General features: G+C 58.5%; 54 protein-coding genes and 1 pseudogene (1 of these 55 running past the window's edge). 15 read left to right on the top strand and 40 right to left on the bottom strand.

The annotated features are described in order from the left end of the window. The first annotated feature begins 181 nt into the window (after positions 1-181). Both ABRP66_RS04245 and ABRP66_RS04250 read left to right on the top strand, forming a co-directional pair. Complete coding sequence (locus ABRP66_RS04245) at positions 182-694, top strand: hypothetical protein (protein ID WP_284849914.1); 513 nt, start codon at positions 182-184, stop codon at positions 692-694. Positions 695-1,374: 680 nt separating this feature from the next. Then, positions 1,375-1,524 (top strand): annotated as a pseudogene (locus tag ABRP66_RS04250) (IS110 family transposase); the annotation flags it as partial. A gap of 208 nt (positions 1,525-1,732) precedes the next feature. Here ABRP66_RS04250 and ABRP66_RS04255 read toward each other — a convergent pair. From ABRP66_RS04255 to ABRP66_RS04275, 5 genes are all read right to left on the bottom strand, one after another. Next, positions 1,733-2,887 (bottom strand): ATP-binding cassette domain-containing protein, encoded by a 1,155-nt coding sequence (locus tag ABRP66_RS04255; protein ID WP_284796113.1) that lies wholly within the window; start codon positions 2,885-2,887, stop codon positions 1,733-1,735. Next, on the bottom strand, positions 2,878-3,570 hold the full coding sequence (locus tag ABRP66_RS04260) for an energy-coupling factor transporter transmembrane component T family protein (protein ID WP_284784095.1): 693 nt from the start codon (positions 3,568-3,570) through the stop codon (positions 2,878-2,880). The genes ABRP66_RS04255 and ABRP66_RS04260 overlap by 10 nt, the downstream gene beginning before the upstream one ends. After that, on the bottom strand, positions 3,570-4,316 hold the full coding sequence (locus ABRP66_RS04265) for an ECF transporter S component (protein WP_005283022.1): 747 nt from the start codon (positions 4,314-4,316) through the stop codon (positions 3,570-3,572). The genes ABRP66_RS04260 and ABRP66_RS04265 overlap by 1 nt, the downstream gene beginning before the upstream one ends. A 122-nt stretch (positions 4,317-4,438) precedes the next feature. Next, positions 4,439-5,416 (bottom strand): nucleoside hydrolase, encoded by a 978-nt coding sequence (locus ABRP66_RS04270; protein WP_284849915.1) that lies wholly within the window; start codon positions 5,414-5,416, stop codon positions 4,439-4,441. An 18-nt stretch (positions 5,417-5,434) separates the two neighbouring features. Continuing rightward, positions 5,435-6,103 (bottom strand): NAD(P)H-binding protein, encoded by a 669-nt coding sequence (locus tag ABRP66_RS04275; protein WP_349838378.1) that lies wholly within the window; start codon positions 6,101-6,103, stop codon positions 5,435-5,437. 116 nt (positions 6,104-6,219) lie between these two features. Between ABRP66_RS04275 and ABRP66_RS04280 the strand changes: the two genes are divergently transcribed. Further along, a complete protein-coding gene (locus tag ABRP66_RS04280) occupies positions 6,220-6,489 on the top strand; it encodes an ACT domain-containing protein (RefSeq protein ID WP_034654051.1) in 270 nt (89 codons plus the stop codon). A gap of 1 nt (position 6,490) precedes the next feature. After that, a complete protein-coding gene (locus ABRP66_RS04285; RefSeq protein WP_284769784.1) occupies positions 6,491-7,855 on the top strand; it encodes a PFL family protein in 1,365 nt (454 codons plus the stop codon). Positions 7,856-7,914: 59 nt separating this feature from the next. Here ABRP66_RS04285 and ABRP66_RS04290 read toward each other — a convergent pair whose 3' ends face one another. The 9 genes from ABRP66_RS04290 to ABRP66_RS04330 form a co-directional block, all read right to left on the bottom strand. After that, positions 7,915-9,243 (bottom strand): DUF2254 domain-containing protein, encoded by a 1,329-nt coding sequence (locus tag ABRP66_RS04290; protein WP_284781965.1) that lies wholly within the window; start codon positions 9,241-9,243, stop codon positions 7,915-7,917. 5 nt (positions 9,244-9,248) lie between these two features. Continuing rightward, positions 9,249-10,880: an ABC-F family ATP-binding cassette domain-containing protein gene (locus ABRP66_RS04295; RefSeq protein ID WP_284769782.1), complete on the bottom strand. Its 1,632-nt coding sequence runs from the start codon at positions 10,878-10,880 to the stop codon at positions 9,249-9,251. Positions 10,881-10,973: 93 nt separating this feature from the next. Further along, entirely contained in the window at positions 10,974-11,381 is a 408-nt protein-coding gene (locus tag ABRP66_RS04300; protein WP_005279145.1) for a metal-sulfur cluster assembly factor, read from the bottom strand. Continuing rightward, the gene (gene sufU, locus ABRP66_RS04305) at positions 11,382-11,834 is read right to left on the bottom strand and encodes a Fe-S cluster assembly sulfur transfer protein SufU (protein ID WP_005279143.1); all 453 of its coding nucleotides are present in this window, start codon (positions 11,832-11,834) and stop codon (positions 11,382-11,384) included. Then, positions 11,834-13,078, bottom strand: a complete 1,245-nt coding sequence (locus ABRP66_RS04310) for a cysteine desulfurase (protein ID WP_023022417.1) — start codon at positions 13,076-13,078, stop codon at positions 11,834-11,836. Before ABRP66_RS04310 ends, sufU begins: the two co-directional genes overlap by 1 nt. 46 nt (positions 13,079-13,124) lie before the next feature. Beyond that, positions 13,125-13,883, bottom strand: a complete 759-nt coding sequence (sufC, locus tag ABRP66_RS04315; protein WP_005279139.1) for a Fe-S cluster assembly ATPase SufC — start codon at positions 13,881-13,883, stop codon at positions 13,125-13,127. A 30-nt stretch (positions 13,884-13,913) separates the two neighbouring features. Beyond that, positions 13,914-15,068 (bottom strand): Fe-S cluster assembly protein SufD, encoded by a 1,155-nt coding sequence (gene sufD, locus ABRP66_RS04320; protein ID WP_284769781.1) that lies wholly within the window; start codon positions 15,066-15,068, stop codon positions 13,914-13,916. Between the two features lie 4 nt (positions 15,069-15,072). Continuing rightward, a complete protein-coding gene (gene sufB, locus ABRP66_RS04325) occupies positions 15,073-16,512 on the bottom strand; it encodes a Fe-S cluster assembly protein SufB (protein WP_284769780.1) in 1,440 nt (479 codons plus the stop codon). Then, positions 16,509-17,246: a helix-turn-helix transcriptional regulator gene (locus ABRP66_RS04330; protein ID WP_284769779.1), complete on the bottom strand. Its 738-nt coding sequence runs from the start codon at positions 17,244-17,246 to the stop codon at positions 16,509-16,511. Before ABRP66_RS04330 ends, sufB begins: the two co-directional genes overlap by 4 nt. A gap of 215 nt (positions 17,247-17,461) precedes the next feature. Between ABRP66_RS04330 and mptB the strand changes: the two genes are divergently transcribed. From mptB to ABRP66_RS04355, 5 genes are all read left to right on the top strand, one after another. Further along, positions 17,462-19,186, top strand: a complete 1,725-nt coding sequence (gene mptB / locus ABRP66_RS04335; protein WP_349838379.1) for a polyprenol phosphomannose-dependent alpha 1,6 mannosyltransferase MptB — start codon at positions 17,462-17,464, stop codon at positions 19,184-19,186. 6 nt (positions 19,187-19,192) lie between these two features. Beyond that, a complete protein-coding gene (locus tag ABRP66_RS04340) occupies positions 19,193-20,122 on the top strand; it encodes an ABC transporter ATP-binding protein (protein WP_284769777.1) in 930 nt (309 codons plus the stop codon). Between the two features lie 85 nt (positions 20,123-20,207). Then, positions 20,208-20,972, top strand: coding sequence for an ABC transporter permease (locus ABRP66_RS04345; protein ID WP_284769776.1), 765 nt, complete (start codon positions 20,208-20,210; stop codon positions 20,970-20,972). Between the two features lie 70 nt (positions 20,973-21,042). Next, complete coding sequence (locus ABRP66_RS04350; RefSeq protein WP_284769775.1) at positions 21,043-22,071, top strand: COX15/CtaA family protein; 1,029 nt, start codon at positions 21,043-21,045, stop codon at positions 22,069-22,071. 57 nt (positions 22,072-22,128) lie between these two features. Next, on the top strand, positions 22,129-23,097 hold the full coding sequence (locus ABRP66_RS04355; protein WP_284769774.1) for a quinone oxidoreductase family protein: 969 nt from the start codon (positions 22,129-22,131) through the stop codon (positions 23,095-23,097). Between the two features lie 52 nt (positions 23,098-23,149). On the opposite strand, the gene ABRP66_RS04360 is transcribed toward ABRP66_RS04355, so the two are convergent. Next, a complete protein-coding gene (locus tag ABRP66_RS04360) occupies positions 23,150-24,094 on the bottom strand; it encodes a heme o synthase (protein WP_284781974.1) in 945 nt (314 codons plus the stop codon). Between the two features lie 364 nt (positions 24,095-24,458). Between ABRP66_RS04360 and tkt the strand changes: the two genes are divergently transcribed. The 5 genes from tkt to pgl all read left to right on the top strand — a co-directional run bounded on the left by tkt (position 24,459) and on the right by pgl (position 31,039). Then, positions 24,459-26,531, top strand: coding sequence for a transketolase (gene tkt, locus ABRP66_RS04365; RefSeq protein ID WP_284852064.1), 2,073 nt, complete (start codon positions 24,459-24,461; stop codon positions 26,529-26,531). Positions 26,532-26,562: 31 nt separating this feature from the next. Then, a complete protein-coding gene (tal, locus tag ABRP66_RS04370) occupies positions 26,563-27,648 on the top strand; it encodes a transaldolase (protein WP_284852057.1) in 1,086 nt (361 codons plus the stop codon). A 99-nt stretch (positions 27,649-27,747) separates the two neighbouring features. After that, entirely contained in the window at positions 27,748-29,280 is a 1,533-nt protein-coding gene (zwf, locus tag ABRP66_RS04375) for a glucose-6-phosphate dehydrogenase (protein ID WP_284784114.1), read from the top strand. A 14-nt stretch (positions 29,281-29,294) separates the two neighbouring features. Continuing rightward, the gene (locus ABRP66_RS04380; RefSeq protein WP_284784115.1) at positions 29,295-30,230 is read left to right on the top strand and encodes a glucose-6-phosphate dehydrogenase assembly protein OpcA; all 936 of its coding nucleotides are present in this window, start codon (positions 29,295-29,297) and stop codon (positions 30,228-30,230) included. A gap of 47 nt (positions 30,231-30,277) precedes the next feature. After that, positions 30,278-31,039 (top strand): 6-phosphogluconolactonase, encoded by a 762-nt coding sequence (gene pgl, locus ABRP66_RS04385; RefSeq protein WP_284852056.1) that lies wholly within the window; start codon positions 30,278-30,280, stop codon positions 31,037-31,039. A gap of 110 nt (positions 31,040-31,149) precedes the next feature. On the opposite strand, the gene secG is transcribed toward pgl, so the two are convergent. The 4 genes from secG to gap form a co-directional block, all read right to left on the bottom strand. Then, complete coding sequence (gene secG / locus ABRP66_RS04390) at positions 31,150-31,386, bottom strand: preprotein translocase subunit SecG (RefSeq protein ID WP_284769768.1); 237 nt, start codon at positions 31,384-31,386, stop codon at positions 31,150-31,152. Between the two features lie 199 nt (positions 31,387-31,585). Next, positions 31,586-32,368, bottom strand: a complete 783-nt coding sequence (gene tpiA, locus ABRP66_RS04395) for a triose-phosphate isomerase (RefSeq protein WP_349838380.1) — start codon at positions 32,366-32,368, stop codon at positions 31,586-31,588. A 45-nt stretch (positions 32,369-32,413) separates the two neighbouring features. After that, the gene (locus ABRP66_RS04400; RefSeq protein ID WP_349838381.1) at positions 32,414-33,631 is read right to left on the bottom strand and encodes a phosphoglycerate kinase; all 1,218 of its coding nucleotides are present in this window, start codon (positions 33,629-33,631) and stop codon (positions 32,414-32,416) included. A 128-nt stretch (positions 33,632-33,759) separates the two neighbouring features. Further along, a complete protein-coding gene (gap, locus tag ABRP66_RS04405; RefSeq protein WP_284851681.1) occupies positions 33,760-34,767 on the bottom strand; it encodes a type I glyceraldehyde-3-phosphate dehydrogenase in 1,008 nt (335 codons plus the stop codon). A gap of 546 nt (positions 34,768-35,313) precedes the next feature. On the opposite strand from gap, the gene ABRP66_RS04410 reads away from it, so the two are divergent. Next, on the top strand, positions 35,314-36,960 hold the full coding sequence (locus tag ABRP66_RS04410) for an L-lactate permease (protein ID WP_284849924.1): 1,647 nt from the start codon (positions 35,314-35,316) through the stop codon (positions 36,958-36,960). A 127-nt stretch (positions 36,961-37,087) separates the two neighbouring features. Here ABRP66_RS04410 and whiA read toward each other — a convergent pair whose 3' ends face one another. From whiA to carB, 21 genes are all read right to left on the bottom strand, one after another. Next, positions 37,088-38,077, bottom strand: a complete 990-nt coding sequence (gene whiA / locus ABRP66_RS04415; RefSeq protein WP_284769763.1) for a DNA-binding protein WhiA — start codon at positions 38,075-38,077, stop codon at positions 37,088-37,090. A gap of 143 nt (positions 38,078-38,220) precedes the next feature. After that, entirely contained in the window at positions 38,221-39,198 is a 978-nt protein-coding gene (locus tag ABRP66_RS04420) for a gluconeogenesis factor YvcK family protein (protein WP_349838382.1), read from the bottom strand. A 23-nt stretch (positions 39,199-39,221) separates the two neighbouring features. Continuing rightward, complete coding sequence (gene rapZ / locus ABRP66_RS04425; protein ID WP_284851679.1) at positions 39,222-40,094, bottom strand: RNase adapter RapZ; 873 nt, start codon at positions 40,092-40,094, stop codon at positions 39,222-39,224. Between the two features lie 53 nt (positions 40,095-40,147). Then, positions 40,148-42,217, bottom strand: a complete 2,070-nt coding sequence (gene uvrC / locus ABRP66_RS04430; RefSeq protein WP_349838383.1) for an excinuclease ABC subunit UvrC — start codon at positions 42,215-42,217, stop codon at positions 40,148-40,150. A gap of 3 nt (positions 42,218-42,220) precedes the next feature. Next, positions 42,221-42,769 (bottom strand): PH domain-containing protein, encoded by a 549-nt coding sequence (locus tag ABRP66_RS04435; protein WP_284609442.1) that lies wholly within the window; start codon positions 42,767-42,769, stop codon positions 42,221-42,223. Positions 42,770-42,801: 32 nt separating this feature from the next. Beyond that, on the bottom strand, positions 42,802-43,275 hold the full coding sequence (ribH, locus tag ABRP66_RS04440; protein WP_284852051.1) for a 6,7-dimethyl-8-ribityllumazine synthase: 474 nt from the start codon (positions 43,273-43,275) through the stop codon (positions 42,802-42,804). Continuing rightward, complete coding sequence (locus tag ABRP66_RS04445; RefSeq protein WP_349838384.1) at positions 43,272-44,549, bottom strand: bifunctional 3,4-dihydroxy-2-butanone-4-phosphate synthase/GTP cyclohydrolase II; 1,278 nt, start codon at positions 44,547-44,549, stop codon at positions 43,272-43,274. Before ABRP66_RS04445 ends, ribH begins: the two co-directional genes overlap by 4 nt. Positions 44,550-44,560: 11 nt before the next feature. Next, positions 44,561-45,175 carry a riboflavin synthase gene (locus ABRP66_RS04450; RefSeq protein WP_284852050.1) on the bottom strand — a complete coding sequence of 205 codons (615 nt, stop codon included), beginning with the start codon at positions 45,173-45,175 and terminating at the stop codon, positions 44,561-44,563. Positions 45,176-45,213: 38 nt separating this feature from the next. Beyond that, a complete protein-coding gene (gene ribD, locus ABRP66_RS04455) occupies positions 45,214-46,236 on the bottom strand; it encodes a bifunctional diaminohydroxyphosphoribosylaminopyrimidine deaminase/5-amino-6-(5-phosphoribosylamino)uracil reductase RibD (protein WP_410757067.1) in 1,023 nt (340 codons plus the stop codon). Between the two features lie 11 nt (positions 46,237-46,247). Further along, entirely contained in the window at positions 46,248-46,916 is a 669-nt protein-coding gene (rpe, locus tag ABRP66_RS04460; RefSeq protein WP_349838385.1) for a ribulose-phosphate 3-epimerase, read from the bottom strand. A 10-nt stretch (positions 46,917-46,926) separates the two neighbouring features. After that, positions 46,927-48,381 carry an RsmB/NOP family class I SAM-dependent RNA methyltransferase gene (locus ABRP66_RS04465; RefSeq protein WP_349838406.1) on the bottom strand — a complete coding sequence of 485 codons (1,455 nt, stop codon included), beginning with the start codon at positions 48,379-48,381 and terminating at the stop codon, positions 46,927-46,929. A 182-nt stretch (positions 48,382-48,563) separates the two neighbouring features. After that, the gene (gene fmt, locus ABRP66_RS04470) at positions 48,564-49,505 is read right to left on the bottom strand and encodes a methionyl-tRNA formyltransferase (protein WP_284854020.1); all 942 of its coding nucleotides are present in this window, start codon (positions 49,503-49,505) and stop codon (positions 48,564-48,566) included. 75 nt (positions 49,506-49,580) lie between these two features. Continuing rightward, positions 49,581-50,096, bottom strand: a complete 516-nt coding sequence (def, locus tag ABRP66_RS04475) for a peptide deformylase (protein ID WP_284851674.1) — start codon at positions 50,094-50,096, stop codon at positions 49,581-49,583. A gap of 52 nt (positions 50,097-50,148) precedes the next feature. Next, positions 50,149-52,179: a primosomal protein N' gene (locus tag ABRP66_RS04480; protein ID WP_284769750.1), complete on the bottom strand. Its 2,031-nt coding sequence runs from the start codon at positions 52,177-52,179 to the stop codon at positions 50,149-50,151. A gap of 11 nt (positions 52,180-52,190) precedes the next feature. Continuing rightward, complete coding sequence (metK, locus tag ABRP66_RS04485) at positions 52,191-53,423, bottom strand: methionine adenosyltransferase (protein ID WP_284796101.1); 1,233 nt, start codon at positions 53,421-53,423, stop codon at positions 52,191-52,193. A 97-nt stretch (positions 53,424-53,520) separates the two neighbouring features. Next, a complete protein-coding gene (gene coaBC, locus ABRP66_RS04490; RefSeq protein WP_284852044.1) occupies positions 53,521-54,774 on the bottom strand; it encodes a bifunctional phosphopantothenoylcysteine decarboxylase/phosphopantothenate--cysteine ligase CoaBC in 1,254 nt (417 codons plus the stop codon). Between the two features lie 138 nt (positions 54,775-54,912). Beyond that, positions 54,913-55,215, bottom strand: coding sequence for a DNA-directed RNA polymerase subunit omega (gene rpoZ, locus ABRP66_RS04495; RefSeq protein WP_005279075.1), 303 nt, complete (start codon positions 55,213-55,215; stop codon positions 54,913-54,915). Between the two features lie 40 nt (positions 55,216-55,255). Next, positions 55,256-55,825: a guanylate kinase gene (gene gmk / locus ABRP66_RS04500; protein WP_023022483.1), complete on the bottom strand. Its 570-nt coding sequence runs from the start codon at positions 55,823-55,825 to the stop codon at positions 55,256-55,258. Between the two features lie 8 nt (positions 55,826-55,833). Continuing rightward, positions 55,834-56,157 carry an integration host factor, actinobacterial type gene (mihF, locus tag ABRP66_RS04505; protein WP_121910735.1) on the bottom strand — a complete coding sequence of 108 codons (324 nt, stop codon included), beginning with the start codon at positions 56,155-56,157 and terminating at the stop codon, positions 55,834-55,836. A 259-nt stretch (positions 56,158-56,416) separates the two neighbouring features. Beyond that, the gene (gene pyrF / locus ABRP66_RS04510) at positions 56,417-57,256 is read right to left on the bottom strand and encodes an orotidine-5'-phosphate decarboxylase (protein WP_284854022.1); all 840 of its coding nucleotides are present in this window, start codon (positions 57,254-57,256) and stop codon (positions 56,417-56,419) included. Next, positions 57,240-57,671, bottom strand: the final stretch of a protein-coding gene (carB, locus tag ABRP66_RS04515) for a carbamoyl-phosphate synthase large subunit (RefSeq protein ID WP_284854023.1). The gene runs 2,910 nt beyond the window's last position; only the last 432 of its 3,342 coding nucleotides appear in the window; its start codon lies off the right edge, out of view; the stop codon is at positions 57,240-57,242. The genes pyrF and carB overlap by 17 nt, the downstream gene beginning before the upstream one ends.

The raw sequence follows: 57,671 nt of genomic DNA on the forward strand, positions 1-57,671 counted from the left end.
GAACTCACAATGAACATCCTCTCCTACGGACACAAGATCCGTACTAATAGGGTGTCCACTACTCGAGGGTAACCGCAGAATTTAGTTTATTATCACATTATAAGTTTGCTCTCTTCTTATTTTGCCTAACTAGATCTAACATTAAAATTGTTTGTGGACGCCATCTTTAGAAAGGAAAACAATGAGAAAACCCGTGGCGTTTTTGGTTGCCACACTCCTTAGTTTTACTGGCGTAGAGGCTCACGCGGCACCGGCTCCTATGACAGCTCAGTCAAAGCATCAATCTGTGCCCAAAAATTCTGAAGATACTTTATTTTCCGAAGGTACTAAGATTCAAAGGCTTTCCGGAAGTCAATTCCAAGTATCGACCCCAGATCATCAATATCAGGTCACGGTTGATAAAGCTACAAGCACAGCGACCGTAATCGATGAAAACAACGATGAACAAACATTTAAGATTCCAAATATGCGAGGAAATTCAGTACAAGGAAAACCGGTTGTTACTCCATATTTTAATTGGTCCTCGGTGCCTTGTGCGATGCTACTTTGGGCAGTAGGAGTAATTCATCATGTCGGTTGGACAGCAGCAGCGGGAATAATCGCAGCCGAGGGGCCTGCAGGGGCAGCACTAGCCGCCGCTATTTGGGCTTATGGAGTCGATGCTTTCTTCGCTCTTGTGAGCAGCCAGTGCTAAAATCAAGTGCTTAATTTTGGAAAAGAGATCATGCACGTCACTCGAATAGAACTCGGCATAATAGTGTCAGCACTAACATGTGTTTTCGCGTTTTTCCACCAACTACCTTTGAGTATTGGATTCGCAGTCATTGGTGCCTTGCTGCTTGGTCTCCTTCCAGAGAGACAAAGATTAGATCGAAAAGCTCAGCAACGGGGAATACGCCGGTTTGGTTTATTCACAATGTGGATTGGACTCTGTTTTAGTATCGCAATCTTTGTACATGATTTTTTACTCACACAGGATGTGTATTTTCCCGCGCTAATAGCTACGCTAGCTGTTGCGGCGGCAGGAGGCTCTCTGGTACGCACGAAGAAGCTTCTGTAATGAAGTAAAGAAAGCCGTTTTTGAGACCATTACCGCGTGGCCCAACGCCGGCATTACAGCCGACACAGGCGGAGTGACCGTCACCAGAACCGCCCCATCAGTTCAGCAGAAACCACCTCACCCCGAGCCCGACTAACCCAATCACAGAGAAGCAGCGCCCTGCGGGCGCTTTCTTTTTATCCGGAAGCACTCTGCGCATATTTATCACACACCAGTTGATTATCCACAGGGTTTTAACTGCGGGTGTATCTATTCTCCCAGGTGGTCTATAGGGCCTGACCCCTGGAAAGTGGACACGTCGGGGGTAAGGACCGCAATTCTATGAACGAAAGCGCAAGGAAGGCAAGCGTCACAACGCCGCGGTCGTAGCACTCGCCCGCAGACGAATCAACGTCCTCTACGCCATGATGCGTAACCACGAGTATTACCGCGACCCCGCTCCAGCAAAGGAAGCCGCAGCAGCCTATCCCCTAACAGCGAAACAAGCCGACTCGGAAAAATCCCAGTCGGCTACCAGTCGCGCGCAAAACAACACACCTAAAAATCCCGAGTTGAGGATCCGCACCAATCAACCTCACCCGCGAGATTGACAAACTATATAGGAACACCCCCGCCTTCGTCACTCCGCTTTTCTCTCTGGGAGGCGAAGGCGCCAGCTGAACGCAGACTGGGTTAGTCGGCGCCCTCTGCCAAGCCGCCGGTATTGGAAAGCTCCACTTCCTGAATACTGACATACTGCGCGATCTCTTCGACGAAGCCTGGATCGTGGCATGTAAGCACTATTGCCGCTCCTGATTCCAGCGCGCCGTGAATTAGTTGATGCATCAGTGCTCGGTCCGTTAGCGAAAGCAGGCTATCGGGCTCATCCATGAGCAAGATTCCGTGGCCCATCCCCACCACATGTGCCGTTTGAGCCAGCCTGAGCCGGGAGGCGGATAGATCTAATGGGTGCTCAGCCGCATCAAGCTCTAGTAGCTCCCGTAACGCGCTATCGGAAACAAAGTCACCCAAGGTGGAATATATTACCTGGTCATAAGGAGATTGGAGGACCAATCCCCGGGGCTCAGCTGGGCGCTGTGCCCCATCAAGGCCGGCGGCGGCGCGCAGGAGAGACGTTTTTCCAGTACCGTTTGCCCCGCGCAACCAAGTCACGCCCCCTCCGCGAATGGGTATGGTTACCGGTCCGACGCTAAAGGTATTGCCGGAAGGCTTCGCCGATTGCCACCACCGCTTCTTTTCTTGCCCGCGGCGCGCAGTAAGCGGACCAAGAGATCCCCGGGATCCATAAGAAGAAATCACGTCTACGCTTACTGGGGCTGGTTGTGGGATCTCCCCTACGACTTCCCCACCCAATTCGGGCCAATGCATGGATGACACGGCAAGAACGCAGGTATTGCGCAGCGAATGCAATAGCTTCACCATCATCGCCAACGATGTGGGGTCAAGACCCGCGCTCGGCTCACAAATAATGAGTACCTCGGGCTCGCGGCTCGCTACGCATGCAGCGGCGAGCCTCCGCGTCTGACCGCCCGAAAGCTGGGTGGGGTTCTTCTCCGCGTAACCGCTGAGCCCCACCGCCGCGAGCATTTCCTCTCCCCGCACCTGCATGCGGGCTGGGTCCTCACCCTGGTTTTCTAATCCTAGGACCACTTCTTCGATGCAGGTATCGCGCAGGTAGCTCATCTGCGCGGAAGAGTCAGTACCGATGATGGCAGACGTAGAGAATTTTTCGCCCAGCTCTTGCGCCACGTTTTCGGCGATGGCATCCGAAGGCACAAGTACTTGGACGATGCTTCCCTTACTTGGCTGAATATCGTCTATATCCATACAAAGACCATGACTCCTATGGTTCCAAGGGGAACGATGTAGCGCAGCACGCGGGACAGGATTGAATCCGGTACCGGCCGCAAAAGGGTCCTGGTCCCCTCTTCATCAAAGCCCACGGCGGCAAGGGCGTGGCCACGCTCGGTGCCTTGGATCAAAAGGCGCGAAATCACTGGGATGACCACCCGGGAAATAGTATTGCGCCACGTCACTTTGATTCCCGCCAGCTGGTTGGCGTCGCGGACGGTCCGCCAGGCTTGCGCACCTTGCGGTAAAGACTGCAGTGAAGCACCAACGATATAGGCAATTTTGTGTCCTGCGCGCGAGACCTGGAGCCATTTCGCAATATCGGAAATTCGCAGCACGGACATCGCCACGATGAAGCACACCATTAACGCGAAAAAGCGCAGGGCTAGCGTGGCGGCAACAAGCAGGCCATCGGTTGTGACCAGCGGAATCAGTTGGTTATCGCCATAAGGGGCGTGGATCACCAGCATCGATAAGGCCACCGGAACACAGAGCGCCCCAGAGGCCAAGACGATCGCGATGGACCTCGTGGCCCACACGCCATAGGCAAGCATTGCGCCTGCGACCAGTGCAGATGTTAGTGGGCTATTGAGAGCGAGGATGAGTAGCCAACCGCACGCAGCAATGGTGAGGACCGTCGACGGGTGAAGGCGATACATTAGCGAGGCTGCAAGGATTCCCGGGTGCGCTTGGGCAAGGATTTCACGGCAGCCCACACGATAAGGAAGACGACGGCCTTATCCAGTGGGTCAGAGATGAGGGACTGCATCGTCACGGATGCAATCAAGGAGTTGCCCAGTTCGCGGAAGAGGGACGTGAGCGCGCCGGTACCGACACCAGCCGTACCACCGTAGACGAAGGCGGCAACAGGAGCGGCGAGCATACCGCAGATGATGCCGATAATGGCACCACTGACGATGACCTTCCAGATCTTGGTGAACGCACCCTTTTGAATGGCCCAGCCAGAAAGGAAGCCGGTAGCCGCGGAAACGGCGGCGAAGGGGAGCGCCATCGGGTTAAGCAGGCCCCAGACCACTGATGACAGCGTACCGGTAGCGAGCCCGGCGATGGGGCCTGCGAGGGCAGCTACCAAGATGGTTCCCACGGAGTCGATATACAGCGGAATGCCGCTCGAACCGATGATTTGGCCCACCACGATATTAAGAACCAACGCGATGGGAATAATGGCGATGGTACGAGCTGGCAGGGACGGCACGGTGCCGGCAAGCAACAGAGCCGCACCGATGAGGTAGCCGGCCAAAGTGATCAAGGCTTCGGCGGAGCCCGCTACGGACTCCCAATCGGTCGGGCGGAAAAGCACCAAGTAGATCCATGTGGCGACGACTAGCGCGGCGCCCGCGATGACCATCCCCCGGCGGGCAGGGGTAAGAGAAAGCTGAGGCATAGAGGTATTCCTAATCCATCAATGTGTAAAGGAGAATGGGGCACACTGCTTTTTTGGTCCCAGCCTATGTCACCTCAGCGTAGGAAAATGTGGCGTATGCGCTGCGGATTAGGGTAAAAGATTTATTCGCCGGGAGCAACACGCGCGCCCAAAGTTCGCAGCACCCTGTCGAATTCGCCGTGGGCGGCTGGAATGTCTGCGCTGGTCACCAGCGAGGCATTAGTCGGCCGATCCCAGTGATTGCGGAGGTCTGCGACGCTGGTACCGCGCATCAGCGCAGAGTCCGCTTCCACATCAATGGTCGTTTCTACCGCCTCAAACGGTATCTTCTTTAGGGCAATTATGCAGGTCAGAAGATCATGAATCTGGGCTTGGTAGCCTTCTTTTTGCGCTTGATGGAATTCGAAGTAGAACCGCAGTATCTCCGGCAATGTTACTGCCATCGGGTGTGTACCAAGAATCCCCTGAATTTCTGCCAAGCGCTCTGGGGTGATGAGAAATTGCTCGGTAACTTCGAGCGAGCAGAGAGTGCTGGGTAGTGCCGCTGAAGCTGCGAAATGGTGAGCTGCAGCGTGCGGATCCACCCAGAAATTCCACTCCGCAGTCGGCGTCGTATTGCCGCGGTAATTAACGGCACCGCCCATGATGGTAATCGAGCCGCACCGCGCAACGGCATCGCCATGCTCCCGCTCGAAGTCTGCCAAATTAGTTACCGGCCCGGTGATAATGAGGTGCAGACCTGGATTGTGGGCAATCGCGGTCGACCACAACTCCTGCCAGTGAATATCGCCGAAATCGTGGTCGGGTGCAGCAAGATAGCCCAAGCCGGTCTCCCCGTGTGTTTCCGGGGTTGTGGCCAGCTCAACTTCGAGCGGAGTCGGCCGCCCAGGCGCGACGGGGACCTCCGGCAATCCACAGAGGTCCAAAATCCACCGTGCATTGGTGGCAGTCTGCTGGACCTCGGCGTTTCCAGCAGTCGTGCTCACGCCCACTAATTCAATCTCGCCTGCGTGATGCAGCCCCGCTAAGTACATTAGGGCGAGGCAGTCATCAATCCCTGGATCGCAGTCGAGCAATACAGCTGGGCGCGAAACACTCATAGATAGTTTGGCTGACTATTACTTAATGGAGCTTACTGGCTTGTCGCCGTCAACGAATACGACTGGGGACGTTGGAAGCTCTTCGCGGCCCAGTACCTCTACGATGACGTCTGCCACTAGGTCACGAGACGAGGTCTGACCTTCTTGCAGCATCTTGTCCTCGGCGAACTCCAGTCCCTGCGCGGGCTCTTCCGTCAGGCCAGCGGGCTTCAGGATGATGTGTGGGATGGAGCTGTCTGCCAAGCGGTTGTCTACTTCCTTCTTGGATTCCACGTAGGCATACCACTTTTCATCGGCTGGATCGGTCGTCGCAACCTGAGAGCCGACATAAGAAATCATGACGAATTGCGGGACATCCTTGCCCAGCTTTTCCAGAGCCTCGATGGCCGCCAGGGCGCCGTCGCGGTCAACCGCCCACGTCAGCTCTGCGCCGCCACGGCCGCCGTTTCCGGCACCCCATACAACTGCGTCATAATCTGCGAATAGCTCGGCCCATTGGTCAACGGACTGCTCGGTAATATCTGCAATAACCGTCGTAGCGTTGGCCTGCTCGATATCGGCCTTTTGGTCTGGGTTACGGATAAGCGAGTGAACCTCGTGGCCAGCTTCCGCTAATTTTGGAGCCGCCAGCAGGCCAACCTTGCCGTGTCCACCGATGTACAAAACCTTTTTCTTAGTATCAGTCATAGCGCCCCATGGTAACAGCGCATTTTTTATGCTGCAGCGGCTCTTTCGCGGCGAACTAACTACATGCCGCGCCCGTGGTGTGAGCCTTACCCACCGAACCAGATAGAATATCGGTTATGTATGCCATTATGACCGTCACCGGTGCCGATAGCACCGGAATCATTGCCGCAGTGACCACGACCCTTGCTGATCTAGACATTAACGTCATTGATGTCTCGCAGACCATTATGGGTGACTACTTCACCATGATTCTCCGCGTTGAATTCGATGCGGATGCCGTATCCATCCAGACCATCAAGGAGCGGATGCGCCCGGTGGCGGAGGAAAAGCAGCAATCCATCCGCATTCAGTCCGAAGACCTCTTTACCGCCATGAACGAGATTTAACATGAGCACGCGTTTTAATACCACCAATATCTTGGACACCATCGAGATGATCGAAAATTATCGTCTCGATATCCGCACCGTGACGATGGGCATTTCCCTGCTGGGATGCACGCGCTCGACCATGGAGGCAACCTGCCAGGCCATCTACGACCGCGTAACGCAGCAAGCCGGCCGCTTGGTTGAGGTATGCGAGGGCATCGAAGGTGAACTCGGCATCCCGATCGTCAACAAGCGCATCTCCGTCACCCCAATCTCCCTCGTTGTCGCAGGCTTGGATGGCAACCCGGTCGATGCCGCACGGGCGCTGGACAAGGCCGCCAAGGAAGTAGGCGTTAACTTCGTCGGCGGCTACTCCGCACTGGTGGAAAAGGGCGCGACGAGCGCAGAACAAAAACTCATCGCCTCGATCCCAGAAGCTCTGGCTGAAACGGACGTGGTGTGTTCCTCGGTCAATATCGCCAGCTCTCGCGCCGGCATCAATATGGATGCAACGAAGCAGATGGGCGAGGTCATTAAGGAAGCCGCGGAGCTTACCAAGGATAATTCCGCAATCGCCTGCGCCAAGCTCGTCGTCTTTGCCAATTCCGTGGGCGATAATCCGTTTATGGCCGGTGCTTTCCACGGCATCGAGGAGCCGGACTGCGTCGTTTCCGTCGGTGTCTCGGGCCCTGGCGTGGTGGACCGCGCCCTCGGCTCTTTGGAGGGCGCAACCCTGGATCAGGTTGCAGAGGAAGTGAAAAAGGCCGCCTTCAAGATCACCCGCGCCGGGCAGCTCGTGGGCAATATGGCCTCCGAGCGCCTCGGCGTGCCCTTCGGCATCATTGACCTTTCCTTGGCCCCCACGGCAGAACTCGGCGATTCCGTGGCACACATCCTCGAGCACATGGGCCTCGATCAGGTGGGCACGCACGGCACGACGGCGGCATTGGCGCTGCTTAACGATGCCGTGAAGAAGGGCGGCATGATGGCATGCTCGCGCGTGGGTGGCTTGTCCGGTTCCTTCATTCCCGTCTCTGAGGACAGGGGCATGATCGATGCCGTGAAGTCCGGCTCCATTTCCATGGACAAGTTGGAGGCCATGACCGCGATCTGCTCGGTCGGCTTTGACATGATTGCACTGCCTGGTGATACCTCCGCGGCCACGATTTCCGGCATGATTGCGGATGAAGCCGCAATCGGCGTGATGAATCATAAGACCACAGCCGTGCGCGTCATTCCGGTACCTGGCGCCAAGGTGGGCGACGAGGTCAGCTTCGGTGGTCTTTTGGGCTATGCCCCTATCATCCCGGTTAATACGGTGGGCAACTCGCAGTTCATTAACCGCGGTGGCTTTATCCCCGCACCGGTGCACGGTTTCCGCAACTAGGTGTGGGGTACTCCACACCTAGGGGGACACGCGCCTAGGACAAGCGCGCAAAGCTCCCCTTAGGACTCGGAGTCTTCATTCTCCTCGCCCGGCTTTTCGGATTCTTCCCACCGGGCGAGGTTTGCTTTAAAGTGCTGAAAAGAATCCTCTAGCTGGCGCAATTCCACCTTGCCACCGACCTGGCGGCCCGCATCGGAGTAGATAGCCTCCGCCGCCTCATCTAGGACGTCGCGGCGCTCCACGGTGCGCAGCAGTGCCACCACCTTGGCCAGGTTATTGAGCAGGCTGAGATAGATTTCGGCGTTATCGGCCGCATCGCGGCGGATTTGGGTGAACATCGCCTCAATGATCTGTTCATAGCTAAAGGTTTGATAGTCCAGGCGGAACTCGCCATCGATATGCATAATGCCTTGCGGCAGGCGCTTGTCCCCTATGACCACCAAAATTTGCGTGAAGCGATCAATGATATCGATGACCGTATAAGGGTCATTGACGCCGGTACTTAAAGCACGGGCGGCGATTTCCGCAAGGTGCCGGGCCGTAAACCGCGGGTCGTGCGCGGAGGCGTCCTCGCGATGCTGCGTGACCACGATGTGCTTTTCAATGTTTTCCGGCATGTGCGGCACGCCGTGGGCAATGACCTCGCCTTCTAACACGAGATCGCCGGGGGCGACGCCAAGATGAACAGCACAATCTTCTTCGGCCGCGGCTTGGGCAATGGACTTGTAGTCCACGAATTTCAGGTAGCCCGTTTGGGAGCTGCGGGTTGCGTCGGCGGATTCGTAGAAATCCGACCCCGGGGCCTTTGATACCTTCTCTTCCTCACCACGCTCAATAAGGCGCCGCATATGCTCTTCCACATCTTGTGCCACCACGTGCACCACATGAGACATGCTGATGGACTGCGCGATGTGGACGATGAAGTAAATCAAAAAGACCACGCATATAAGCGCCAAGGCAATGTCGACTGCCACATTGAGCGAGGGAACGTGTTCTTGCTTGCCTTCACCACCAGCACGCACGGCACGTAGAGACAGCAGCGAATAGGTAAAGGTCGCCAGGTAGATCCCCAGCGTGGACTGGATGGAACGGTCCTTTAAAAACTCGTGCAACAGGCGCGGGCCCATCACCGTCACCACGCCGGAAAGCGCGGTCAGGGTGATAAAGAACAGGGTGCCGGCCAGAGACAGCGTGGCGGTGGCAACGGCGGTGAGCAGGCCCTGGGCACTTTCCGCGCTGCCGTCATAAAGTCGAGAGAGCGCCAGATCGAAGTTGCGGTCGATCGCCAACATGCCTTCGGCCGCCACGACTGCTACCGCTACCGCTACGGCGGGAATGACCCAAAACTTATCCCGCCAGGCGGGCATCCTCTCGATCAGCGTCTTCATAAGGCTTAAGCCAGCTCGACGATTTCCATGTACTCATCGGACCACAGATCTTCATCGCCGTCCGGCATGATGATCACGCGCTCGGGGTCGAGTGCCTTGACCGCACCCGGATCGTGGGTTACCAAGACCACCGCGCCCGTGTACGTATTGAGCGCATCGAGCACCTGCTCGCGGGAGATGGGGTCGAGGTTGTTGGTCGGCTCATCGAGGAGCAGCACGTTTGCGCGGCTGGAGACCAAAGTGGCCAGCGACAGGCGGGTTTTCTCACCGCCGGACAGCGTTCCAGCCGGCTGCTGCAGTTTATCGCCGGAAAACATAAACGCGCCCAGCAGTCCGCGCAGCTCTTGCTGGTCCGCATCGGGGCAGGCCTCGATGGTGTTTTCCCACACGCTCTTATCCGGGTGGATATTGTCGTGCTCCTGGGCAAAGTAGCCAATGCGCAAACCGTGGCCACTGACGATGCCCCCTTCGCCGTCGGTGCGCTCCTCCCCCGCCAAAAGCTTCAGCAAGGTGGTCTTACCGGCACCGTTATATCCCAGGACAACGACCCTGGAGCCCTTATCGATGGCCAGGTCCACGCCCGCGAACACCTCCAGCGAGCCATACATCTTGGTCAAGCCCTTAGCGTTCATAGGCGTTTTGCCACACGCGGCTGGCTCGGGGAATTTAATATTGGCTACCTTATCCGCAACGCGCACCTCATCGAGGTCATTCATCATGCGTTCGGCTCGGTTCAGCATCTGCTTGGCCGCTGCGGCCTTGGTTGCCTTAGCACCCAATTTGGCGGCCTGCTTTTGCAACGCGGAGGCCTTCTTTTCCGCATTCGCGCGCTCGCGGCGCCGGCGCGCCTCATCAGTGGCGCGGGCATCGAGGTACTTCTTATACCCCATGTTATAGACATCCGCCTCGCCGCGCACCGCATCGAGGAACCAGACCTTATTACAGACCGCCTCAAGCAACTCGACGTCGTGGGAAATCATGACCAGACCGCCCTCGTGCTTGGACAGGAACTGGCGGAGCCAGACGATGGAGTCCGCATCTAGGTGGTTGGTCGGCTCATCCAGGAGCAACGTGGTCTGGGATTTGCCTGATCCCTCGCTGGCTGCAAAAAGGATCTGCGCCAGCTCTACGCGGCGCCGCTGGCCACCGGATAACGTCTTAAGCTTTTGGTCTAAAACGCGCTGCGGCAGGCCCAAGTTATCGCAGATTTGAGCGCACTCGGAGTCGGCCTCGTAACCGCCCAAGGAATCGAATTGTTCTTCCAGACGGGAGTATTTACGGATGGCCTTGTCGCGAAACTTCTCGTCCGTTGCCGTTTCCATCAGCTCTTGCTGCTTGGCCATCCGCCGCTTAATATCATCCAGCCCGCGGGCAGAAAGCACGCGCTCGCGCGCGGTTTGCTCGATATTGCCTTCACGCGAATCCTGCGGAAGGTAGCCAATCGGACCCGAGCGAGAAACCGTGCCTCCATAAGGCTCGGTCTCACCGGCCAAGATGCGCATGGTCGTGGTCTTTCCCGCACCATTGCGGCCCACTAGCCCGATGCGGTCGCCGGGTTGGACGCGGAGGTGCTGTCCGGGGGCATCGAGAAGCGTGCGGGCGCCTACGCGTACCTCAAAATCATTGGTCACAATCACGACAAGCCAGTCTAGCAATCAAAGCTCAAGGCACTAATTCACGCAGAAAAGCGGCGGTAATACTACCGCCGCTTTCCCGCTATTCCGTGTTGATTAAACCGCGAAGCCCAGAGCTTGGAGCTGCTCGCGGCCTTCTTCGGAAATCATGTGTGGGCCCCAAGGCGGCATCCACACCCAGTTGATACGCACGCCATCGGCAAGCTTCTTGCCGGTAACGATGTCCTCAACCTGCTCCGCAATGACATCGGTCAAAGGGCAGGCCGGCGAGGTCAGCGTCATGTTAATCATGGCGAGCTCTTTGCCATCTTCTTCTTCCAGCCACAGGTCATAGACCAAGCCCAAGTCAACAACGTTGATACCGAGCTCGGGGTCGATGACGTCGCGCATGAACTCGGTGATGTCAAAGGCCTTCGACAGCTGTTCTTCCGTCTGCTCCGGCCGCTCACCGCCTGCGCTGAAGGATGAATTCTCGTTCTGGTAAGGATCTACGGGATCGGTCATTTACTTCTCCACTTCATTGAGCGCATCTGCGGTGGCGGCCTGAAAAGCCTTCCACCCTAGCAGCGCGCATTTAACTCGTGCCGGGTATTGAGAAACGCCTGCAAAGGCAACACCATCGCCGATGATGTCCTCATCGCCTTCGTCCTGGCCACGCGAGGTAACCATCTTTTCAAACTCGGCAAGCTTTTTATTGGCTTCCTCCAAGGGCAGGCCGACGATCTCTTCCGCCATGACGGACGTCGATGCTTGGGAGATGGAGCAGCCTTCGGCGTCGTAGGACACATCCTCAACGGTCTTGCCATCTGCGGAAAGGTTGACGCGCAACGTGAGCTCATCACCGCATGAGGGGTTCACGTGGTGGACCTCTGCCTGGAACGGCTCGCGCAACCCCGCGTGTTGCGGATTTTTATAGTGATCCAAGATCACGTCTTGGTACATCGAATCAAGATTCATTAGGCAACTCCAAAGAAATCGCGGGCAGCCTTAATGGCTTCTACCAGCTTATCTACTTCAGCTTCCGTGTTGTATAGGTAAAAGCTGGCGCGCGCGGTGGACTGTGCACCGCAGGCGCGGTGCAGCGGCCATGCGCAGTGGTGACCTACGCGGATGGATACGCCCTGGTCATCGAGCACCTGCCCCAAATCGTGCGGGTGAACGCCTTCCACGGTAAAGGAGATGGCCGCGCCACGGTTTTCAGCCGTTTCTGGGCCAATTATGCGCAGGCCAGGAATCTCACGAAGCTGCTCCAAGGCATAGGCGGTGAGCTTCTGCTCGTGGGCATGGATATTATCCATCCCCACTTCCTCGAGGAACTTCACCGCTGCACCGAGGCCGACGACCTGGCTGGTCATCTGCGTTCCGGCTTCAAACCGCGTTGGCGGTTCCGCAAAGGTGGTGCCTTCCATCTTCACTACCTCGATCATGGATCCACCCGTGAGGAATGGAGGAAGCTTGCGCAGCAACTCGTCCTTGCCGTAGAGCACGCCCACACCATTGGGGCCACACATCTTGTGGCCTGAGAATGCGGCGAAATCCACATCCAAGGCATGGAAATCTACCGGCATGTGCGGGACGGACTGGCAGGCATCGAGCACCACCATGGCGTTAACCGCGCGGGCGCGGCGCACCATTTCCTCGACATCGGATACAGCGCCAGTCACATTGGACTGATGAGTAAACGCAACAACCTTGACGGACTCGTCGAGCTCGAGCGAATCCAGGTCGATGCGGCCATCGTCAGTCAACGAGTACCACTTCAAGGTGGCACCGGTGCGCTCACAGAGCTCTTGCCAAGGCACGAGGTTAGCGTGATGCTCGAGCTCCGTGATGACGACGGTATCGCCCTCTCCTACGTAGAGCTCGCCCGCGCGCTCATCAGAAAGCGTATAGGCAACCTCATTGAGCGCCTCGGTAGCGTTTTTCGCAAAGGCAATCTCATCGCGATCCGCGCCAACAAAGGCAGCAATGGCCTGCCGGGCCGACTCATAGGCGTTATCCGCCTCCTCAGCCAGCTGGTACGAGCCGCGGTGAACCGGGGCGTTGGTATGGAGAACGAACTCCTCCTCTGCCTTCCATACCGGCAGCGGGCGCTGGGAGGTAGCCCCCGAATCCAGGTACACCAGCGGCTTATCGCCGCGCACGGTGCGCTGCAGGATTGGGAACTGCTCCCTAATTGCGTTTACATCAAATCCAGACATAAAACTTCTTCGATTCATCGAGGATGAACCAGCACTGGGCTGGTCTTTACTGCAGGAACTGGTCGTAGCCGTCAGACTCGAGCTGGTCTGCCAACTCGGCCCCGCCGGTCTTAACAACCTGGCCGTTAGCGAATACGTGCACGAAATCAGGCTGGACGTAGTTCAGGATGCGCTTGTAGTGGGTAATCATCAAGATGCCGCCATTGGTGTCATCCTGGTAGCGGTTGATGCCATCAGAAACAATGCGCAGCGCGTCAACGTCCAAGCCGGAGTCGGTCTCATCCATGACCGCGAACTTGGGCTTTAGGATGTCCAGTTGCATGACCTCGTGGCGCTTCTTCTCGCCACCAGAAAAGCCCTCGTTGACGGAGCGGGAGATGAAGGACTTATCAATCTTCAGGTTCTCGCGAGCCTCAGTAAGTTCCTTATTCCACTCGCGCAGCTTGGGGGCCTCGCCGCGGATGGAGGTCACGGCGGAACGCATGAACTGCGATACCTTCACGCCAGGCACCTCGGTTGGGTACTGCATGGCTAGGAACAGGCCGGCGCGAGCGCGCTCGTCGACGGGCATGTCAAGAAGGTTTTCGCCATCGAGAAGCACCTCGCCCTCGGTGACCTCGTACTTCGGGTGACCGGCGATGGTGTAGGACAAGGTGGACTTGCCGGAGCCGTTGGGTCCCATGATGGCGTGGATCTCGCCCGAGTTGATGGTGAGGTTGACGCCCTTGAGGATTTCCTTGGGCTCGCCGTTTTCTTCATTCGGCAGAACCTGGGCGTGGAGATTCTTAATTTCCAGAGTAGACATAGTTTTTGTGGGTTTCCTTCTGTAAGTGCGTTAAGCGGAGATCTTTTCCAGTTCTTCGGAAATGCGGTTTTCCAGTTCCTCGGATAGGGATTGCACCGGAATGCGGTGGATGACCTCATTGAAGAAGCCACGAATGATGAGGCGACGAGCCTCTGCCTCCGGAATGCCGCGGGACATCAAGTAGAACAGCTCGATATCGTCAAAGCGTCCAACCGTGGCGGCGTGGCCGGCGCCGGTGATCTCACCGGTTTCGATTTCCAAGTTCGGGATGGCGTCAGCGCGCGCACCGTCCGTGAGAATAAGGTTATTATTCGTCTCATAGGTATCGGTGCCCTGTGCGTTGGAGCGGATAAGCACGTCTCCCACCCAGCAGGTACGAGCCTCGTTCTTCTTCTCACCCTGCAATGCGCCCTTGTACAGGACATTGGAGCGACAATTCGGAACCGAGTGATCCACGAGCATGCGGTTTTCGAAGTACTGACCAGAATCGGCGAAGTACACGCCCAGCAACTCGGCGTCGCCGCCAGGAGCGGTGAAGTTCACGCGTGGGACGATGCGCACGACCTCGCCGCCGAAGATGGCAGAGTTATGGCGCAGCACTGCATCGCGTCCCACCTGAGCTACCTGGTTGGACAGGTGCACCGCGTCGTTTTCCCAGTCGACATCCACGATGACGGTCAGGTGCGCGCCATCGCCGAGGATGAACTCCACGTTATCCGCATGGGTGCCAGAGCCAGCGTACTTCAGCACAACGGTGGCTTCTGCATGGTGGCCTACCTCAATGGAGGTGGCACCGAAGGAGGTCACGTCCTCGCCCTTACCCGTATAGGTAATGGTGATGGGATCTTCCACCTGCACCTCAGGCTCAACGGTTACCACTTGACCTTCCGGCATGGAGGTCCATGCCTGGGCGGCCACGCGGTCAGAAGGCTTGCCCACGCGGCCAAGACGCTCATCGTCGCGGCTTACAGTCTCCGCAGAAACGCCAGGGTGCTCGCTTACCTTCACGTCCTGGGCAACCGCTTGAGCAAATTCCCCGTTGTGCAGGCCCCGCAGCTTGCGGAGGGAAACAAAGCGCCATACCTCGTCGCGGCCGTGCGGTACCGGGAAATCCTCCACGTTGGTAGAGGTAAAGACGTCACCCTTGGTGATCTTATCCGGATTGAATTCGTTCGAAGCGACCATTTCTTTAGCCGACCGATCCTTCCATTTGCAGTTCGATGAGGCGGTTGAGCTCGAGGGCGTACTCCATCGGCAGCTCCTTAGCAATCGGCTCAACGAAGCCACGCACGATCATTGCCATTGCTTCTTCTTCCGCAATGCCGCGGGACATGAGGTAGAACAGCTGCTCTTCAGAAACCTGCGAAACGGTTGCCTCGTGGCCCAGCGTGACGTACTCGTTGCGGATATCGTTGTACGGGTATGTGTCCGAACGCGAAATATTGTCCACGAGCAAGGCATCGCATTCCACGTTGGACGTGGAGTGGTGCGCATTCTGATTGACCTGCACCAGTCCGCGGTAAGCAGCGCGGCCACCGGCGCGGGCAACGGACTTGGAGACGATATTGGAGGAGGTGTAGGGAGCCATGTGCGTCATCTTCGCACCGGTGTCCTGGAACTGTCCCTCGCCGGCGAAGGCAACGGAGAGCACCTCACCCTTAGCGTGCGGACCGGTCATCCACACGGCCGGGTACTTCATGGTGACCTTGGAGCCGATGTTGCCATCGACCCATTCCATGGTGCCGCCCTCTTCCACCTTGGTGCGCTTGGTCACCAAGTTATAGACGTTGCTGGACCAGTTCTGAATCGTTGTATAGCGGCAGCGGCCGCCCTTCTTCACGATGATCTCAACTACCGCGGAGTGCAGGGAGTCTGACTTGTAGATAGGCGCGGTGCAGCCTTCCACGTAGTGAACGTAGGCATCCTCATCCACGATGATGAGGGTGCGCTCAAACTGGCCCATGTTCTCAGTATTAATACGGAAGTAGGCCTGCAACGGGATGTCAACGTGCACGCCCTTCGGGACATAAATGAAGGAGCCGCCGGACCACACTGCGGAGTTCAACGCGGAGAATTTATTGTCACCGGCAGGGATGACGGTGCCGAAGTATTCTTCAAAAAGCTCCGGGTAATCGCGCAGCGCAGTATCGGTATCAACGAAGATAACGCCCTGGCTTTCCAGGTCCTCGCGAATCTGGTGGTAGACAACCTCAGACTCGTACTGCGCGGCCACACCGGCAACTAAGCGCTGCTTTTCTGCCTCTGGAATGCCCAACTTGTCGTAGGTGGCCTTAATATCATCCGGGAGGTCGTCCCAGGTCTGTGCCTGCTCTTCGGTGGACTTGACGTAGTACTTGATCTGGTCAAAGTCGATGCCGGAGAGATCCGCACCCCAAGAGGGAATAGGCTTCTTGTCAAAGATATTCAGAGCCTTGAGACGCTGGTTCAGCATCCACTCGGGCTCGCCCTTCTTTGCGGAAATATCGCGGACAACGTCCTCGTTCAGGCCACGGGCGGCAGAAGCGCCGGCCGAGTCCGAGTCGTGCCAGCCGTACTCATACGCACCAATAGAATCGATGATCTCATCATCGGTCATCTTATTGTCAGGTGCCGATTGTGCCTGGGTCATGACTCGCTCCTTTCAGTATTAGTTTTGACAGGTGTCAAGGGGATATTCGTGGTACAAATTCCGTGGCCATCTGCGATAGAAGCCAAAGGTTGTACGTGTTTGCCTAAGAGGGCGGAAAAGACTTCCTGCTCTGCCTCGCACAGTTCGGGATGCTCGGCCGCCACATGGGCAACCGGACAATGGTGCTGACAGATTTGCACTCCCTGTCCAGCACGGTCCACGGTGGCGGCGTACCCGTGCTTATCCAGGGTTTCAGCCAGTTTGCGCGCCACTTCCTCGACCGATTCTTCCGCGTCCACGAAGGGACGCACATCAGCGATGATGCGCTCAAACCGCGCCTTAGCGAAGTTCTTTACAGCCTCTGAACCGCCCGCAGAGCGCAGCGCGGTCAACGCTTCAGAAGCTAATTCATCATAGGCATGGCCAAATTGCGCACGCCCACGATCCGTCAGGCGGAAGTGCTTTGCCGGTCGCCCACGCCCCGTTCCGGAGTGCATCCGCGAACGAGAAACTGGACGGCGCTCGACAACTTCCGTTAGTTCTTCTTCCACCAGAATGTCTAAATGCCGGCGGATCCCGGCGGTCGAAAGACCAAGGCGCTCACCCAGGTAAGAGGCGGTTACAGGGCCATCTTTAAGCAAAAGCAGCAGTACCTGGCGGCGGGTATCACCATCCGTGGATCGTGATTCCTTCACCGCCATATGCGCGGCTGCCGCGCGCTGCGTGTTGCCCATACCCTAAAACCTCCCTTCCTTAGGTCAGCTACCTGCAGTCGCTGTGCTCCGTCGCGCCGAAAATGCCGTCGCCACGGAAGCGCCATAACTGCGCTTTCATCATTAGACAACACTAGTGTTCCTTAATTCATTCCGGAATGCCACCATTGCAGTTACCGGGCGTGGCGGCGGGGGTAAATTTCCCACCCCACGGTCCTCGCGTAAGGTCTAAAGCCATGAAAGGGAAACTACGGGGAGTGCTCGATAGCGTTAAGGCAGAACTGCCGCGCTTGGGTACCGCAGGTTCTCGTTCCGCACAGTTGCACGCTGAAGGCACAGGCGCGCAAGCCGGTGATACTCGCTACGATTTCATCACCCAAGCGCCAGAGGTCCTCCAGCACACCACAGTCTCCCAAAAGCGCACCTTTTTCATCTTGCGGTGGGCGGGAACCGTCGGATCCCTCCTCATTGCCTTTGGTGCTTTGGGCGCGGGTGCCTTGCCGGTAGTGGGCAACCCTTATGACAATGTGCCCTTTGGCTCGCTCATGTCACGCATGCTGCAGACCTCGTCTGCCCTTGTCATGGTGGGCGTGGGACTTTTAGTTACGGCCTGGATTTTCCTCGCCCCATTCGTGGGCACCCCGCTGCGCCAAGCGCGACCTGGCGGACCCGCTAGCGATCGCTCCCGCCGGCTCGTTTCTTTGCGCCAGCTGTGGATCACGTGGGCCGGGTGGATCATTCCCCTCATTTTTACCGCGCCCTTATTTACCCAAGACATTTATTCTTATTTGGCCAATGGGTCCATCGTGGCACAAGGGATGGATCCCTATTCCGCCGGCCCGGTGCAGCTCTTGGGCGCTGGCGACGAGCTCGCGCGCTCCGTACCGTTTATCTGGGCAAATTCACCATCGCCCTATGGGCCAGTTGCCTTGGGATTGGCGGCAGTCGTCAGCATCGTCACCGGAAACTCCATCGTCTTAGGCGTAATCGCCCACCGCCTACTTTCCATCGTGGGCATCATCGTGGCTGGCTGGGCCATCACGCAGCTTGCTCAGCGATGCCGCGTCTCCCCTGCCTCTGCAATATGGCTCGGCATCTTGAACCCACTGACCATTCTTCACCTCGTGGGCGGTATCCATAATGAATCCATCATGCTTGGATTGTCGTTATTGGGCATGGAACTCGGTTTAAGGGGTATCGATAAGCTGGGGCACGATAAAAGAGGAGCCTACTTAGCACTCATAGCCTCGGGAGTTTTCTTATCCTGCGCCGGAATGGTCAAGGTTACTGGCTTTATTGGACTCGGCTTTATCGGCATGGCTTATGCCCGCCACTTGCACATGCAGGCACGCGTGCCACGCTGGCAAGCCTTATTCACGGCCATCGCCGTACAGGCTGCGGTGCTCGTAGTCACCATTGCGCTCATCAGCCTCATCACGGGAATTAACCTCGGATGGATTACCGGGCAAGGCGGCGCCGCCACAATTCGGTCTTGGCTTTCACTGTCCACAACGGTAGGAGTTGGCGCCGGTTTCCTCGGGATGTTTCTAGGGCTTGGGGACCATACAGACGCCATATTGACCATCACCCGCAGTTTCGGTGTCTTGGTCGCAGTCGCCTTTATGGCCCGCATGCTGTACGCCACCCTGCGCGGATATATCCACCCCGTCGGCGGGCTGGGAATCTCTACCCTGGTGCTTGTCATTTTCTTCCCGGTGGTCCACCCCTGGTACATCCTGTGGGCCGTTTTGCCATTGGCAGCGTGGGCGAACCGGCACATCTTCCGGTTTAGCGTCGTTGCCTATACCGGCGCGATGAGCTTTTTCGTCCTACCACGTGGCCTAGGCCTACCTGCGGGAACGGTGCTTTCCATTTATATCGCCGCTGCCTGCGCATTCGCCGTAGTAGCCGGAGTGTGGTGGGGTGCTATGCGCCGAAATGGAATCCGTGTCTTAAACTAGGCACCCGTGAATGTCATTCCAGCCGATAGCCCCGCCTTGTCCTTGGAGGGTGTGGTAAAGAAATTTGGCCCCACGGCAGCCGTCAACGGGCTCAGCCTGAGCGTTGCACACGGCGAAATATTCTGCCTGCTCGGGCCCAATGGTGCTGGCAAGTCCACCACCATCGAAATGTCTGAAGGCTTTATCCACCCCACCGCCGGGTCCATCAAGGTCTTGGGCCTTGACCCGAGCACCGCACCAGATAGGGTGCGCGAAAAAGTGGGGATCATGCTTCAAGGCGGCGGGTCCTACTCAGGTATCCGCGTGCTAGAAATGCTGGAATTGACCGCTCGCTATAACGCCAATCCACTGCCACCGGCATGGTTGCTCGAAACCCTCGGCTTGCAAGGTGTTGCACGCACGTCCTACCGACGGCTATCCGGAGGGCAACAACAGCGGCTATCGCTCGCACTCGCGGTCATCGGCAGGCCCGAGCTGGTTTTCCTCGATGAACCCACCGCGGGCATGGACGCCCAATCCCGCCTCGCCGTGTGGGATCTCATCCGCGCCCTCAAGCGCGACGGGGCCACCGTTATATTGACCACCCACCTGATGGATGAGGCTGAATCGCTGGCAGATCACATCGCCATCATGGATCACGGCGCGCTCGTGGCGCAGGGAACCCCGGCAGAACTGACCTCCCAGGGCGAGGCCGCCGGTTTTAGTTTTAGCGCCAACTCCGCAGTTGACTTGGACGCCTTGCAGCGAATTGGGATCCCCACGACCGCCTCGCGGCCACTGCACTACCGCGTGAGCCAGCCCAGTTCACCGGAATTGATTTCCGCCCTCGCCGCCGAGCTCGCCCGGCAAGGAGTGCTTTTGCGAAGCCTAGAATCCCACCACCGGAACCTCGAGGAGGTATTCCTCGATCTCACAGGCAGGCACTTGCGCAGTTGATGAAGCCCTGTGTCTTGTCTTCATCCTAAAATCACCAGTACCCGCACCCACCACAAGCGAATTTTCAAGGAATAGGCCCCCGTTTATGAGCACAACGTTTCCCCCCGGCACTTTCCGCCCGGCACCCAAGCGGGCGAGCGCAGGCGCCATCATCCTTGCCCAAGGCGGCATGGAAGCCAAGCTCATGCTGCGCCACGGCGAACAACAACTGCTCAGCATCGTTATCCCACTCGCCATCCTGCTTGGGACCGCCCACCTGGAATCAACCACAGGCCATGGTCTGCACGAGGTTTTCCCCATGGTGCTTGCGGTGGCGGCGACATCGGCTGGCTTTACCGGGCAAGCCATCTCCCTGGCCTTTGACCGCCGATACGGGGCTTTAAAGCGCACCGGCGCCTCCGGCGTACCGGCATGGGCGATTATCGGCGGCAAAATCATCGGCGTGTTGACGATGGTGGTATTCCAGATTCTTGTGCTCGGTGCCACTGCCTTTGCCTTGGGCCTGCGCATCAGTGTGCCCGGGATTCTGCTCATGATCGTCTCGCTCATATTTGGCGTCGCTGCCTTTACCGCCATGGGTTTGGTGCTTGGCGGCACCCTCAGCTCTGAGGCCGTACTCGCGCTGGCAAACCTCATTTGGTTCATCCTTCTGGCGATCGTCGGCTGGGCCCTATATTCCCAGGGCTTAGGGGATAATGGCCTGCTCAATATCGTGCCTACGGTGGCGCTTGCGGGCGCGCTTGCCGATGCCTCCAATTCCACCTTTCCCGGCATCGAACTCATTTCCTTGACCGCGTGGCTGGCAGTGGCGTCGTATGCGGCCGTTCGTTGGTTCCGCTTCGACGGCTAAATGTGAGTTATTACCAGATCCCTGCGAAAAAGAGCCAAAGGTTTCGGTTCGCTACACACCCACTAGTAGGATGCACCTTGTGAATTACTGGACCAGAACTAAACGCTTTTTTAAAGAAGCCGTCCCTACCGTGGAGCAACAGCGCCTCATCGCGCTGATCCTGATCTTCTGCCAAGGCGGCATCACCGTATCTGGTTCCATTGTCCGCGTCACCGGCTCCGGCCTTGGTTGCCCCACATGGCCCCAGTGCCAGCCTGGTTCCTTGGTGCCGGTAGAAGGCGCAGCACCGGCAATCCACCAGGTCATCGAGTTTGGCAACCGCCTCCTCACCTTTGTTGATTCCGCCGCAGCCGGCGCGGCAGTAATCGCGATGTACATGGCGTGCCGCCGTCCTGAGCTCAGGGTCTATGCCTGGCTCAACGTGGCCGGCATCGTGCTGCAGGCCGTTATCGGCGGCATCTCCGTGCACCTGGATCTGCGCTGGTGGTCCGTAGCACTTCACTTCCTGCCCTCCATGGTGCTGGTATGGCTTGCCTGCATGTTGTACGCCCGCATTAAGGAACCCGATGATGGCACCGCACAGCCGCGGTTCCCGCAAGCGATTCGTATTCTCGCCGTCATCGCTACCATCGCCCTCTCGATCGTCCTGATTACCGGCACCATGGTGACCGGTTCCGGTGTGCACTCCGGTGACTCCGGAGTGGGAATGGAAGGCCGCTTGGATGTAGATACCGAGTCCATGGCTATCGCCCACGCCATGTGCATGTACGTCTACCTCATCTTTACCGCCATTACCGTCTTTCTGCTGTACAAGCACCGCACGCCGCAGGACACCAAGAAGGCTGGCTGGGTCCTTATCGTCTGCATCCTCATTCAGTGGGCCGTGGGCGTCTTGCAGTTCTATCTTGGCGTGCCGCGGTGGACGGTCCCCTTCCACATTGGTATGTCCGCCGTGGTCACCGGTTTTACCGCCCTGCTCTGGGCACATGGGCGCCACCGCGTCGGTGGCACTCCGAATCTCATCTCAGGCTCGCCCCTCGGGGACGATAAATACGCCGTCCGCCAGCATGCATTAAATGAGGAACGCGCCGCCGTCTAAGATTTAGACAGCACTATTTTTCTGCAGCTACTGGGCTTTGTGGGATAGCATGGCCGTATGTATGCTATCCAGATCACAGAAACGGGCGGGCCGGAAGTCTTGCGCTACGCCGAGGTTCCTGCCCCTACGCCCACTGAGGATGAAGTCTTAGTCGATGTCACCGTAGCGGGCGTGAACTATATCGATACCTACTACCGCGAGGGTATCTATAATGCTCAGACGCCTTTCATCCCTGGCTTTGAGGGAACGGGACGCGTTGTCCACGATCCCAAGGGAGAAATTGCGGAAGGCTCCCTGGTGGCATGGCACCACGCCTTTGGATCCTATGCCGAGCAGGTTTGCGTCCCTCGAAATGGACTTGTCGCCGTGCCGGATGATTTCCCCACCGAAATCGCGGCCTCGATGCTGCTGCAAGGCATGACCGCACACTTCCTGTCCCACGGCGTCTATGAGCTGGGCGAAGGCGCTACCTGCCTTATTACCGCTGGTGCGGGTGGTGTGGGCCAACTGTTGACCCAAATGGCGTCCTCTTTGGGGGCAACGGTCTATACGGTCGTCTCCACCAATGAGAAGGAAGAGATTTCGTATAAGTGCGGCGCCGACCACGTCTTTCGCTACAGCGATGGCTTGGGCGAGCAGGTTCGCCGGTTTAATGGCGGCTGCGGCGTCGATGTGGTCTATGACGGCGTGGGCCAAGCCACCTTCTTCGAATCGCTCGAAGCCGTTCGCCCGCGCGGCACCGTCGCACTCTTTGGTGCTGCCTCCGGCCCGGTCGAGCCCATCGATCCTCAGCTGCTTAATAAGCACGGCTCGATTTTCTTAACGCGACCTTCACTTGGAGCGTGGACGGCGCAAGAGGGCGAATTCCAGATGCGCGCGCAAGCGGTGGTCCAGGCCGTGATGGATGGAGACCTCAAGTTCAACGTTTCGGCCTCCTACCCCTTAGAAGATGCAGCACAGGCCCACCGCGACCTACAATCGCGCAGCACCACCGGTTCCATTGTCCTGCGGGTAAAACAGGACTAGGGTACAAAAAGCGCGGGCCACAAAGGCTCGCGCTTGAACGTGCTACTGGGTTCTAGAACAGGGTGGAGGACCAACCGAGCATCCGGCCAATTGGTTCCCAGCCTATGACGGCATCGATGGACAGGCCGATAAAGAGTACCGACAGGTAGTTATTTGAATAGATAAACAGGCGCATGGGTTTTACCTTTGCGCCTTTCTTTACGCCTTGATGCAGGCGGATGGATAGCCACAAAAAGACCGCACCGGAAGTTACGGCGGCGATAAGGTAAATCCACGATGCCGCGGGAACGATCAACAGCGTGACGATGACGGTGCCGATGGAATACCACACGATTTGTCGCGTTACCTCTTGCTCCGTCGCCACGACCGGCAACATCGGGACGCCGGCCTTGCGGTAATCTTCCTTATACTTCATGGCCAAGGCCCACGTATGTGGCGGAGTCCAGAAAAAGATAATGAGGAATAGGACTATTGCCTGCCACCAGCGGTCGGGCTCGCCTGCTGGCGCGTTATCACGAATCACGGCCCAGCCCACCATGGCCGGCATACATCCTGCTAAACCGCCCCACACGATGTTTTGGGCATTGCGCATCTTCAAAAACTTGGTGTAGACGAAGACGTAAAAGAAGTTCGTGAGGATGACGAAGAACGCCGCCAACCAAGAATTTGCGAGGATTCCCAGCCAGAGCACCGAAACCACGAGCATGATCCAAGCAAAGATCGCCGCGTTCCGCTTAGAAATCGTGGCGCGCACTAGTGGCCGCGCGCGGGTGCGTTGCATCTTTTGGTCAATTTCATAATCGACCACATTATTAAAGGTATGGGCAGCAGCAGCGCCCATCCAACCGCCGAAAATGGTGGAAATGATGAGCCAGATATTTTCAGAAACCGCCTCAACGCCCCGTTGTGCTTGGAGCATCGCCGGAATTGCGGCCACGAGGAGGAGTTCAATAATCCTCGGCTTCGTTAGCGCAAAATAGGCCTTGATGGTCTCCAAGGAATTCCTCCACTATCTGAACAGACGTTAATCTACAGCACACACGCTACACAGCGCGGTATGCCCACGGTGTAGTGGTCGCACACCCCGGCACAAAAGTTCCGGAGAATTAATTCACACTATGGCTTACATTTAAAATGCGCTACACATGGATCGTATCAATGCAGCGGAAATGCAGAGAGTAACTAATGCTATGCCGTACACCGCTTAGCCATGCCAGCTTACCGGTTACCCGCAGCTTTCAATAATTCCGCACCACCATCAAAAAAGTAACTAGACTGTGTGGAGTTCAGTAATTAACGCCTAGAGTTAAGCGAGGCCTTATACCGTGTCGAAAGATAATTTGTCCCCAGACCTGCAAGCTATGGTCGAGCGCCGTTATCCGGACGACTGGACAGAGACCGATACTCGCGCGGTCGACACCGTGCGCGTCCTTGCTGCCGATGCCGTCCAGAATTGCGGCTCCGGGCACCCAGGCACGGCGATGTCCTTGGCTCCCCTCGCCTATACGCTTTACCAGCGCGTTCTCAATCACGACCCCAATGACGTGAATTGGGCGGGCCGCGACCGCTTCGTGCTGTCTGTCGGACACTCTTCCCTGACCCTGTACATTCAGCTTTTCTTGGGTGGTTTCGGCTTGGAGATGAAAGATCTCCAGCAGCTACGCACCTGGGGCTCCCTTACCCCTGGCCACCCTGAGGTGCACCACACCGATGGCGTGGAGATCACCACCGGTCCGCTCGGCCAAGGCCTAGCATCCTCTGTAGGTATGGCCATGGCCGCCCGCAAGGAGCGCGGCCTCTTCGACCCTGAGACACCGGCCGGCCAATCCCCGTTTGACCACTACGTCTACACCATCGCCTCCGATGGCGACCTGCAGGAAGGCGTTACCGCTGAGGCATCGTCCCTGGCGGGCACCCAGAAGCTAGGCAACCTGATCGTTTTCTGGGACGATAACCGCATTTCCATCGAGGATGACACCAATATCGCCTTCAACGAGGACGTCGCCGCGCGCTATGAGGCATACGGCTGGCACGTCCAGACTGTTGAATCCGGCGAGGACGTCGTCGCCATTGAAGAGGCAGTGCGCAATGCCCAGCAGGAAACGGAGCGCCCCTCCTTCATCCGCGTTAAGACGGTTATTGGTTACCCTGCCCCCACCAAGATGAACACCGGTGGCGTGCACGGCGCCGCGCTTGGCGATGACGAAGTTGCCGCTACCAAGGAAGTGCTCGGCTTCGATCCAGAAAAAACCTTCCACATCGATGAAGAGGTCTTGGCTCACACCCGCAAGCTGGGTGAACGCGGTGCCGAAAAGCACGCGCAGTGGCAAGAAAAGTTCGACGCTTGGGCAGCGGAAAACGCCGAGAATAAGGCGCTCTTTGACCGTGTGACGGCCCGCGAATTGCCAGAAAACTTCGACGCCGAGCTGCCTGTATGGGAGCCAGGTGATGCGATTGCCACCCGTAAAGCCTCCGAAGCGACCATCCAAGCGCTGGCCGCTGCCTTGCCAGAAATGTGGGGCGGCTCGGCCGACTTGGCGGGTTCCAATAACACCGTGATTAAGGGCGCGGATTCCTTCGGTCCTGAAAACATCACCACCAATAAGTGGTCCGCACAGCCATATGGCCGCAACCTCCACTTTGGCATCCGCGAGCACGCGATGTCCGCCATCATGAACGGCATCGCTCTCCACGGAAATACCCGCGTATATGGCGGTACCTTCCTGATCTTCTCCGAGTATCAGTACCCTGCCGTGCGCCTCGGCTCGCTGATGTCTACCGATACCTACTACGTGTGGACGCACGATTCTATTGGCTTGGGCGAGGACGGCCCAACCCACCAGCCAGTAGAAACCCTGTCAGCGTTGCGCGCCATTCCGAACCTGTCTGTAATCCGCCCTGCCGATGCCAATGAAACCGCACAGGCCTGGGCCGCAGCGATGGAATACAAGGCTGCACCGAAGGGCCTTGCGCTTAGCCGCCAGAATCTTCCCATCTTGGACGGCACCAAGGAAAAGGCACGCGATGGCGTTCGCCGCGGTGCCTACACCTTGGTCGAAGGCTCCAAGGATGAACCCGATGTCATCTTGCTGGCCACTGGCTCGGAGGTACAGCTCGCGGTGGAGGCAGCCAACCAGCTCGAAAGCGAAGGCACGGCCGCCCGCGTGGTATCGGCACCGTGCCTGGAGTGGTTCGACGAGCAGGACGCAGAATACCGCGAATCGGTCCTGCCCAGCAGCGTGAAAGCCCGCGTTTCCGTCGAAGCTGGCCTCGCCATGTCGTGGCACAAGTACACCGGTACTTTCGGCCGCAACGTCTCCCTAGAGCACTACGGCGCTTCTGCTCCCGGCGATGAGCTCTTCGAAAAGTTTGGCTTCACCTCTGCTGCGGTTGCCGATGCCGCACGCGAGAGCATCGCCGATACGCAGCGCTAAGCCCACCTCACCGACGCTTAAAGGAATGACTATGAACAACATTTCTGAACTTGCCCAATTAGGTACCTCCACGTGGCTCGATGATCTCTCGCGCCAGCGCTTGGAATCCGGAAACTTGAAAGAGATTATTTCCTCTAAGTCCATCGTTGGTGTGACGACCAACCCGGCCATCTTCGCCACCGCTATGACTAGTGGCACGGCCTATGACGCGGACTTGGCTGCATTGGAGGAGAAGGGTGCTTCGGCCGATGAGGCCGTCTACTCCCTGGCCATTACGGACGTGCAAAACGCCTGTGACCTTTTCGCCGATATTTACGCCGAGAGCGATGGCCAGGATGGCCGCGTATCCATCGAGGTGGATCCGCGCATCTCTGACGATGCAGCGGCAACCCTCAAGCAAGCCCGCGAACTGTGGGATCAGGTGGATCGCCCGAACGCGATGATCAAGATTCCTGCTACCAAGGGCTCCCTTCCCGCAATCGAGGATGCCCTCGCAGATGGAATCAGCGTCAATGTCACCTTGATCTTTTCGGTGTCTCGCTACCGCGAGGTCATCTCCGCATTCCAGGCTGGGCTCAAGCGCGCGGCCGAGGGTGGCAAGGACGTCACCAAGATTCATTCGGTCGCATCCTTCTTCGTCTCCCGCCTGGATACGGAAGTTGATAAGCGCTTAGAAGCTATCGGTTCCGAAGAAGCCCTGTCCCTGCGCGGCAAGGCCGGTGTCGCTAATGCGCAGCGTGCCTACGCCCTCTTCCAAGAAGAATTGCTCGGTGACAACGACCTCCCAGAAGGCGCTCCCGTACAGCGACCACTGTGGGCTTCCACCGGCGTGAAAAACCCTGATTACCCAGCAACGCTGTACGTGACCGAGCTGGCTGGGCCGCACACGGTCAATACCATGCCGGAAAAGACCATTGATGCGGTCCTGCAGGAAGGTGGCCTCCACGGCGACACCCTGTCCACGGCCGGCGAAGAAGCCGAGAAGGTCTTCTCCCAGCTCGAATCGGTGGGCATTGACCTAGAAGATGTCTTCGTGGTCCTTGAGCGCGAAGGCGTCGACAAGTTCGTCGCCGCGTGGAATGACCTCCTTGATTCCCTCAAACAGCGACTCGCGTAAACTACGACCGTGGTCTTAGCCCCGCCGGAAATCCGGCGGGGCATTATGCCGCCACTAGTTGAAAGACTACTTAGCTTTTCCCTCCAGGAAGGATAATCCGTGACGGACTCAGCCGCTTGGGTCAATCCCTTGCGTAATGCCGCCGATAAACGATTGCCACGCATCGCGGGCCCCGCGGGCATGGTCATCTTTGGTGTAACCGGCGATTTAGCTTTCAAAAAGCTCTTGCCGGCCATCTATGACCTTGCCAGCCGCGGTCTCTTGCCCGCGGGATTCACGCTCGTCGGCTATGGCCGCAGGGACTGGGATAACGCGGACTTCTGCGATTATTTCCGCAGCGCGGTAGAAGCCGGTGCCCGCACTGACTTTAACCACGACGTCTGGGAGCACTTATCCCAAGGAATCGAGTTCGTGCAAGGCTCCTTTGATGATGAGGGCTTCGACAGGCTTTCTGCACGGTTGGCCGAGCTGGATAAGGCCCGGGGCACGGGAAGCAACTGGGCATACTACCTTTCGGTGCCGCCAGAGTTCTTCTCCGATATCTGCCACCAATTGGAACGCGTGGGCATGGCCAATTCCATGGAGGATTCGTGGCGCCGCGTGATCATCGAAAAGCCCTTTGGACATGACCAGGAATCCGCGCGCGAACTCAATGAAATCGTCAACGCGGTCTTCCCCGAATCGGCCGTCTTCCGCATCGATCACTACCTGGGCAAAGAGACCGTGCAAAATATTATGGCGCTGCGGTTTGCCAACCAGATCTTTGAGCCGATGTGGAACGCGCACTATATCGACCACGTGCAAATTACCATGGCCGAAGATATCGGCCTCGGCGGCCGGGCTGGCTATTATGACGGAATCGGCGCTGCACGCGACGTTATTCAAAACCACCTCCTGCAGCTGCTCGCCCTCGTCGCAATGGAGGAGCCCTCTTCCTTCGAGCCGGAGGCGCTGCGCGCCGAAAAGGTCAAGGTGCTGCGTGCCACGCAGCCAGTGCATCCGCTGAATAAAACCACCGCTCGTGGCCAATACACCGCCGGCTGGCAGGGCTCGGAATACGTAAAGGGCTTGCGCGAGGAGGAAGGCTTCGATCCCGCCTCCACTACCGAGACGTACGCGGCATGTACGCTGGAGGTCAATTCGCGGCGCTGGGGTGGCGTGCCGTTCTACCTGCGCACGGGAAAGCGGCTGGGGCGCCGCGTTACCGAGATTGCCTTGGTCTTCAAGGCCGCGCCGAACCAGCCCTTTGTCGATGGCGAAACCGATGCCCTTGGCCAAAATGCGGTGGTTATCCGCGTTCAACCAGATGAGGGCGTCACCATGCGCTTTGGCTCAAAGGTGCCAGGCTCCACCATGGAGGTGCGCGATGTGAACATGGACTTTGCCTATGCCGAGGCATTCACCGAGGAATCCCCCGAGGCCTATGAGCGCCTCATCTTGGATGCCCTCCTCGATGAATCATCCCTGTTCCCCACCAATGAAGAAGTCGAACTATCGTGGTCGATTTTGGATCCGATCATCGATTACTGGTCCAAGCATGGTGAGCCCGAAGATTATAAGGCGGGCACATGGGGGCCCACCTCAGCCGATAAGATGCTGCGCCGCCGGGGTCACTCCTGGCGCCGCCCGTAGAAGGGATGTAGTCAATGATTATTCCATTGCCTAATACCACCACTGGTGAAATTGCCAAGAAGCTTGTCGATGCCCAGGAGCACTACACCCGCACCACGGGCCGCGTGCTCACCTTAATCGTGGAGGCACAAGAAGGCGACGATCTGGAACAAATTCTTGCCTCTGTGCGCGATGCCTCTCATGAGCACCCCTCCCGCGTGCTCGTCGTGGTCCCCGGTGACCCGAATTCTGATACCCAGCTCGATGCCCAGCTCCGCGTCGGTGGCGAAGCCGGTGCCTCCGAGACCGTCGTCATGCAATTGCACGGGGCACTCGCGGATCAAGCCGAGTCCGTGCTCACCCCGCTCTTGCTGCCGGATACCCCACTGGTCGCATGGTGGCCCAACGTGTGCCCCCAGGTGCCGTCAAAAAGCCCCGTGGGCAAATTGGCCCAGCGCCGCATCACCAATGTGGCCCATAAAGGTACCGTGGGCGAGCAGGATCTGCGCGCGCTTTCTGATGGCTACTCCCCCGGCGATTCCGATATGTCCTGGGCCTCCATCACGCTGTGGCGCGGGGTCGTCGCATCGGCGCTCGATCACCATCCCCATGAAAAGGTGCTATCGGTAGAGGTCGCCGGCCCTGCCGGGCATCCGGCGCCTAACTTCGCGGCGGGTTGGTTGCTTGACCGCCTCAGCGTCCCAGTACAGCGCACGGCCGAGGAAGCAAATAATGACTATTTCCCGGTTACCCACCTGCGCTTTAACCGGGAATCGACCCACGTGGATGTGGATGTCGTCGATGAGCGCACTGTGCGAGTGCGCGTACCGGGTACCCCAGACTCGCTAGTCAGTTTGAGCCCGCGCACGCAAACCGAAATCCTCTCTGAGGAATTGCGCCACCTCGATGCCGATAAAACTTATGCCCAGGCACTACGTGCTCTGGGAGAAGTAGACTACAGTAAGCTTTAACAGCGCACTTGTTTATACCGATTCTTTGCAAAGGATTCTGATACCGAATGGTAACGCTTCACCGCGTCAGCGATGTAGATGACCTTATTTCCCAAGCCGCACTCAAATTTATTGAGACCATCGCCGGAATTCAGGCTGGCAACGGTGGCATCCATGGTGACGGCGTAGCAAGAATCGTACTAACGGGTGGGGGCGCAGGAATCGGACTGCTGCACGAGCTTGCGCGCCTTGACTTTTCCGCCCAACAGCAAGGTGAAAACTACCCTGCCCTGCGTATCGATTGGTCCCGCGTGCACATCTTCTTTGGCGATGAGCGCAATGTTCCGGTCAGCGACCCAGATTCCAACGAAGGTCAAGCGCGTTCCGCGCTGCTCGATCACGTCGATATTCCAGATCAGAATATCCACGGATTCGACCTCGGTGCGGTCTCCATGGAGGCTGCCGCCAATGCATACGAGCCGGAGCTGAAAGACTTCGCGCCTTTAGGCTTCGATCTACACCTTTTGGGCATGGGCGCAGAAGGCCACATTAACTCCCTGTTCCCCCACTCTCCTGCCATCCGTGAGCAGGAAGAACTCGCGGTACCGGTACACGATTCGCCCAAGCCACCCAGCGAGCGCATTACCCTCACGTTGCCGGCGGTTAATAGGTCCGAGCGCGTCTGGCTCTTGGTTGCCGGGGAGGAAAAGGCCGCTGCTGCGAAGAGCATCGTTGACGGCGTCAACGCTGAGGAGTGCCCAGCGGCCGGTGCGCAAGGGACGAAGGAGACGATCCTCTTCCTTGCTGACGATGCCGCGCAGGAACTTTAAAAACATCGCCGCCCTTCCTGCTTAACGCACAAAGCGCCGGTACCTCAGCCCCACCCTTTCTCTGCAAAAGGATACGGGATGAAGTACCGGCGCTGTTGTTTGGCCGGGTCCTAGGCCGCGAAGGCCTGGATGAGGTTTAGGCCAACGATGCAGGCCAACCAGATAATCACCATGACGATGGTATAGCGGTCCAAATTCTTTTCCACCACGGTCGAACCGGACAGGTTCGATTGCACACCGCCGCCGAAAAGGCTAGACAGGCCGCCGCCTTTGCCCTTGTGTAAAAGCACAAAGATGGACATCAAAATAGCTGAAATTAGCAAAATGATTTCCAGTGCTAAGACCATGAGGTTCTTCCTTTTCTCAACGTGCGCCCAGTGGCACCTTCGATGTACTACCGAAAGTCACGCTTGCCACCGGCGCGAAGTACTTACCTGCTTTGCCTACGCAAAGCAATCACAAGGGCCTACTGTACACCATGCCGCGGGCGGGGCTCACCCCAACCCCGCGGCATACCAGTCACCTTGTGATGGTTGTTAACGCATGTTAACTAACGGCATTAGCTGCATTGGCGGCTAGCTTGGCGAAGTCCTCTCCTACCAAGGAAGCACCACCGATGAGGCCGCCGTCTACGTCCGGCTTGCTGACGATATCCGCAACGGAGTCAACCTTTACGGAACCGCCGTACAGGATGCGAATACCTTCGGCAACCTCGTCGCCCGCGAGTTCCTTGACCAAGCCACGGATGGCGGCGCACACTTCCTGCGCGTCATCCGCGGAGGCAACCTTGCCGGTGCCGATGGCCCACACGGGTTCGTAGGCGATAACCGTCTTGGATACCTGCTCGGCGCTAAGTCCCTGCAGGGAATCGCGGGTTTGGTTCACCACGTAGTCAACGTGGGTGCCGGCCTCGCGCACGTCGAGCGGCTCGCCCACGCAGACGATGGGGCTGATGCCATTTTCCAAGGCCGCTGTGGCCTTTTCAGCGACCAGCTGGTCGGTTTCGCCGTGGTATTCGCGGCGCTCGGAGTGGCCAACGACTGCCCAGCTGCATCCCAGTTTGTTCAGCATCTGGCCGGATACCTCGCCGGTGTAGGCACCAGACTCGTGCTTGGAGATGTCCTGCGCACCGTAGGTGATCTTCAGCTTATCGCCCTCAACGAGCGTCTGAATCGTGCGGATATCGGTAAATGGAACCATGTAGGCTACATCTACCTTATCGTAGTAATCCTCCGGCAGGGAGAATGCGAACTTTTGAACGGAGCCGATGGCCTCAATGTGATCGAGGTTCATCTTCCAGTTGCCAGCAATAAGTGGTGTACGTGCCATAATTAGTCCTTTCTTTATACGCCTGTATTTAGCTGTTTAGGCGGTTTATGCTTCGAGCACGGAAACGCCCGGCAGCTCCTTGCCCTCGAGGTACTCGAGGGACGCGCCGCCGCCGGTGGAGATGTGGCTAAAGCCATCCTCATCGAGGCCCAGGGTGCGCACAGAAGCTGCGGAGTCGCCGCCGCCGACGACAGAGAAGGAACCGTTAGAGGAGGTGGCATCGATAATCGCCTGCGCTACTCCAGCGGTGCCCTTGGAGAAGGCTTCCATTTCGAATACGCCCATGGGGCCGTTCCAGAATACGGTCTTGGAGTCTGCCAGTACGTCGGCAAATTTCTCGACAGACTTCGGTCCGATGTCCAGGGACATCCAGCCCTCAGGAATGCCATCGAGCTCAACGACCTTGGTCTCAGCATCGGCGGCGAACTCGCTGGCGGCGGTGAGATCAACGGGAAGGACGATCTTGTCGCCGAAGCGCTCCAGCAGGCTCTTGCAGTTTTCGATCTGGTCCTCTTGCAGCAAGGACTCCTGAACGTTGTAGCCCTTGGCTGCCAGCAGGGTGTAGCACATGCCGCCGCCGATGATGATCTTATCGGCCTTTCCAGCAAGTGCTTCGATAACGCCAAGCTTGTCAGAGACCTTTGCGCCACCCAGTACAACGACGTATGGGTGCGCCGGATCCTTTGCCACGGTGGACAATACGTCCAATTCTTTTTCCACCAGCTTGCCGGCGTAGGCGGGCAGGCGCTTGGCGACGTCATATACCGAGGTCTGCGCGCGGTGCACAACGCCGAAGCCATCAGAGACGAATGCGCCATTATCAGCAGCCAGGGCGACGAGCTCGTCGGCGAATTCGCCGCGCTCTGCCTCATCCTTAGAGGTCTCGCGAGGATCGAAGCGGACATTTTCCACCAGCATGACATCGCCGCTGTTTAGCCCGTTTGCGCGCTCGTGAGCGTCTTCCCCGGTGACGTCGTTGGCCAAGGCAACGTACTGATCTAGGGCCTCGGACAATGCTTCTGCGACAGGAGCCAGGGAGTACTTGGAATTTACCTCACCCTTGGGGCGGCCGAGGTGGGCGGAAAGGATGACCTTCGCGCCGCCATCGACAAGAGCCTTAATCGTGGGAAGAGATGCGGTGATGCGGCCGGGGTCGGTGATATTTCCGTCATCATCCAGCGGCACGTTGAAGTCAGAACGAACCAGAATGTGGCGGTCCTCTACGCCTTCTTCTAGCAGGTTATCTAGGGTCTTAAAAGCCATGTGTTACTCCTTTTATAGTGGATTCTGCAGTTTAGGTTGCTACATAAAATGATACCGGCCACAACGTCGTGCCGTCAGGGCGTTCGTTGTGGCCGGTATCGCATTAAGGGGTGCTCTATATTAGAACTTTAGAGCTTTTCTGCAACCAGGTTGGTCATGCGGACGAGCTGGGAGGTGTAGCCCCACTCGTTGTCGTACCAACCCAGCACCTTGACCAGGTTGCCGTTGGATACCTTGGTCATACCGGCGTCGAAGATGCAGCCGTGCGGGGAGGTCACGATGTCGGTGGAAACCAGGGGATCCTCGGTGTATGCGAGGGTGTCCTTCAGCTCGCCTTCAGCTGCCTCCTTCAGTGCCGCGTTGATTTCCTCAACGGTGACGTCGCGGGAAGCGGTGAAGGTCAGGTCAGTTGCGGAACCGGTGATGACCGGAACGCGCATTGCGTAACCGTCCAGCTTGCCTTCCAGCTCAGGCAGGACCAAGGACACGGCCTTTGCTGCACCGGTGGAGGTAGGCACCAAGTTGACGGCTGCGGCGCGGGCGCGACGCAGGTCCTTGTGAGGAGCGTCCTGCAGACGCTGGTCACCGGTATAAGCGTGAACAGTGGTCATCAGGCCCTTTTCCACACCGAACTTGTCATTCAAGACCTTGGCCATAGGGGCCAGGCAGTTGGTGGTGCAGGAAGCTGCGGAAATAACGTTGTGGTTAGCTGGGTCGTAGGTATCGGAGTTAACACCGTAGACGAAGGTTGCGTCAACTTCCTTACCAGGGGCGGAAATGATGACCTTCTTGGCGCCGGCCTCAATGTGAGCCTTTGCGTCGTTACCGTTGGTGAACAGGCCGGTGGACTCGATAACGAGGTCCACGTCCAGCTCGCCCCACTTCAGGTTCTTCGGGTCCTTCTCGTTGAAGACCTGGATGCGGTTGCCATTGACGGTGATGGAGTCATCGTCATAGGTAATCTCGCCGTCGAAGCGACCCAGTACGGAGTCGTACTTCAACAGGTTAGAGAGAGTTTGGTTATCGGTCAGGTCGTTGACGGCAACGATCTCAAGGTCGTTGTCGGTCCGGTTAACTGCGTGGAAGAAGTTACGACCAATGCGACCAAAGCCGTTAATGCCTACGCGGGTAGTCACTGTAAATCTCCTCAAAGAGTCGAGTAATTATTTCTATGGGCCTACCGCGGGTCCTTCGAGTACTTTACTGCTCTGGGTGAGTAAGGTGCCCGAGGCTTTGCCCAACAACCGCAATACTACAGAGCCTTTATAGCGCGTGCAGTGGGCTGCAAGCCTGACAACGCAGGATCTGAAAGTTTTCCGATCTAGGCGTACAATCTTCCCGAGTATTTTTGTTTTTCCGAATATTCAGGCTGTTTAAGCCCGTTTAAGTTGGTTCTTGTGGACTTTACACCGTTAATGTGTGATATATCACTACACGTGGGCGTTCCCCTACTTCACCGCACACCAGTCCTCCAAAGACACAGTGGTATAAATTAACTTAACCCAAATCACACCTCAGCGTTTATGACGCGATATGCTTGCGCTAACTCACTGTGTTCCAGGTAGCACTCGGGCATTCGCTGGGCGCTAATCTCTCGCCTGAAACGCGTGGGCAATAAATTTACATCCCTCGCAGACCGAATGCGCCTGCGATAGTACCCCCGTTAGAATCGAGGATACTCAATGTTTGAGATAAACACCTCTGTTGTGGGAGACAGTCTTGGGCTCACCGCGCTCGTGGCGATTCTCCCCCTCGTAGCCTTTTTCATTATGTTGATGGGCTTTAAAGCCCGCGCACATACTTCGGGAGCCGTCGCCCTTGCGACCTCCATCATCCTAGCCATAGTTGCCTTTGCGATGCCCGTGGATATGGCACTGTCCTCCGCGGTCCGCGGTGGGCTCTTCGGCCTACTGCCCATCGTCTGGGTCATTATTACAGCGATTTGGTTCTACGAAATTACGGTCGCCTCAGGCCGCTTCGAAGATCTACGTAAGACCTTCGATCTCTTAGGCGATGGCGATATCCGCATCCAGTCGATGCTCATCGCGTTCTGCTTCGGTGGCCTCCTTGAAGCCCTTGCGGGTTTCGGTGCCCCCGTTGCCATTACCGCCACGATGATTATGGCGCTCGGCGTCAAACCGCTGCGCGCTGCAACGGTGGTCCTTATTGCGAATACCGCTCCAGTCGCATTCGGTGCGGTTGGGATTCCGGTCACCACCGCCGGTGAGGTCGGCGGGCGTACCGCTGAGCAAACCCAAGATATCGCCGGCCTTATTGCCCTGCAGGTCTTGGTCATTGCCGCGATTGTTCCGTTCCTCATCGCATTCATCCTGGACGGCATGCGCGGTGTGAAAGAAACAGCGCCCGCCGCCGCAGTCATCGGTATTTCCTTTGCCGGCGCGCAGTGGCTTACCGCCACCTTCTTCGCCTACCAGCTCACCAATGTTATTGCCTGCATCGTGTCCCTGGGTGCTGCCTTCATCTTCCTCCGCGTATGGAAGCCACGGGGTGTCACCCAGCTACGCGAGCGCATGGAGCTGCCCGCTGCAGAAACCACGACCGACCTCAATGGCCGCCGCATCTGGATGGCGCTGCTGCCCTACGCCGTCGTTACCGCAGTATTTGCCGTTGCTACCGCAGCACCAGCAATCTTCGGCTTCTGGAAGCTGAAGTTCGCATGGCCGCTGCTTGATGGCACCGTCATCGGCACTAACGGTGAGGCCATGGACACCAGCTTTAGCTTCAATGTCTTTGGCAACCCAGGTACCTTGCTCTTGCTCTCCGGCATTATTGTGGCCATCGTTTACCACTTCTGGAACGAAAACGGCCGCTACAAGCTCAGCTTCGCCCAACCCGTGCAGGCCTTCGGTGAGGTTGCCAACCGCATGAAGTTCTCTGGGCTAACCATCGTTTTGGTCCTCGCTTTGGCCTACACGATGAACTATTCGGGCCAGACCATTGCTATCGGTGAATTCGTATCCTCCGCCGGTTCCATCTTCGCGCTATTCGCACCCGTGCTGGGCTGGATTGGTACCGCGGTGACCGGCTCCGATACCTCCGCAAACGCGCTCTTTGGCAACCTGCAGGTTGCGGCCGCTGACCGCATTGGCGTCAACCCTGACCTCATGCTGGCTGCCAATACCGCCGGTGGTGTTGTGGGTAAGATGATTTCGCCGCAGTCCCTGGCCATTGCGGCAACCGCCGTATCCATGGAAGGCAAGGAATCTGTCATCCTGAAAAACGTAGTGGGCTACTCCATCGCGTTCTTGGCCGTTGTCTGTGTCATCGTCTTCTTGATGACCAACGTCCTGGGCTTCTTGGTCCCATAAAACGCAAGCCACCACTGGCTATAAGCGCCTCAGCCGAGGCACAACACAAGGCGGGAGGGAAAGCACCTCAATGCTTTCCTTCCCGCCTTTCGTGGTTCAAAGTTCCAGAGCCAATCGTGCCCCGCGACTAAGAGTCACCAAAAAGATCATCTGAGATGGACTCATTAGTATCGGGGATGTCCAGTTCTTCGGCCCGCTTATCCGCCATGGATAATAAGCGCCGAATGCGCCCTGCCACCGCATCTTTGGTCATAGGCGGATCCGCCAGCCTGCCGAGCTCCTCCAACGAGGCCTCGCGGTGCTGCACGCGCAAGCGGCCGGCATCGGCTAGGTGCTCAGGAACGTCATCCCCCAAAATTTCCATCGCCCTATCTACGCGCGCCGCGGCGGTGACGGCGGCCCGTGCCGAGCGGCGCAGGTTGGCATCATCAAAATTATCCAACCGGCGCGATGTATCGTGCGCTTCGCGCTTTACCCGCTTCTTTTCCCAAGACAGGCGGGTCACTTGCGCGCCCATGCGGGTAAGCAACGCGCCAATGGCATCGCCGTCGCGGACGACCACGCGATCTTCGCCGCGGGTCTCTTTAGTCTTTGCGGAAATTCCCAGGCGCCGTGCGCATCCCACGAGTGCCAACGCGGCCTCCTGGCAGGGGCAGCTGACTTCCAATGCTGAAGAACGCCCGGGTTCCGTCAGGCTACCGTGCGCAAGGAAGGCACCGCGCCACGCCGCCTCGCTATCAGCCACGGTGCCGGAAATGACCTGCGGCGGAAGCCCCACCACGGCGTGACCGGAGCGGGTAATCAGGCCTAGGCGGCGGGTAAGCTCCTTTGCCCCTTTAGTGATGCGCACGATGACGCGCGATTTCTTCACCGTCCCCGCAGGGCCGACAACGTGGCTTTCCGCTTCGATCCCGTAGAGCTCGTCTAAAGCCACGAGGATGCGCTGCGCAATAGCCTGGTTATCAAGCTCCAGCTCATAGGCCATGCTCTCACCAGAGACATCTACTTCTCCGGCAAAGCGCAGGATCGATGCGAGCTCCGCAGCGCGCGCGGACTGACGTGTCACGCCAACCGCCGCTAGTTCTTCTTTGACCTGTTCGGTCAACGGTGTGGTCACCTAGTTCGCCCCATTTCTCTGTCACAGTCACGAATGACGCTTGTGCAATGCACGGTCCCACGCACACCAACTACTGCGTGGGAAACGGAATTTTCTCATTTTACCGTGTCCCGCGCCCTGAGGACTGGCTGGCCTGAACTTAGCTAGGCCCGCCGGTACTCGTTATAAAGATCCACGATGACAGAAGAAAGTTTGTCTGGATCGTGTTTCATCAATCGCTGTCCATTGTCATCTTGGATACTGACATCTGCAAATACCGCGCGTGCGCCCAAGGCTTGCGCAGCGCGCTGTACATATACCCGTTCGCTCTCATTTGGCAGTGCTGCCGCATCTAGGACGATGCGGTCGATGCGTAGATCTGGGGCGTGACGAGCCAGCACGTGCACGTGGCGCTCCGCGGAAAAGCCTTGGGTTTCTCCCGGTTCGGCTGACAGGTTGAGCATCACGACGCGCAAAGCATCGGACTCAGAAATAGCCTGGACGATTTCTGGTACCAAGGTATGCGGTAATACCGAACTAAACCAGGATCCTGGACCGATGGTAATAAGATCTGCCTGCCTAATAGCCTCCAGCGCGGCGGGATTGGCTTCCGGGGCTTCAGGCAAGATGCGCACGCGCCGCACATGCCCCGGCGTCGATGCCACTGCGACCTGGCCGCGGACCTGGCGCATGACCCGGGGGTCATCGTCAAGCCCTGAGACATCAGCCTCAATCTCTAAGGGATGCGGGACTACGGGGATGACCCGCCCGTGCGAGTGCGTTAGCTCTGCTACCGCGTCCAAGGCGGCCTGGTAATCGCCCAAAACCCCGGTCAAACCCGCGATCATGAGGTTGCCCACGGCGTGGCCCGCCATGGCGCCATTGCCGCCGAAGCGATGCTGGAGGGTCTTGCCCCACAGCTCGCCTACGCGATTGTCATCGGCTAGCGCGGCCAACGCCATGCGCAGGTCACCAGGCGGAATGATTTCCAATTCTCGGCGCAGGCGCCCCGAGGATCCGCCATCATCGGCGACCGTCACGATGGCAGAAATATCCGCTGCATTGCTGCGCCTGGCGGATAAAAGCGTTTGATAAAGACCATGGCCGCCGCCAAGGCAGACCATATGAGAAGGGTGTTTCATACAGTTTTTAATGCTCCTCAGCCCTAATTGCGGGCAATATCCCGGTGCAAAATGCTGACGTCAAGGGTGTCATTGGCGCGCAGGCGCTTGGCGATGTCCTCTGCTACCGCAACCGAGCGGTGATGCCCGCCCGTGCAGCCGACGCCCACGGTGATGAAGTTCTTGCCCTCGTGCCGGTATCCCTCCAGCATGGTAGAAAACATGGCGACAAAATTATCCACGAATTTCTGTGCGGCAGGCTGCGACAGGACATAATCCGCCACAGGCGCATCTGTACCGCGACAGCCGCGCAGCTCCGGAATCCAGTAAGGATTGGGCAAAAAGCGCACGTCGACTACGATATCCGCATCGCGCGGGGAACCATTCTTAAAACCAAACGATTCCACCGTGACGTGCTGGTTGGTATTTTGAAATTCGCCAAACGCAGCTTCGATAGCCCGGCGCAAGTCATGAATCGAGAGGTTCGTGGAATCAATGATGACATCGGAGCGATCCCGAATTTCCGCCACCACTTGGCGTTCGCGTTGGATGCCCACCTTTAAGGTATCGTCGCCCTGCAAAGGGTGGGTGCGCCGCACGGAGTCGAAGCGACGGATGAGCACATCATCGCGTGCATCGAGAAACAGAACGGTGGGTTTCATGCCCAATGCCGTTAGCTCATCGATGGTTTCCATGAGGGAACCCGGAAACATGCGAGACCGCACGTCCGTTACCGCGGCGACCTTTTCAACGGGTGTTTCTTCCTCGTTGCACAATTTCCACAGGTCCACGATGGCGCGCGGCGGGATATTATGCGCCACATAGTAGCCCTTGTCCTCAAAAACCTTGGCGGCGGAACTCAACCCGCCGCCGGACATGCCGGTAATCAAGATGGGCGGAGTGTCGAAGTGCGTCATGCCCACTAGTCTAGCGTTTTCGCGCTCCGCACTTCTGCTGGAAGGCTGCTTATTTACTGTGCGTCGTGCAACTTATCGTAGACAGTCTGGGCCAGCTTCGGCCCGAACCCGTTGACCTCGCAGATCTCATCCACCGTGGCCGCCTTGAGCTTTTTGACGGAGCCAAAATGCTTCACCAAATCCGTACGGCGTTGCGGCCCAAGCCCCGGAATTGCATCGAGCGCCGAGGAACGCATGCGCTTAGAGCGTTGTTGCCGGTGGTAGGTAATGGCAAAGCGGTGCGCCTCATCGCGAATTTGCTGCAGCAAGAACAGCGCCTGCGAATTGCGCGGCAAAATCACCGGTTCATCATCCCCTGGCACCCAGATTTCTTCCAAGCGCTTGGCCAGACCCACGAGGGTGACATCCACGATGCCCAGTTCATCAAAAACCTCTTGTGCCGCAGCCACCTGGGGCGCGCCGCCGTCCACGATGAACAACTGAGGAGGATAGGCAAACCGGCGGCCTGCCTCGGCGGATTCTTCCGCCACCTTTTCTTCCGCGAACGAAGACTCTTCCTTTTCCTCGTCCGGGTTCGCCAACTTATCTTGGTTATGGCGCTTAAACCGGCGCCGCGTGATTTCTGCAATGGAGCCAACATCATTGGAATGCCCGTCGCCGGCGGCTTCCTTGATGCGGTAGCGCCGGTAATCGGATTTCTTCGGGATGCCGTCTTCAAAAACCACCAGCGAGGCGACGACATCGGTGCCTTGGATATGCGAAATATCGGTGCACTCAATGCGCAGCGGTGCTTGGTCCATGCCCAAGGCATCCTGGATATCCTGCAGCGCCGCAGACCGCGCGGTGAGGTCGCCCACGCGCTTCAGCTTGTGCTGACGCAGCTGCTCCTTGGCGTTCTTCTCCACGGTATCCATAAGGGAGCGTTTATCGCCGCGTTGGGGAACGCGCAGATCGACGCGCGCACCACGCAGGTCTTCCAAGAGGGACACCACTTGTTCGGATTCCTCCGGCATGGCCTGGACCAGAATCTCGCGCGGGATGACGTGGACGTGGCGCTGTTCCATGTGCGATTCTTGGTCCACCCCGCGCCGCGGCACATCCGCAGCTAAAGCCGCGTCCTCACGAGCTTCTTGTTCTTCGCGCTCCACGGCATCCGAGTAAAACTGGATGAGGAAGTTTTGCACCAAGGCGGGCAAGGCGGGATCGGGTTGGCCCTCCTCAATGGGCTCAGAGGTTGCCTGATCGCCGGCGCGTTCAACGACCCAGCCGCGCTGGCCGCGGATCCTGCCGCCGCGCACGTGAAAAATTTGGACGGCGGCTTCTAATTCATCGGAATTAAACGCAATCAGATCGGCATCGGTGCCATCGGCAAAGACAACCGCTTGTTGCTCCATAATCTTATCGATGGCCCCAAGGTCATCGCGCAACCTAGCCGCACGCTCAAATTCCAGGTTTTCGGCGGCAGCCTCCATGTCCTTAACCAGCTTGCGCCTAACACCCGCCGTGTTGCCGTTCATGAACGATACCAACTCATTGACGGTCTCGCGGTGTTCTTCCTTGCTTACCCGCCCGATACAGGGCGCATCGCACTTGCCGATATATCCCAAAAGGCACGGCCGCCCCAGCCGCTCATGCCGGTTATATACACCCTTTGAACAGGTGCGCATGGGAAAGACGCGGGTGAGCAGATCCAGGCTTTCGCGCACCGCCCATGCATGGGAATAGGGCCCGAAGTAGCGCACCCCCTTGCGGCGGGGGCCGCGGTAGAAAAAGGCGCGCGGGACAACCTCTCCCACCGAGACGGCAAGCATGGGATACGTCTTGTCATCGCGGTACATGACGTTGAAGTGCGGGTCGAACCGCTTAATCCAGGTATATTCCAGCTGCAGGGCTTCAACTTCGCTGGCAACAACCGTCCATTCCACGGAGTTGGCGGTCAACACCATTTGCCGCGTGCGCGGGTGCAGCTGCGTGATGTCTTGGAAATAATTGGACAGGCGCGCCCGCAGGTTTTTGGCCTTGCCTACGTAGATGACGCGCTTGTTTTCATCGCGAAACTTATAAACGCCCGGCTCCGTCGGAATGGTTCCTGGGGCGGGGCGATAGGTGGTTGGATCTGCCAATGCTTAATCCTGCGGCATGTATTTGGCTTCCAGATCGCGGAAGTCACGGACTTTTGTGATCACGGTTTCTTTATCGCCGGACTGCAGCGCCCACACGGGCACGGCCTCAAATTCGGGCAGCTCGAGGCGGGCCATGCGCTGGCCGACGGGGAAGGATAGCCCGTAGACCACCTGCCACGGGTAAAAGCGCGTGCCGATGATATTGCGGACCTCTACCCCATCCTCATTGGCCTGCAGCCGCGGCCGGTTCAGCGCAATCCAGGACAAGATGGAAATGACTACGCCCACACCGGGGAAAGCGAATTTATCGATGGTGGTCACGTGCGCGCCGGTAAAAGAGATATCGAGAGTGACACCCATGAAAATATGGATGGCCATGACTAGGATGACCCAGCCGATGGCAATCTTGCGCAAAAACGGGGACTTGGCGGTATACTCCCACGGCTTCGACGTGGTCCGTGCGAAGGGATCCGCGCTGGTATAGGCCAATACCTCTGCATCGCTGAGAGAGCGGCGCGGGTGGGATTCATTCGAGGCTGCGGCCTCATTCATGTGCTTTACTCCTCCGGAAGTCCTGCCTGCCTTTAATCTGCGTTTAGTCTACGCAATTGCAGCGCGGTATCTAAAGCCGCAATCATGGATTCTGCGCCCTTGTTTTCTGCCGAGTCAGGAAAACCTGCGCGATCGATGGCCTGCTGCTGGTCGTTGACAGTCAAGACACCATTACCAATTGGCGTCGATTCATCCAAGGAGATGCGCGTTAGGGCTTGGGTAACAGAATCGCAGACATAATCGAAGTGCGGAGTGCCGCCGCGGATGACGCAACCCAAGGCAACGACGGCATCGAATTTTCGCGCGGCTGCCTGAACAACCACGCCCAATTCTAGGGAACCAACGACCCGGAATTCTGCGACTTCTGCCCCATTTGCACGGGCAGTCTCCACTGCCTGCTGGTGCAGCTGATCGCAGACCTCTTCGTTCCAAGTCGCGGTCACGACCGCGACGCGGAGGCCGCGCGCATCTACCTGCGCGATAGTGGGTAATCCTGCTTTACTCATTTACCTAATTCTCCTTCGTGCTGCGCGTCCCACTGTGCCACCTGCGGAAGATCGTGGCCCATGCGGTCGCGTTTGGTCCGCAGATACCGAATATTATCGGCGTTGGCGGCGATGGTAAGTGGGATATGTTGGCTGACTTCAATGCCGAATCCGGCGAGCCCTTCCCCCTTGTGCGGGTTATTGGTCAACAGTTGTGCCGATTCCACCCCAAGGTCCTTCAGGATCTGGCCCGCCACGGAATACTCCCGGGCATCTTCTGGCAGGCCTTGTTCCAAATTGGCGTCGACCGTATCCCAGCCCTCGTCCTGGAGCCGGTACGCCTGGAGCTTGTGCACCAATCCGATTCCGCGGCCTTCGTGGCCGCGCAGGTAAATTACTACCCCGCTGCCGGCTTCCTGCACCTTGCGCAGGGATTCTTGCAATTGAGGGCCACAGTCGCACCGGCGCGAGCCAAAGACATCGCCGGTAAGGCACTCAGAGTGCACGCGCACCACAATATCGCGGGCACCGCGAAGCTGCGCGGGATCGCCGACGATTAAGGCAATATGCTCTTGGCCGTCAAGGTCATGCCGGTAACCAATCGCGGTGAATTCGCCATACTCTGTGGGCAGGCGGGTTTCTACCGCGCGCTGGGTTTGCACCTCGTGGTGGCGGCGCCACTCAATAAGCTGCGCGATAGAGATCAGTGCGAGGCCGTGCTTATCGGCAAAACGGCGCAGTTCCGGCCCGCGGGCCATATCCGTCGGGTCTTCTTCTGATACGACTTCACACAGCACGCCGGCGGGACGAAGGCCTGCAAGGCGTGCCAAATCGACGGCGGCTTCCGTGTGCCCATCGCGCTCTAATACCCCGCCGGGTCGCGCGCGCAGGGGGACCACGTGGCCTGGCCGGGTGAAGTCGCTGGACCGAGTCGAAGCATCAGCCAAGCGGCGGATGGTTTCTGCGCGGGAGGCCGCAGAAATTCCGGTAGAGCCCGTTGCCGCATCCACGGTGACCGTATAAGCGGTCTGGCGCACGTCCTGATTCTGCGCCATCATCGGCGGCAAATCGAGCCGCTGGCAATCTTCCGGCATTAATGAGGCGCAGACATATCCGGAGGAATACCGCACCATAAACGCGACCAGTTCCGGGGTTGCCAGCTCCGCGGCAAAGATTAGATCCCCTTCGTTTTCCCGTCCTTCATCATCCATGACGATGACCGGCTTGCCGGCGGCAATCTCCGCAATGGCGTGATCGATGGCATCAAAATGGATGCTCTCTTCAGTCGCGAACATAACCTAGCAGTCTAGTCCTTTGCTTGAGCACTTCCGGATTCGGGGTGAAGCATCTTTTCTACATACTTCGCCAGCACATCCACCTCGAGGTTTACGATATTGCCGGGCTGAGATTCTCCGTGCGTCGTCTCCCGCAAGGTGGTGGGAATAAGGGAGACCTCAAACCAGTCCTTACCTACGGCGCTGACCGTCAAAGACGTACCGTTGACCGCAATAGAGCCCTTTTCCACGACGTACTGGGTAAGCTCGCGGGGCAAGCTAAAGCGCAGCACGCCCCAGTGCTCCGAATGCTCGCGCGAGACCAACCGTGCCGTGCCATCGACATGGCCCTGCATAATGTGTCCACCCAGCCGCGTGGTGGGCAGTACTGCCGGCTCGACATTGACCCGCGCGCCTTCTTCCAGTTGACCGAGTCCCGTCCGGTCCAAAGATTCTCGCATCACATCGGCGCAGAAAATATCCCCATCCAATTCCGCGATGGTAAGGCACACGCCATTGATGGCAATGGAATCCCCTAGGTGCGCGTCACTCACCGTCTGCGGTGCGCGGATGCTCAACCGCAGTGCATCCGCCTGCGGTTCTAGTGCGGCCACCGTTCCTAGCTCTTGTACTAGCCCTGTAAACAATGATTCCCCTTGTATTTATCTCTAAATTATCTAATCTTTTAACGCTCGTTCCGCGCCTCGTATTCTACGAGGACATCGGGCCCGAGGCTGGTGGTGCGCACGGTGGTAAAACGTGGGGCATCGGCAAGCGTATGCGCCACCGCATTCGCCAGAACCCCGCGCCCCTGGCCTAACAGGATAGGGGCAATATACGCCGCGAGTGCGTCCACGACACCGGCCTCGATGAAGCTCTGGGCCAGGCCCGCCCCGCCTTCAACCAAGACGTCGCGGGCGCCGCTGGCATAAAGCTCCTTCAGCGCGCCCTCGATGGTGTCATATTGTTCAAACCCCAGCCGCTGCAGGTGCGAGACCTTCTCACCCGCGGACTGGAGCTCGCGCTTGCCGATGACCACACGGCGCGGCTGATGCTCGCGCAAACTCCCATCGCTAAAGCGCGCGGTAAGCGAGGGGTTATCGGCAAGCGCGGTGCCCGTGCCAATGATGATGGCATCGCGCCGCGCCCTATCGGCATGAACCCACTCGCGGGCCTTAGGCCCGGTGATCCACTGGCTCGTGCCATCGGCGGCAGCGGTAAACCCATCCAAGGTCTGGGCAAATTTCAGGGTGACGTGCGGGCGCTGCAGCTTTACCGCGCGCAACCAGGCATACACCGCGTCTTCGACGCCATCCGGTGCGGTGAGCTCGCCCACCTCTACCCCGGCGGCGGCCAGGGCCTGCGCTCCCCCGCCTGCTAGGGGCGTGGGATCGGGATGCAGGTAGAACACGCGGGCAATTCCGGCATCGATAAGCGCCGTGGCGCAGGGACCCGTCCTGCCCGTATGTGCGCACGGCTCCAGGGTGACCACGGCCGTACCGCCGCGGGCTTTCTCGCCGGCCGCGCGCAGCGCCATGACTTCCGCGTGGGCGCCACCCACCGGCTGGGTCGCACCAATGCCCACGACGGCGCCGGTTGCTGACAAAATCACCGCACCTACCGGTGGATTGGGGCTCGTGGTACCGCGCACCGCCGCACCGGCCTGCATGGCCTGAACCAAAGCTCCGGACACGTTGGTTTCATCCATCGCGCCGGCCATTATGAACGCGCCGCAAGCGCGCGCAATTCTTCCACCGCCTGCGCTGGATCTTCGCTTTTGAATACGGCCGATCCCGCCACGAAGGAATCGCATCCGGCCTCCGCTGCCAAGGCAATGGTATCCGGATCGATGCCGCCATCGATTTCAATGATGGTATCCAAGCCCTGCTGATCAATGCTTTCGCGCAGGGCGCGGACCTTATCCAGCATGTCGGGCATAAATTTCTGGCCGCCAAAACCTGGTTCTACGGACATGACCAGCACCTCATCGAAGTGATGCAGCTTGTCTAGCCACGGCTCAATGGGCGTATCCGGTTTGATGGAAAAGGCCGCACGCGCACCTAGGTCCCGGATCTTGTGGGCCAAGTCCACCGCGGCGACCTCATCCTCTACCGCCTCCACGTGAAAAATGATAGTGGTGGCACCGGCCTTGATGTAGGTCTCCACCCATTTCGCCGGCTCCTCAATCATCAGGTGCACGTCAAGCGGCTTATCCGTGGACTTTATCACCGTGGCCGTAATATCCGGGCCAAAGGAAAGGTTGGGGACAAAGTGGCCGTCCATGATGTCTACATGGATCCAATCAGCGTTGGAAATGGCCTCTAGTTGTTCACCCAACCGCGCGAAGTCAGCAGCCAAAATTGACGGAGAAATAAGTGGTGCAGGCATACCGTTAATTCTAGCTCCCTTCCTCATCGCCGCGCCGCAATACCGCCATGAACATGGCATCGGTGCCGTGGCGGTGCGGCCACATTTGGACAGATTTTTCTTTGCCCACATTGCCCATATCTGGGATAAATTCCCGCGCATCTAGCTCCTGTGCACCCAGCTTTTCTACCGCCTGGTCCACGATGGTGCGGGTTTCGCGCAGGTCCGGCGAACACGTGGAATACACCACGACCCCGCCCGGCCGCACGAGCTTGAGAGCAGAGGACAACAACTCGAATTGCAGTGTCGAAAGCTCGGCAATATCGGCTTCAGATTTCCGCCAGCGTGCCTCTGGGCGGCGCCGCAATGCGCCCAGCCCCGAACACGGCGCGTCCACCAAGATGCGATCGAATCCCGATCCGACCTGCGGGTTGCGGCCATCGGCCACGTGGACGGTCACCGGCAACCCCTGCACCGTCTTTTCAATCAGTTTCGCGCGGTGCGGTGATACTTCCACCGCATCGACGTGCGCGGATTCGATGCGCGCCAAAGCCCCCATCAGGGCCGCCTTGCCGCCCGGGCCCGCGCACAGGTCGAGCCAGCGGCCCTGGTCGGTACCGCTGACGGGCACCTCGCAGACCGCGCGGGCGATAAGCTGCGAGCCCTCATCTTGTACCGCGGCCATGCCCTGCTGGACCGGTTCCAATTGGCCTGGGTCCCCGGAATCCATATACACCGCATAGGGCGAGTAGGTACCTTCTTCGTTTCCGGTAATCAGCGCCAATTCCTCGGCGGAAATTTCGCCTGGCCGCGCCACCAGGTGCACGCTCGGGCGCTCGGAATCCGCCGCTAAGGCAGCGGGCAATTCCTCGGGGTCGACAACGTGGGCAAAAGACTCCGCGATCCACGTTGGGTGCGCATGCCTAAAGGCCAGGCCTGCAATCTCGCCTTCTGGGGCCAGCCGCTTGAGCCACTCATTCGGCGGTGTGCGGGTAATGGTGCGCAAGATGCCATTGGCGAATCCCTTCGCTTTTTCTTCCCCTCCTGCCACGACGAGCCGGACGGAGGTATCTACCGCCGCGTGGGGCTCTACGCGCGTATACAGCACCTGGTAGGTGCCCAGGCGCAGGGCATCGATGACCACCGGCGAGATTGCCTCCAACTCGCGCGAGGAACACTGCGCGATTACCGCATCGAGCACACCCAGGGTGCGCAGGGTGCCATAGGTAATCTCCGTGGCGAATGCGGCATCGCGGCCAGAAAGTTTCTGCTTTCGCAGGGCCTTGGGCAGGACGAGGTTGGCAAACGCATCTTCTTCGCTTACCCGGCGCACCACATCGAAGGCAACGGCGCGGGCCGGATCCACGCCCTGGTCGATGGCGGCCTGCACCAGTGTTTTCCCCGCGCCCGTGTTCTTTGTGCCCGCATTCCGATTATCTCGGTTTCCTCGGTTATCCCGGTGGTCGCGGTTGCGCTGGTCCTGCATGCCGCGACCACGCTGTGCGGATCCACGCTGAGCTTGGCCGCGATTGTCTTGGCCACGCTGCGCATTGCCACGCTGAGCGTTGCCCCGTTGCGCATTACCGCGTTGGGGCGCGCCGTTCTTGCCGTGTTGTTTAGCCTCCGGCGCCTTGTCGCCGGACTTACTGCGGGAGCGGAATCCACCAGTCACTGGAACCTCACCTCTGCGTTCTTTCCTAATCCACGCGCCCAATCGGCCGCATTCATCATCTTTTTACCCGGTGGCTGAATCCTATCCAGCTGCACCGGCTGCGTCGCGGTCCCGATATACACCGCATCCTTGTTAATCAGCGCCTCGCCAGGCGCTAGGTGCTTGTCGATGCCCTCGGTAACGCGAACCGGGCCGACCTTGAGGCGGGCATCGTCAAGCAGCGTCCATGCGCCCGGGCCCGGGGAGTGGGCGCGGATATGCCGGTCAATGGCAAAGGCTGGCTGCGCCCAGTCGATGCGCGCTGCCGCGGTAGAGATTTTCGGCGCATAGGTGGCCTCTCCTTTTTGGGCCTGCGGCTCCAGCGTGCCGGCCTCGAGCCCATCCATGGTGGCTACTAGGAGATCTGCCCCGGAATACGCGAGCCGGGTGAGCAGATCGTCTGCGGTATCCGTCCCAGTGATGCCTTCTGTGACCGTGCCGAATACCGGGCCTGTATCCAGGCCTTCTTCGATCCGGAAGGTGGATGCGCCGGTAATATCATCGCCTGCCGCGATAGCCGCTTGTACCGGTGCCGCGCCACGCCAGGCGGGAAGGAGGGAAAAGTGCAGGTTGACCCAACCATGGCGCGCGACATCCAAGAGATCCTTGCTAATGAGATTGCCATAGGCCACCACCGGGATGGCCTCTGGCTGCAGCTCGGCCAGGCGCTGGCGCAGGTTATCGCCATCTTCCGTGCCAAACCGCAGCGTGGATGGGGTCAGCACCTCGATGCCGTGCTCTTGCGCCAGCGCCTTTACCGGGCTCGGGTGAAGGCTGCGGCCCCTGCCCTTCTTCGCATCGGGCCGGGTAATGACCGCTACCACTTCGTGGCTGGAGGCAAGCAATTTCTCCAATGCCACCACCGCCGGTTCTGGGGTGCCGGCAAAAACAATCCGCATATTGGATGAGTCTCCTCGAGGTCTCGGGTGAAAATTCTAGGGTACAACGACCCCGCCTGCGTTGCCGAAGCTCGCCTAGCCCGCGGTATTAAACCAATCGGCTTCGCGGATGGTACGCATGGCGGTCTTGCGGTCGTCGTCACCAAGCCGGCGCAGGAATAAAACCCCGTCAAGGTGATCGGTTTCATGCTGAATGCACCGCGCCAAAAGGCCGGAGGCCACCATTCCCACCGGCCTGCCTTCTACATCGCGCCCAGAGACAAATACCCGATTGTGCCGCGGCGTATCGGCGCGAATCCCAGGAATGGATAGGCAGCCTTCCGGGCCAGTCTGCATGTCCTCTCCCAAAGACGTCCACACGGGGTTAATCAGAGCCCCGCGCAACCCGGTCTGCGTATGCGAGCAGTCATAGACAAAGATGCGCTTGAGTATGCCCACTTGATTCGCCGCCAGCCCTACCCCACCGGCAGCATCCATGGTCTCCAGCATGTTTTGCGCCAAAGTGCGAAGGCCAGAGTCAAAGGTAGTAATCTCTTCTGCCCGCGTACTCAGTACGGGATCCCCGTAGAGCCTGATGTCTAATTCCGCCACTGAATCTTCCCTTTCTCATGTACTGCCTATTCGCCTAAGTTTATGCGCACTTCTAACCCACGTGAATGGGATCGACCATGATGCGTAGTGGCAATTCATCCTTCCGGGCGCTGCGCGCCGCATTAGCCTTGCGCAATGCTCGCCCAAGCTGCGATCGCGGCCCCAGCGGGGCGCGCACCACCAAGCGTTGCGGTGGGCCAAAGCGGTCCGCATCGTATTCCCCGGGAAGGCTGTCCCCTGGCGGGAGCGGAACCGGGCCTAAGACCTCGGCGTGCTCTGGCAGATCGACCAGCTTCTCGAAGGAATCCAGAGCCGCGTCCGCCCCATCAATGGCGGCAAAGTGCACGGCTGGTGGAAAGCGCACCTCGCGCCGGGCACGCAATTCTTCTGCAGCGGCCGCGACCATGTCCCAGCTCATGAAGTGGCGCACGACGGGAAGTTCCGGATCCGCGGCGATGATGACACGCCCGCCCTTGAAATGCGGCCTGACCATGGTGGCCGCCTGCGCCCATTTGGCCAGGCAGTCCTCGGTGGCGCGCAAATCCTGCCGATTCAATAAGGTGCCTGCATCCAATAAGAGGGCCGCGCCATAGGCGCCGCCTTTCACCCGCGGCTCAGCGCCCGGGGTAGCAATCACTAATGCAGGGGCATTCTCAATTGAGCCCACAACCTTATTGCCGCCGGAGACCACAACGGATGTATTGGGAAAGGCCCGCCCCAATTCCTCCGCGGTGCGTTCGGAGCCTAAAACGATGGCGCGCAGCCGCGGCGAACCGCACTCGGTACAGCGGTGATTGGTGGCAATGCGCCCACACCAGCGGCAGGTAGGCATGACCGCCTCCTCGCTTGAGCGCTCGGAGCTCGGAGGCAACCCCAATGGCCCGTTGCAGTGGCGGCACCGCGCAGGAGAATGGCACTTTCCACAAGCCAAAGTAGGCGCATACCCCTTGCGCGGGACCTGCACAAGCACCGGTTCACCGCGGTCGAGGGCCTGCTGCGCTGCCTGAAAGGCCGGCGCTTGCACAGAGGTCGTACCGCCCTCCAAATCCCGGGAAATGGACAGCCCGTAGGCACCAATGGCCAAAATATCGGGCCGGCGTGCCTCTATGGTTGAGCTACTCGGCACGAGGTCGTGTGCCCACCCAGAGTCCACCAATAATTGAGTTTCTGCCGTACGCGAATGGTTGGCCGCAATGAAGCTGCAATTTTCGAATGCAGAGCGGGTGGTAAGCACCTCCCGGGCGTGGACGTAGGGCTTGATATTGTCTACCAAGTTATCGTTGCCGTCATCAAAAATGACGGCTAGTTGCAGGTTGTCCACGGGAGTAAAAGCCGCCGAGCGCGTACCAATGACTATTCGCGCCTGGCCCACCAAGGCCGAAAGGTAGCGGCGATAGCGCGCTTGCGGTCCCATACTATTGGTGAGCACCGTGATTTGTTTCGGCCCCACGACAGCGCGCAGGGCGTTTTCCAAGGAGTCGATTACCTTTTGGTCTGGGACGACAATAAGGACACCTCCCCCGCCCAAGGCGACCTTGGCAGCTAAGGCCGCGAGTGCATCTTCCCATTCATCGCCGGGAGCGATTTGCCATGCGGCGCGGGCTAATTTCCCGCCCAAGATGGAATCAACAAATGTTTCACCATGCTGATAGGCAGACCACCCTGATAAATCGGGCTCGCTGGCTGCGCCGAGGTCTTCCCACGGGGTATCCAAATCCGCTTCTTCCGCCTTCGCATGCCGCGGTGGAATGGCAGAGCGAATGATATCGGAGCAGATTCCGCCATAGCGATCCGCAAGGGCTTCTACCAGCCGGGACAGCTGCGGTGGGTAGACCTGAAATGGCGAGATGACTCGCTCAATAAAACGCAGCTGCCCACCGAAGTCGGAATCATGCTTGCGCTCGACGATGATCGCATCCACCAAGCGCCCATTGAACCGAATGCGTACCTTCACCCCGGCTTGGGCACTATCGGATTCAGCCTCATCTACCAGGTAATCAAATCCCCGATCGAGGTGGGCAATCCCTAAAAGAGGCAACACCCGCGCGACCGGTTTCCGGGCGGCGGGTGTTTTCTTAGGCATAAGCCCACATTCTACAGACCTGCGGCAGCGCGCAATTCCTCCACGCGGTCCAACTGCTCCCAAGGCAGGTCAACGTCGGTGCGACCGAAGTGACCGTAGGCGGCGGTCTGGCCGTAAATAGGACGCAGCAGATCCAATTCGCGGATGATGGCGGCTGGGCGAAGGTCGAAGACCTTATTAACGGCAGCCTGGATGTGCTCATCGGTCAGGTTCTGCTTCGCGGTACCGAAGGTCTCGACGTATAGGCCGACCGGCTTGGCGCGACCGATGGCATAGGCCACCTGCACCTCTGCGCGGTCAGCCAGGCCTGCGGCGACGATATTCTTAGCCACCCAACGCATGGCGTAGGCCGCAGAGCGGTCCACCTTGCTGGGGTCCTTGCCGGAGAAAGCACCGCCGCCGTGGCGGGCCATGCCACCGTAGGTATCCACGATGATCTTGCGCCCGGTAAGGCCTGCATCACCCATCGGGCCACCCAAAATGAAGGAGCCGGAAGGGTTGACCAAGAGGTTGGTGTCCTCGGTGTAGTACTTATCAAGGCCTGCGTCCTTGATAACCCATTCCAACACCTCGCTGCGCAGGTGGGTTTCTAGCCACTGACTATCTACCTCAGGATCGTGCTGGGTAGAAATAACGACCGTATCCAGGTGAGACGGCTCATTGTTCTCGGTATATGCGAAGGTCACCTGGGTCTTGCCATCCGGGCGCAGGTGGTCCACAATACCCTCTTTGCGCACCTGGGTCAGGCGGCGGGACAGGCGGTGCGCCAAGGCGATGGGCAATGGCATGTACTCCGCGGTTTCATTCGAAGCATAACCAAACATCAGGCCCTGGTCGCCGGCGCCGGCGGTGTCATTTTCTTCGTCATAATCCGCGCCCTGATCGCGTGCCTCGGTGGAGGTATCCACGCCAGCACCGATTTCCTGCGACTGCTCGCCGATGGCGATATTAACGCCACAGGTATTGCCATCGAAGCCCACATCGGAAGAGGTAAAGCCGATGGACTTCAGGGTCTCGCGCACGAGAGCCGGGATTTCCACGTAGGCATTGGTGCGAACTTCGCCCACGACGTGTACTTGGCCGGTGGTGACCAGGGTTTCCACGGCGACGCGGGACTCCGGATCCTTATCTAAAAGCGCATCCAAGATGGCATCCGAGATGGCGTCACAAATCTTGTCTGGGTGCCCCTCAGTAACGGACTCGCTTGTAAAAAGACGAGCTTCCACTGCAGCGTTATCAGTCACAAAAACTTCCTTTGATTATTACGTATTCGATACCGAGGCATTCTGCCCCTACCAATCATATGGCCACCCTAGACCAAGCGGTCTATAAACGCAATATTTAATTTCCCGGTTCAATCATTTCATTCACGACGCCGAGAATCTGCGCCGCGACGACCTGCTTAGATCCATGCTCTACGCGCTGCGGTTCCACATTCCGCCGCAGGATCCACCCCTCGCTACTTTCCTGGCCAAAGGTCACGCCGCGGCCGACCTCATTGGCCATCAGTACGTCACAACCCTTGCGCGCAAACTTTTCTTGGGCATACTCCAGTGCCGAAGAATCAGCATCTCCCGTCTCCGCCGCAAAGCCAACGATGACGCAGTTTTCCGGCACCTCGCCCTCTTCGCGCGCGGCCACGAGAGACTTCAAAATATCTGGATTTTCCACCATCTCCAGCGCGGCAAGCGCATCATCCGCTTTGCCCTTTTTCATCTTGGACTCTGCCACATTGGCGGGCCGGTAGTCCGCGACCGCCGCGGCCATGATGACGATATCGGCATCGCGGGATTCCTCGCGCATCGCGCTTTCTAGGTCTTGTGCGGACACGATGTCCCGGATTGTAGCCCCGCTCGGTAACGGCAACTCCGCGGTATTGCCCGCCATAATCGTGACATCTGCGCCCTTGTGCGCGGCCACTTCTGCCAGCGCAAACCCTTGCCGGCCGGAGGAACGGTTTCCTATATAGCGAACTGGGTCTAATTCCTCTTGCGTGCCACCGGCGGAGATAACAACCTTCAGCCCCGACCAGCTGTGGTCGATGTGAAAGCCAGCCAGCTCGGTGCGTGCGATGGCCGCAATCTGTTCTGGATCCGGTAGCCTTCCTGCGCCCGTATCCTTACCCGTAAGACGCCCGTGCGCCGGTTCCATGACGGTAATTCCGCGCCGACGCAGGGTCTTCACGTTGTCTTGTGTCGCTGGGTTATTCCACATTTCGGTGTGCATGGCGGGCGCCACGATGATGGGGCACGTTGCTACCAGCACGGTCGCGGTCAAGAGATCATCGGCGCGTCCCGCAGCCAGGCGAGAAATGAGGTCCGCCGTAGCAGGGGCGATAACCACGGCATCGGCCTCCTGCCCCACAGCTACGTGTTGAACGTCCTCTACGGCTTCAAAAACACCGGTTGAGACGGGGTTTCCGGATAATGCCTGGAATGTTGCGGCGCCGACGAAGTTCAAGGCGCTTTCTGTAGGAACGACGCGGACATTATCGCCGTGTTCTTTAAAATTGCGCACTAGGTGGCAGGCTTTATACGCGGCGATGCCACCGGCAACGCCCAGCACGATATTGCGAGGAGAATTTGAAACAGTCACATCGCACAATCGTACCGTGCAGGTATGACAAGAGCCCCGCCCGGCCGCCACATTAGTTCCACAAAAGTGAAACCATTGGGGGGTAGCCGGACGGGGCTGAAATGAGGCACAAGGTGCGCACGCGAATGCGCGCGTTACTTACTTGCCTTCCTCGTGGTCCAACAGACCTGCGTCGATTTCGCGCAGCGCGATGGACAGTGGCTTCTCGCCGGGTTCTGGGTTAACCAGCGGGCCAACGAACTCAAAGACGCCTTCATCTTGCTCTTGGTAGTAGCTATTGATCTGGCGTGCACGCTTGGCAGCGAAAATTACCAAGGCGTACTTGGAAGAAACCTTGTCCAACAGCTCATCGATTGGCGGGTCAGTAATACCAATCGGATCATCAAATACCGGTTCCGACTTTGCGGATTCAGTGTTAGAAGGGGTGGTCACGTTAGTCACATGCACCTTTACATTGGTTGAAGATGGTCAAAAGAAGAATCTATCCTCGCAGGATATCACTAATGGCGGCCACTGCCTCATCTAGGTTTTCATTGACCACAACGTGATCAAACTCATCCTGTGCAGCTAGTTCCTCATATGCAGTGTGCAACCTACGATCGATGACGTCTTGTGGTTCGGTACCGCGACCGGTCAGGCGCTCTACCAACACCTCCCAGGAAGGAGGGGCCAAGAAGACCAAGTCCGCTTCCGGAAGGGCCTTCCGGACGCTACGCGCACCGGCCAGGTCAACCTCGACGAGAACCGGGCGCCCTGCTTCCAAAGCCTCTTCTACGGGACGGGCAGGTGTTCCAGAACGCTGCAATCCGCCGTGAATATCTGCCCATTCGAGCATCTCACCGGCATCAATGCGTTCTTGAAAAGCCTCAGGGGTGACGAAGAAATAATCCACGCCGTCTTTTTCCCCGGGGCGGGGCTGGCGCGTAGTCATAGACACGCTGAAATACAGCCCCTCGACGTCATGCCGTAGACGCGACACTACGGTGGATTTACCCACTGCGGAGGGACCCGCCAACACGACGAGGCGACCGCGAGCAGTTGCGTCAGCCATGGACGTGATTATTCGTCGCCGTAACCGAAGCGCTCAAGAAGAGCACGACGCTGGCGCTCACCCAGACCGCGCAGGCGGCGGGTCTGTGCAATCTCCAGATCTTCCATGATTTCCTTGGCCTTGACCTTGCCAACCTTAGGCAGAGCCTCGAGGAGTGCAGAAACCTTGGTCTTGCCGATGATCTCATCGGTCTCAGCCTTTTCCAGCACGTCCTTCAGGTCGGTCTCGCCGCGCTTAAGCGCAGCCTTGAGCTCAGCGCGAGCCTTGCGGGCCTCAGCGGCCTTTGCGAGAGCTTCCTTACGCTGCTCATCAGTCAACTTTGGAAGGGCCACGAGTTTCCTCCGATTCATTAGATTGGTTCTATTACTTCTGGCACTGGGTACCAGATTCCGGTTGCCAAACGCGATGGAAATACCGCGGAAAGTTACCCTGAACCTTCGAGCACACCGACTTCTGATTATCCTAGCACCGCTAGTGACACGATGACGATAGGCGACCCAGATGGGCCACTCGTTTTAGCACGTCAACGCACATGCTTAGACCAAAATACCAGGTAAACGGCGCGGCCGTTAATCGACCCCGCCGCGTGTTCTAATCCCGGAATTGGTCTGCGGTATCGATCACGGCTTTGCGCAGGTCATCGACCTGAGGACCGCGTTGTAGGACGGCGCGCGAGACATTCGCAAAGCCCAGCTGCGGGCACTCAGACACAATGGCGTGCACCTGCGCGGGACCCGCCCCCTGGGCACCAACGCCGGGAAGCAGCACCGGGCCATTAAGCGAGTCCAATCGGGGCGGATTATCCACGGTCGCACCCACCACAACGCCCACGCTTCCGGCAACACCGGCCTCTTTCTCCGAGGCGTTAAAGGCGGCGCACTCGTCGACGACCGCTTGGGCAATCGAGTCCGCAGTGCCTGCAGGCACTGCCTGAATGACGCGCGCCTCCGGATTAGAAGTAGCCGCGAGGACGAATACACCGCGGTTGTTTTCGTGCGCCGTGGCAATAGCCGCGCCCAGCGCCCCAACGCCGAGGTACGGCGAAAGTGTCACCGAGTCAGCGCGCAGGGGCGAGGTCTCCCCTAGCCAGGCATCGCCATAGCCTTCCATGGTGGAGCCGATATCGCCGCGCTTGGCATCCGCCACCGTCAGGCATCTTGCCTCACGCAAACCGGCCAGGGTTTCTTCCAAGACCGCAAAGCCTGCGGCGCCGAAGCGCTCGAAGAAAGCCACCTGTGGTTTTACCAAGGCTGCGGAATCCGCGAATGCCTCGACGCAGCGCATGCTGAAGGTGCGAAGGCCTTCTGGTGAATTATCCAGCCCCCATTGCTCTAAGAGGTACGGGTGCGGGTCGATGCCTACACACAGGCGCCCGCGTTCGCGGCCGGCGTCTACCAGGCGCTGGCCGAAGGATTTAGTTGCGTGGTCCATGCTCAAGCTCCTGAAGTGCGCGGACCTGCAAATCACCCTGGCGCAGCGCTTCGATGCCCTGCACCGCCGCCGTCACGCCTTGAACCACCGTGACCAGTGGCAGCCCCATGTGCACCGCTGCGGCGCGGATATCGTAGCCGTCGTGACGGGAACCGGCGGAGCCTGCTGGCGTATTGAGGATCCAATCCACCTCGCCGTTGAGGATCTTGTCCACGATGGACTCTTCGCCGTCCTTGGCCTCAGAGACCTTGACGGCGACCTCGCACTCGATGCCGTTGCGGCGCAGCATCTGCGCGGTACCCGCAGTAGCGATGATGTTGTAGCCCATCGTGGCCAAGCGCTGGATGGGGAAAATCAGCGTGCGCTTATCCCGGTTGGCTACGGAGACGAAGACCGTGCCTTCAATCGGCGGACG

Origin of the sequence: Corynebacterium sp. KPL2680, from assembly GCF_040225675.1 — a bacterium.
Lineage (GTDB): Bacteria > Actinomycetota > Actinomycetes > Mycobacteriales > Mycobacteriaceae > Corynebacterium > Corynebacterium rhinophilum.

Bases quoted from the DNA above. Each gene is read 5' to 3' on its own strand.
- ribH (WP_284852051.1), bottom strand. From the start codon at position 43,275: ATGAGTAAAGCAGGATTACCCACTATCGCGCAGGTAGATGCGCGCGGC.
- ABRP66_RS04265 (WP_005283022.1), bottom strand. From the start codon at position 4,316: ATGCCTCAGCTTTCTCTTACCCCTGCCCGCCGGGGGATGGTCATCGCG.
- secG (WP_284769768.1), bottom strand. From the start codon at position 31,386: ATGGTCTTAGCACTGGAAATCATTTTGCTAATTTCAGCTATTTTGATG.
- pgl (WP_284852056.1), top strand. From the start codon at position 30,278: ATGGTAACGCTTCACCGCGTCAGCGATGTAGATGACCTTATTTCCCAA.
- ABRP66_RS04355 (WP_284769774.1), top strand. From the start codon at position 22,129: ATGTATGCTATCCAGATCACAGAAACGGGCGGGCCGGAAGTCTTGCGC.
- tal (WP_284852057.1), top strand. From the start codon at position 26,563: ATGAACAACATTTCTGAACTTGCCCAATTAGGTACCTCCACGTGGCTC.
- rpe (WP_349838385.1), bottom strand. From the start codon at position 46,916: ATGCCTGCACCACTTATTTCTCCGTCAATTTTGGCTGCTGACTTCGCG.
- ABRP66_RS04275 (WP_349838378.1), bottom strand. From the start codon at position 6,103: ATGACTGATACTAAGAAAAAGGTTTTGTACATCGGTGGACACGGCAAG.
- ABRP66_RS04270 (WP_284849915.1), bottom strand. From the start codon at position 5,416: ATGAGTGTTTCGCGCCCAGCTGTATTGCTCGACTGCGATCCAGGGATT.
- sufD (WP_284769781.1), bottom strand. From the start codon at position 15,068: ATGGTCGCTTCGAACGAATTCAATCCGGATAAGATCACCAAGGGTGAC.
- ABRP66_RS04445 (WP_349838384.1), bottom strand. From the start codon at position 44,549: ATGTTCGCGACTGAAGAGAGCATCCATTTTGATGCCATCGATCACGCC.
- sufU (WP_005279143.1), bottom strand. From the start codon at position 11,834: ATGAATCTTGATTCGATGTACCAAGACGTGATCTTGGATCACTATAAA.
- ABRP66_RS04260 (WP_284784095.1), bottom strand. From the start codon at position 3,570: ATGTATCGCCTTCACCCGTCGACGGTCCTCACCATTGCTGCGTGCGGT.
- tpiA (WP_349838380.1), bottom strand. From the start codon at position 32,368: ATGGCACGTACACCACTTATTGCTGGCAACTGGAAGATGAACCTCGAT.
- ABRP66_RS04245 (WP_284849914.1), top strand. From the start codon at position 182: ATGAGAAAACCCGTGGCGTTTTTGGTTGCCACACTCCTTAGTTTTACT.
- ABRP66_RS04380 (WP_284784115.1), top strand. From the start codon at position 29,295: ATGATTATTCCATTGCCTAATACCACCACTGGTGAAATTGCCAAGAAG.
- fmt (WP_284854020.1), bottom strand. From the start codon at position 49,505: ATGCGGATTGTTTTTGCCGGCACCCCAGAACCGGCGGTGGTGGCATTG.
- sufB (WP_284769780.1), bottom strand. From the start codon at position 16,512: ATGACCCAGGCACAATCGGCACCTGACAATAAGATGACCGATGATGAG.
- ABRP66_RS04310 (WP_023022417.1), bottom strand. From the start codon at position 13,078: ATGTCTGGATTTGATGTAAACGCAATTAGGGAGCAGTTCCCAATCCTG.
- mptB (WP_349838379.1), top strand. From the start codon at position 17,462: ATGAAAGGGAAACTACGGGGAGTGCTCGATAGCGTTAAGGCAGAACTG.
- ABRP66_RS04280 (WP_034654051.1), top strand. From the start codon at position 6,220: ATGTATGCCATTATGACCGTCACCGGTGCCGATAGCACCGGAATCATT.
- ABRP66_RS04300 (WP_005279145.1), bottom strand. From the start codon at position 11,381: ATGACCGATCCCGTAGATCCTTACCAGAACGAGAATTCATCCTTCAGC.
- ABRP66_RS04480 (WP_284769750.1), bottom strand. From the start codon at position 52,179: ATGCCTAAGAAAACACCCGCCGCCCGGAAACCGGTCGCGCGGGTGTTG.
- ABRP66_RS04410 (WP_284849924.1), top strand. From the start codon at position 35,314: ATGTTTGAGATAAACACCTCTGTTGTGGGAGACAGTCTTGGGCTCACC.
- ABRP66_RS04285 (WP_284769784.1), top strand. From the start codon at position 6,491: ATGAGCACGCGTTTTAATACCACCAATATCTTGGACACCATCGAGATG.
- ABRP66_RS04400 (WP_349838381.1), bottom strand. From the start codon at position 33,631: ATGGCTTTTAAGACCCTAGATAACCTGCTAGAAGAAGGCGTAGAGGAC.
- ABRP66_RS04255 (WP_284796113.1), bottom strand. From the start codon at position 2,887: ATGGATATAGACGATATTCAGCCAAGTAAGGGAAGCATCGTCCAAGTA.
- gmk (WP_023022483.1), bottom strand. From the start codon at position 55,825: ATGGCTGACGCAACTGCTCGCGGTCGCCTCGTCGTGTTGGCGGGTCCC.
- rapZ (WP_284851679.1), bottom strand. From the start codon at position 40,094: ATGACGCACTTCGACACTCCGCCCATCTTGATTACCGGCATGTCCGGC.
- ABRP66_RS04330 (WP_284769779.1), bottom strand. From the start codon at position 17,246: ATGGGCAACACGCAGCGCGCGGCAGCCGCGCATATGGCGGTGAAGGAA.
- ribD (WP_410757067.1), bottom strand. From the start codon at position 46,236: ATGGATGAAACCAACGTGTCCGGAGCTTTGGTTCAGGCCATGCAGGCC.
- ABRP66_RS04345 (WP_284769776.1), top strand. From the start codon at position 20,208: ATGAGCACAACGTTTCCCCCCGGCACTTTCCGCCCGGCACCCAAGCGG.
- ABRP66_RS04290 (WP_284781965.1), bottom strand. From the start codon at position 9,243: ATGAAGACGCTGATCGAGAGGATGCCCGCCTGGCGGGATAAGTTTTGG.
- ABRP66_RS04465 (WP_349838406.1), bottom strand. From the start codon at position 48,381: ATGCAGGACCAGCGCAACCGCGACCACCGGGATAACCGAGGAAACCGA.
- pyrF (WP_284854022.1), bottom strand. From the start codon at position 57,256: ATGGACCACGCAACTAAATCCTTCGGCCAGCGCCTGGTAGACGCCGGC.
- ABRP66_RS04350 (WP_284769775.1), top strand. From the start codon at position 21,043: ATGCACCTTGTGAATTACTGGACCAGAACTAAACGCTTTTTTAAAGAA.
- ABRP66_RS04420 (WP_349838382.1), bottom strand. From the start codon at position 39,198: ATGAAACACCCTTCTCATATGGTCTGCCTTGGCGGCGGCCATGGTCTT.
- tkt (WP_284852064.1), top strand. From the start codon at position 24,459: ATGGTCGAGCGCCGTTATCCGGACGACTGGACAGAGACCGATACTCGC.
- sufC (WP_005279139.1), bottom strand. From the start codon at position 13,883: ATGTCTACTCTGGAAATTAAGAATCTCCACGCCCAGGTTCTGCCGAAT.
- ABRP66_RS04435 (WP_284609442.1), bottom strand. From the start codon at position 42,769: ATGAATGAGGCCGCAGCCTCGAATGAATCCCACCCGCGCCGCTCTCTC.